The following is a 53750-nucleotide window of genomic DNA, read 5'->3' as shown; positions in this document are numbered from 1 at the left end:
GTAAAAGTTATCCGATCCAATCGCGATCACATCTTGGCCAAGCTTATCGTGCAACGCCAATTGAGCTTTCACCATGGCTTCGGGCTTGGTGTAGAAGTCCAACAATGATCCGCCAGAAATTTCGACGGCGACATCGTACATGTAAGGTGCAACACCGATGCAATCGGTTGGTTCGTGCCGGATGCTGCAGAGAATTCTTTCACGGGAAGTCAATGTCATGATGGCAAGGCCTTCGGTGCTTCGACGGTGTGGTCGACGGTGTGGTCGACATTGCGAGGTTGGAAACGAAAGTTGTCACTCTGCGAGAAAAATTCGATCGGATTGTCGTAAACGAGTTTTCGGATCAGTGACTCGTTGTGCCCGCGGCGACGTAGTTCGAAAATTAAATCGGGCACGGCTGTCGGTTTACTCGGCCCCCAATCGCCCGCAGAATTGGCCATTAAACGCTCGGCACCGTAGATTTCCACCATGTCCGCCGCTCGCTCGGGCGTGCATTTGGAGACCGGATACAATGTCATGCCGGCCCAAAAGCCTCGGTCAAGCACCGCGCCAATCGTGTGCTCTTCGACATGATCGACAAGCACACGTGATCGATTGATTCGCGAATCGTCACAGAGCATATCAAGCGTCATTTGCGTGCCTTGGAATTTGTCTTCCAAGTGAGGTGTATGAATCAGTATCGATTGGTTGTATTTAATGGCAAGCTCAAGATGTTCGAGAAAGATGATCGATTCGTTCCTCGTGTTCTTGTTCAGCCCAATTTCACCAATGCCAAGCACATTGGGATGGTCTAAGAATTCGGGGATCATGGCGATCACATCTCGCGAGAGCGAGACATTCTCTGCCTCTTTCGCGTTGATGCAAAGCCAACAGTAAAGTTGGATTCCATAGGTTGCCGCGCGTCGCGGTTCGACTTCGGTCAGTTGCCGAAAGTAATCTCGAAAACCATCGACACTGCCGCGATCAAAGCCAGCCCAGAATGCCGGTTCGCTTACCGCGACACAGCCCATCCGTGCCAATGTCTCGTAATCATCGGTGATTCGAGAAACCATGTGAATGTGGGGGTCAATGTAGTCCATCAAAAGAGATCCTTAGGTTTTGGTGTTGGATCGGAGCAACGCTGCTATTAAGAATCGATTGCCATGTCGGTGCGCCAACCAGGTGCATACTTTCGCGAGAACAGCAATTGAATTCGCTCGGCTCGGTCGGGGCGTTCACTTAACAGAAGTCGAATCGCGTCGTCGATTTTGTCGCGTCGGATCCTGAGGTCTTCATCGAGTGGTGGGCCGTCTTCTAATGCCCGGTCGACGCGATCGAGTGCTGCACCGATTTCAAGGATCTTTGCGCGTACACTCAAAAAGGATTCGTCGAGAACGGTGCTGGCATGTCGCTGGTTCATAAGAAAGCACTCAAAATTGAATCGGATGCGATGAAGGTGGGACGTGGGCGATGGTCGCCAAATGCAGGAAACTACTTTTGGATTTTGGCGCCCATCGCAAATACAGACTAATTATATCTTGCCATGGAAATGCTTACATCCCGAACCCTTTGATTCGTTCGCCGCGATCAAGTGCTTTCGGCGTGGGATGGGGAATCTCACTAGGGCGAACGTGGCTTTTGTCCGTCAACAATTTCATGCTGTTGGCGGTGAACAGATTCGGAACGACGATTTCGCCGCGACGAAGCCGATACAAAATACAACCTTTTCGCCGAACGTAATACATCCCATAGACCTCCGCGACGAAAAGGTCTCGTTCCATTGCAACGCCGATCGTTTCAACCGTGTCTCCGACATCAATGCCATCCGGTTGGACTTTTAGCCACATGCAGGGCTTCATCCGAAACTGCGTACTGCCATAGCGGTAAAGGTAATAGGTGCCGTCGAACGAATCGCGACGGAATACTCTTTCGCTTGGAATACGTCGTGAAACGATCTTCAAATCTTCAGGATGAATAAAATCATGGCCGTTCTCGGGCCACCGAGGAAAGCATCCGTAATCAGGCAACTGAGGACGCACGTCGAGTCTCCTAAGCTTGAAGTGGAAGCGTTCTCTTTAAAGATCGCTTGTCTTTTGATCCTTCGAACCAAACCATCGTGAATCGCAATACAATATATACCGCCCGCCACGCGGCCTCTTGGCAGCGCGGTCTTGTTGCCAGTGGATTCGTGGGAAATGCGGGTTCTTAGGAGATGCGGGATGTTGGGCAGATCGGGGGGGATGGACAGTCGGGTTCCCCCCGAATGAACTAGGTGTGGTCTGGAGAGGCGATCTCAAATGGCGACTCCTGCTGCGGTGGATTGGGCGACGGAGCTAGGCGGCAATCCCAGCATCCACGGCCAGGGTGGCCGTGGGGCCGCCCTTAAGGGCATTGATGGCGGTCCCAGCAGCGGTTTTCCTCGTAATAAACGACGATAACCCCCTTGAACCCACGATGCTGGGCTTGTGACCTTTTTTTCGCTTCCATATCATGCCCCATTCGCTGCTGCGTTTTGAAGCGGGCCCGGTCGATCAAAAGCTCGACCTGTCGATCAAAAGGCCGAACTGGAAGGCTATGAATTCTTGATTCTCGAAATATTCTCTCGGATCGTTGTCCCCATTGATGTACTGGGGTTCATTGTGACCAACGTGTTGGCCCAAGACGCCGCTGCGCCTGAGCCGACGTTTGTGGAAAAGCTATTCAGCAATCCGCTGCTTCCGATCATTGTGATCATCTTTTTCTTCTACACGATGTTGTTGGCACCGGAAAAACGCCGTAAAGCGGAAGAAGCCAAGCTGCTTAGCTCGCTGAAGAAAAATGACCGAATTGTCACTGTTGGCGGGATCCACGGGACTGTGGTTTCGGTATCGCCCGATAGCGACGTGGTGACGATCCGCTGTGACGAAGGTGGCAACACTCGACTGAAAATTAACCGTTCGGCGGTCACCACGATCGTCAATCCGAACAAAGAAAGTAAGGAATCTGGCCGCAAGGATGCGGATTCCTCCACGAAGACCTAATATACCCCTCCAGACAAAACGCAGAAACGAACGATGGACTGCTTCAATATTTCTCAAAGTCTCTTTGGCTTGGCACCTTTGGGCGAATCGTCGCCCGCATCGGTGGCCAGTTCGCTTGGTAATGCTATGAATTCGATGCTCTTTTTCGCACAAACTCAAGAGGTGGCATCGAGTGTCACTCAAGGCATTTCGTGGGAACAATACGGTGCAATGGCGATCGCCTTTGCCGTGTTGATTCTGCCGTTTGTCGTCGGCGGATTTTTGGCCAAGACCCTTAAAATGCCCAATTATAGCACTCGTTTCGGTGCGATTTTGTTGGCAATTACCGCTTCTGCGGTCGTCTTGGCGGCTCGCCGACCCGGTTTAGGCGTCGACCTTCGTGGTGGAACGATTTTGGTCTACGAAATTGACCAAAGCAAAATTGAAGCCGAACGGGGTGGCCAACAAAAGATCATTTCCGAAGACTTGATCGAACCGCTGTCTCGCCGAATTAACCCGAGTGGTACCCAAGAAATCGTGATTCGCCCCTACGGCGAAAGTCAGATTGAAATCATCGTTCCCGAAGTCGACCAACGCGAAGTTGACCGAATCAAGGAAGTCATCGATACAGCGGGGATTTTGCGTTTTGCGATTCTGGCCAACCGGGCTGACCATCAGCGGAAAATTGACCTCGCTGTTGAACAATCCGAATCGCAATCGCAAGCCGAACGAACTCGGCAATATGTCAAAGATGTCGACGGAGAAACGGTTGGCATTTGGGCTCGTGTGGACCAGGAAGAAAACGCCGTCAACGGAGTTCGTCCATTACGAGTCAACGTCGGCGATGCGATCGTCCGAAACCCTCGAACCGGACAATTGATCGATTTGCCGATGGATGTTCGTGGCGACAACGGCGAATTCAAAATCGTCGGCTGGCTCGCCCAGCAAGGGCTGAAGAGCATCGAAACATTGATGATCATCGACCCGCTGTTGGATATCAAAGGGGAAGACCTTGCATTTGCGTCGAGCACATTCGACCAAAACGGTTCGCCTGCAGTCGCATTTAATTTGACGGACGCGGGGTCAGGCAAGTTTTTTGCACTGACGACAAACAATGCACCGATCGGAACGCGTCAACGTCAGCTTGGGATTATCTTGGACGATGCGTTGCTTTCCGCTCCGAACATCCTTCAACCAATTCGTAAAGAAGGCCGCATTACTGGTAACTTCACTCGCGAGGAAGTCGACCAATTGGTGCAAATTCTCAAAGCCGGTCAATTGCCTGCAGCATTGACTCCACAGCCGATTGCGGAAAACCAAATCGACGCAACGCTTGGTGCCGATACGATCCACAAGGGCGTGTTCGCAATCGGAACGTCGCTCCTAATCGTGTTGATATTCATCTTGTTCTACTACCGATTTGCAGGCGTGGTCGCTTGTATCGCATTGGTACTAAACTTGGCGATGATTTTGGGCACAATGGTTCTGATTAACCAACCACTGACTCTGCCAGGTTTGGCCGGTTTGGTTCTGACCGTTGGTATGTCGGTTGACGCGAACGTACTGATTTTTGAACGCATTCGTGAAGAGTTGAAAAAGGGGGCCGCAGCCCGCATGGCGATTCGCAACGGTTTCGCCAAGGCGACCGTCACGATTGTCGATGCGAACTTGACAACATTGATTACCGCGATCGTGTTGTACGCGATCGGGACGGACCAAATTCGTGGATTCGCGGTGACTTTGATTCTTGGTATCGTCTACTCGATGTTTACAGCGATCTTCATGTCGCGAACCTTCTTTGACCTTGCGGAACGTCATGGCTTCTTGACGCTGAGTATGTCCGACGGAGTCAACGCGCTTCGGTCGATGGTTTCGAGTAAGGAAACTCTTGATTTTATGAGTAAGGGCAAAATCGCCTTGGCGATTTCAGGCACTTTGATGGCCATCGGAATTGCGTCGATTTATGCTCGCGGCGAAAGCATGTTCGATATCGACTTTGCCGGTGGTTCTTCGGTCCAATTTCGATTGGACAAACCGACCGAGACCGATACCGTTCGGGAAATTGTTAAAACAACGATGATTGGCGAAGACGGTAAGCCCGTTCAATACACCGTCAACGGCGTCAGCATGGACGAGATCCCTGACAACACGGTCTATAAGGTGGATTCTTCTTTCCCCACTGTTGAATTGTTGAAAACGGCGGTTGCAGAAGCGTTCAAAGCGGAGGACTCGGTCCACTTGGTGACTTACAAGATTGACATCACTCCTGCCGACGTGAATGAGTCATCGAGTATGCGGCATCGACGTCGATCGGTGGCCGATGACAATGGTGTCATGTTGGCCGTGATGTATCCTCAAGCATTGCCCGAAGCAACCACCGATAACGAAACCGTTCCTGGAACGCTCATCTTCAGCACCGCAATGGTCGAACTCGGAATCGAAGGCCAGGATTCGGGGGCGAACGTCAATGCACCTACACTCACCGAAGCGTTGGTGAAAGCGGCTGACGCCACGGGCGCGTCGCTCAATGCCCGGTCGGTTGAATTGACTCCCTATGGCGAAGGTGTCGAAGATTGGAATCCAGAGTCCTCACTTGGGTTTAGCAAATGGAAAGTTCGCATACCGCTTGAGCACGAACAGGCTGACAAAATTATGGCAGAGGTCAAAAAGACGCTCGGCAGCGATCCGGTGTGGATCAGTAGCAGTAGCGTTGGTGGTCAAGTCGCCGGTGACATGATCGGGCGTGCGTTCGGTGCTTTGTTCGCTAGCTTGCTTTGCATCATCGGGTACATTTGGTTCCGCTTCCAACGCGTTATGTATGGTCTTGCTGCGGTTGCAGCTTTGGTTCATGACGTGGTGATCACGCTCGGTGCCATTGCAGTGAGTTATTGGTGTGCCGACGCGTTAGGCTTCCTGTTGATTGACCCTTTCAAAATCAGCCTAACGGTGGTGGCGGCACTATTGACGATCATCGGTTACTCGCTAAACGATACGATCGTGGTGTTTGACCGGATTCGCGAAACCAAGGGTAAGGCACCTAAATTAACCAGCGAAATGGTTAACAGCAGTATCAATCAAACGCTAAGCCGAACCTTACTGACGTCGTTGACCACGTTGTTGGTTGTAGTGCTGCTCTACGCTTTTGGTGGCGAGGGGATCCACGCGTTTGCGTTCTCGTTGGTGGTAGGTGTGATGGTTGGTACCTACAGTTCGATCTTTGTCGCCAGCCCCATTCTGCTTTGGCTGATTCAACGAAACGAACAACCAAAGACCGCCTCTTAGAAAAATCGGGCATCGCTTAGTAAGAATAACGGATTGCCAAAGTCGAATGACTTTGGATCCGTTTCGGCAGCGTGACTCGTTCCACTATTGCGATCCGCTCGCGAGCGAGATCGGCTGCTAAAAAAGTAAGCTTTGACGAGGAGTCAAATCCCCATTTGTTGGAGCATGTCCGCGATGCGTCCGAGCGTGTTGGTAAGCACCGGATGTGACTCTTCAAAACTGCGAGCCGAATCGGTCACCTGTTTACTTAGCGTTGTGGGCCCATCGGCTTGCTCGTCGATCACGGACTGAATTTCTTTCATCGTCGCCCGAAGCCGCTCGACATCGGATGTGTCGAGGTTCTCTGCCTCTTCCAACTCTTGATGGACTATGTGCAGTGCCTTGATCAAATCATCTTTTGGCATCAAATGGTTTCCTGTTGATGAGACGGGTTTACGAAAGCGACGCGGAATGCCTAAACATTCTTCCAGACTCGTTCGTTGGCACTCGATAATATGGCATCGCAAACCTTTTGAGTTTCCAGTGCGTCGCGGAAACTGGGGTGAAACGCTTCGCCTGTTTCGAGTGATTTCAGAAAGTCAGCGACTTGGTGGATGAACGTATGCTCGTAGCCAATGTTCAATCCTGGTACCCACCAATTGCCCATATAGGGCATGTCGCCGTCACTGATATGAACACTTCGCCAACCACGAACGATTGAATCATCGCGATGGTCAAAATACTCAAGTCGATGCAGGTCGTGTAAATCCCAGCGGATCGATGCATTCTCGCCATTGATTTCGAATGTGTAAAGCGCCTTGTGGCCACGCGCGTATCGAGTGGATTCGAACAGTCCAAGCGATCCGTTGTCGAAGTGGCAGAAGCAACTGCATGCGTCATCGATTTTGACGGGTTTCTTCTCGCCCGTGTCGGCGTGGACGCGTTCTTTCACGAAGGTTTCCGTCATCGCGGAAACATCCTTGATGCCACCGTTGAGCCAAATCGCGGTATCGATACAGTGGGCCAACAAGTCGCCCGTCACACCACTGCCAGCGGCCTCGGCATCGAGTCGCCATGTCGCCGCGCCACCTTGAGGCACGTCGGCGTTGATCGTCCAATCTTGCAGAAAGTTCGCTCGGTAATGAAAGATCTTGCCTAGCCGTCCTTCGTCGATTAATTGCTTCGCCAGTGTCACCGCAGGTACGCGTCGATAGTTGTACCAAACCATGTTCTTTACGCCCGCTTTTTCAACCGCTTGGCACATTGCTTCGCCTTCGGTTTGATTCAGGGCCAGCGGCTTTTCGCACAAAACCATCTTGCCAGCCTCGGCGGCGGCAATCGCAATCTCTTTGTGCAAGTTGTTCGGCGTGCAGATATCGACTGCGTCGATGTCGTCTCGCTTGAGCATCTCTCGCCAATCGGTTTCGACCGAGTCATAACCCCACACGCTAGCGAATTGTTCGGCCTTTTCTTTGTTGCGAGCACAAACCGCTTTCAATACCGGCTTGTATTCAGATTCGAAAAAGTGGGGTGCTTGGCAGTAACCATTGGAATGGGTTCGTCCCATAAACCCATATCCAACCATTCCAATATTGAGCGGTTTCATTGTTAGTGGTTTCCTTCGTGTTGAGCAAGTTGAGATTAGGTGGCGTGGTTGCCGTCTTGGATGTGGGAATCACGCACGTCGATCATGGTTTTGAGGATCGTGTTCCAGGTATTCGGATTTTCGAGCGTCGCATTGGGGAACATGCATCCGTCCCAGCAAATGTGCTTAATTCCACGTGTTTCGGCGTCCTTGAGCCAATGTTCCGAGCATTTTACAATGTCTAATTTCCCGTTTGGATCATCTGCGGGGCAATGCTTTCCGGTCTTGTCATGTGCTCCAGCACCGTGGACTTCGCCGTCATTTTGCGCAACATGGAAATCAATCGTCCAGGGACGAAGTTTGTCGGTCATGGTTGCGTAGGCGGCATAAAATTCATCCTCGCTATAGCCTGCGTGAAGCAAAGCGTGCTCGGGGGCGTTGTAGCCCATGAGGTACAAATAGGTGTGAGCTAAATCGGCTTGAAACCCAAGTGTTTCGGGCATGTCGACCGCATCTAAAAGGTCAAGCATGTCTTTCCAACTATGCATGCCGGCCCAACAAATTTCTCCTTCGGCGGCGAGCCGTTCGCCATGATCGGCTGCGATTTTTGCAGCTTCTTTAAACGTCGCTGCGATCTTTTTTGTGTTCGTCTTGGGGTCTTTTCTCCATTCATCCACGCCAAATTCGGCGCTGTCAATTCGGATGACACCATAGTTTCGAACGCCATGTTCATTGAAGATGCCTGCGATTCGGCAAGCGACTTTCACCGCCGCTAAAAACAACTCTCGCTGCTCGGCATTGCCCATCGCAGAATCGCCCACGGTTCCAGGCCAAATCGGAGCTACAAGCGAACCGACGGCAAGGCCCCGATCGGCGATACTGTCGGCAATTTTGCGAAGTTCGTCATCGCTTGCGTTGGGATCGGTATGCGGCAGGAACAGGAAATAATCGATGCCGTCAAACCTTTGCCCGTCGACTTCCGCAGCAGCGGTTAAATCGAGCATCTTTTCCAAGCTGATCGGCGGTTCTTGTCCTTCATCGGTACCCTTGCCGACCAAACCAGGCCACATTGCGTTATGTAGTTTCATCGAGAGATTTCCTTATTCGAAACGGTTAATTGCCAGCTTTGGGCAAGTTGTCGTGAGTGGCTGGTCCAAAGTATCGTAGGCCAACCAAAGGTTCAGTTCCAAGGTTTTCGATTTCGACACCACCGGTTGCAGCGACATGAGAGATGAATACTTCATCGGTTGTGTTTTCACCAAAGCGAATCATTGCAGGTGTTTGCAGGTCAAGTGATCCGATTCGGCCACGTCCTTGAACCGTGATCCAACTGCTCGCACCAGGGTCTTGAAGCGTACATTTCGCACCTGGTTGGATGGTTAATTCTTTGGCACTGAAAAGCTGCTCACCATCGACGGTTCCGTAGACAATCCAGAGGTCCTCGTATCCATCACCGCTGCGCGTTTCATCGCGGATCGGTTCGAGGTAGTTGCTTTGTTTGAAATGGGTATCGACGTTCTTTTCCCAATCGAGTTGGCCGATGATGAAGTCGAGGTCTTGATGCTTGTCCTCGGGCATGTCTTTGACCAGAAGTGACCAAGGAACATAGCGTCCTTCGACGATCGATTGATACATCCCGAACACGTCGCTACCCCACTGAGGTTCGTACGTGCAAAGCGAGCCGGGGGCATGTAATACGCCTGGTGGGATCAACCATCCGGTGCCCCGTTTGAGTCGGTAAGCTCGGCTAAGATCGAGCATCCCATTGTCGCCTTCGTTCCAATTTTCCAAACATCGGCGAGCCTGTTCCTTGGTCGTTCCCGGTTCGAGCCCCATGAACGTGTAGGCAAAGTTATTGTCAACATTGTTGAGTTGCGGCGGGAAATAGTAGCTCTCCGGCTTCCCTTCTTGGCCGACGAGTGCCGCGTCATCAAAAGTTTGGTGCATGTGATGGGGAATGGGCCCCATGTTATCAAAGAATTTTGAGTAGACTGGCCAGCGATTGTATTTTGAAAAAGTCGCTTCGCCGACCAAGTCGTTGCCTCGTTCATCCACCGCGTCGCGAAGCAGAAACTTCTTGCCTTCGAACAAGCAGAAACTCAGACCTTCGTGCCAAACGCGGCCTTCATTAGCGGCTTCGGTGGTACTGCCGAACCACCGTTCGTCGATCCCCCCGCGGTCAGCACCGAAACGATAATAGTCCGATGGATGCAACTTGATACGTCGCCCTGGATGAAGAAAAGACCGAGGGACCCAAGTTGGGGTCAATCGTAACAAGCCACCGTTTGAGTCGAACGCCGAATCCAAAATTCCCTTGACGCTGTCGCCTCTAATTAGACCACTGTCCAACTTCACGCTACTCATGATTCGATGTACCCTTTGTTCTTGCAGATATAGGACGTGGCCAGGCTGACACGCTGAAGTTCGTTTTTTCGGGTTGTGCGTCAGGTGGGAAGACGTCTGGTGAGATGAAAATTACTGCGTTTAATGGTCGTCGCAGCAACTATGTTGTATTTGCTACGGCACCGCGCGGCAACAGTGCCGGGGACGAATTGCAGAAAAGACGGGTCCTTTGTCAGGACGCGAAACTCACGATCTTCGTGGTTGAAAAACGAAAGTGAACAAGGAATCAAGATACATGACCGAAACAACGACGCATCGAAGTTGGAATCGACGCGAAGCGGAAATCAAGTGGGATGATAAATCGCCGCTGACGATATCCGTGGAAACTCGCGAAGGAGTTATCGAAACACGCCATGGTCGATTCGTGGGGGGCGCTGCGGACGGTGTCGAAGTCGTCGAGTTGGATACCGGGGTAATGCGAGTGATGGTATTGCCGACGCGTGGTATGGCGATTTGGAAATTGGAATCCGAAGGCGTCCGATTCGGTTGGGATTCCCCCATTTCGGGCCCCGTTCATCCATCCTTGGTTCCCACTTTCGAACCGAGCGGATTGGGTTGGCTTGAAGGATTCGACGAACTTGTCGTGCGATGTGGATTGGAAAGCAACGGTGCTCCAGAGCACAATGAGCAGGGCCAATTGGTCTACCCGCTACATGGACGGATTGGCAACTTGGCCGCAGATTCGTTGTCGATTGAATATGATGAAGCGTCGGGGCGACTGGAATTGATCGGCGAAGTGATCGAGGCTCGATTGTTTTTCAAGCGATTGAGGTTAAAGAGCCGATTGCGGGTTCATGCGGGTAGCCACCGTGTCTACGTGATGGATGATGTCACTAACGAATTGTCGACACCATCGACGATGCAATTGCTTTACCACATCAATATCGGTTTGCCTGTACTGGAAAATGGTGCCGTATTGGAAGCTCCGATAGAGGAACTTGCACCGAAGAACGATCTGTCGGCAGGCGAGATCGGAAGCTGGAATCAATTTGGTGAACCGGAGGTTGGGTACCAGGAACGAGTCTATTTTGCCAAGCTCTGTCACGACGATTCGAATGAGACGACCACGATGATACGGTCGAAGGATCGTGCGAGAGGCATGGCGGTCACGTACAACGTTAGCAAGTTGCCGCATTTCATTCTATGGAAGAATACGGCTGCAGAAAGTGATGGCTATGTGATCGGGATGGAGCCCGCGACGAACTTTCCCAATCGGCGTTCGTTCGAATCGGAACAGGATCGCGTTGTCACGATCGAGCCAGGGGAAACAGCCTCGTTTCGGCTCTCCCTGTTGCCGCTGATCAACGAAAAAGCGGTTGAAAAAACAAGCCAACGAATCAAGGAATTATCCGAGCATGCTTCAGTGGTCATCCACGAACAACCACGACAAGGATGGACCGAAGGTTTGTAGGGTTATCCGAGTTCCCTGAACGTCGGTCCTCACCGGACTGATTCGCCCGCGATTTTGAAGATGGAAAAATGGCTTGCGCCACCCGGGCCGATACCGCCTGGGTATTTGTATTTTTCGGTGTCAATCTTGAACTTGCCTTCGACGGTAACGGGCCTCGTGACAAAGTCCGTCGTTTTGCCGGGAACCATTTCAATGATGACACAATCAAACAGGGCCGCCCCGGGACCAAAGCAGCATTCTTGGTTGTCTCGCACAAGCACGAACTGCTCGATGTCAGTCTCTTTAAACAACGTGCTCGGCAGAATGTAACCGCGCAGTTTGACTTTCATCCCGTTTAGCTTTTTGACGTCTTTGGTCAACAGCGACTTTTCAAACACCGCATTCTTTTCGATGTCGAATTTCAAATCGTCGAACGTGATGTCGCCTTTCGCAAGTGATGCTTCACTGCTCTTGCGGACTTCAACCGGTTTGCGAGTTTCCACTTGCTCACTGGTTCCGGTTTGAGTTCGTGATTCGGGCGGGGCTGCTATCAAGGAACTAGATATCGATGCCGTTAGTAGCAATCCAGCGAGCAGCCCAGTGAAGGAAAACCCAGTGAAGAGATGCCTACCGACATCAACACAAGTCTTTGTCGATTGAAGCGGTTGACGTAGAGTCATGCGGTTCCGTTTGACGCGTGGATAGGGTGTGAACTTGATCGAGTTGCCCTTTTGTTCCGAAATGTTATTCCGAAAAAGTGCGTCTCAATCAGTCGTTCCGCAGAGCGAAAAATGGCGTTCGCTTACTTCACGAAGTTTGCTTTTAACCGATAATAGACGATGTTGTCAAAATCAGTCTTTTTCTGTGGAATCCGGTTCAATATAAATTTGCCTGCCAATTTACGTTTCATCATACTTCCTTCGGCACTCTTGCCTCCCGTTAAGGTAACTTCGATCATGTCGCTACTCTTGGGCTGGCCGCCGAAACAGCATGTGCCAAGATCGGGAACGAGAATGAATTGACGCAGTAGCCCGCTGCCGGACGACGGATGGATATAACCTTTGATGAAAATGTTCTCTCCATCGATGTCGGCTGCGAAAGCGGTCGGCATATCAGGCCCATTTTCGGGTTGCTGGAGTTCGTAGAACGGAATCCTTGTGTAGCCGTCGGGGACTTCGGTCAAGTAAATGTAGGTGTGCAGACAAAGTCCGCCAACTAACAGTAATGCGTTGGCGGCCATGCCGAACGTCGCCAAGCCTCGACCACTGTATTCTTCGGGATAGTTCCGGATTGCCCGCACTCCCACGATTGCCGCTCCGAGGCCGACTACTGCGAGGAACAGCATGGGGGCAAAGGTCGGAATGAGACCAGGAAGGGCGAGGACGAAAAAAAAGAGCGACGCAATCGCCGCACGACTGACCGCTCGATACGGAAATTCTACCGCATCCGCCGCTGTCGACATCTGTAGTTCCGCAGACATTTCTTTCTTGGTGACCTAATGCAACGAGGATTGTCGGCTACAGGCGGTCGGTTTCCGGCCCGCCTGACAAAAGCAAGAATTGTCCAATCATGATCGTGGACAGTGCTAAGGAAACTACGTAAACCAACCGCCAAGGGTTCGCTGCCTCGACCGCAGGGGATGAGGAGGCCAGCGGACTAGCAATGAAGGGTTCGGCGGATGCCGTGGGGCCACCCACGCTCGGCTTGCGATTGGAGTCGAAATCCGTCGCAGCCGCGATTTTTGCCTCGTTTTTCTGCTTGATCGACGAGCTCGAACTGCCCGTGTCTTGCGCAGGTACGGGAATCGAAAAGAACGAATTCGCCCGTTTCACGCTATCTGGATCCACTTTTTTGAGCTCCTCTAGGGCCATTTTGGCCTCGAGAAGCGGACATGCTCGTAAGTAGTTGACCACGGGAACTCGGACCCAGTTGTTATCGGGATCCGCTTTGAGGAACAATTCCTTCATCCTCTCAACCTGGCTCCAGTCGGCCCAACGTGCCAGATCAGGAATCACCAAATCGGCCAAGTCCCGTCGGTCCAGTACATGATGGAGCGATTCGACCAAGGCGCTTCGTGGGATCACATCCCCTTCGGTCCCATGAAACCGAATTGCCATGATTGCCGCATAGGTATCGGCATAGGAGGCCTTTTTGTTATTCAGAAAGAGCTCGTTCACGACCGGCAGCCCTTCTTCACCAGCCAGCGTCAAATAGCATCCAACCAAGGCATCCAATCCACTGCGCGAGCTCTTTTGTGAACTCCGTAGCATTTGCTCGAGAATGGGTAAGTCAGAATGGTCACCAACGACACCTAGCATCGTCAAATACAACCGTTTGCGGTCGACGCTGCATTCAGGATCGGTCAGCCACTCCATCAATTTGGCATGATCGATCGCTGGTTTTAGTTCTTTCAGTGACGCATAGGGAGCGATCGCAAACTCGTCGTAGGCGTCTCGCGAAAGCATTGTTTCTTCATCTTGAAGATAGTCGTAGTAAAAACGCAATCGTTCTGATTCGGAATCGGGTAGTGAAGTCAGCTTGGCGACGTACGCTTCGGCCCGTTCACTCAGCGGAAGGCACGACCATTGCATTTCCTCGGGGTCGACACCGGAAAGCATGAATCTCCGCCCCGGTAGGACATCACCATAGTAGATGGCGTTAACCTCCTGCCCTTTTTTGACAAACTCCCCTCCTTTGAGGACCTGCTCGATTCGCATGCGGACTTCGCCGGTATCGGGGTCCCGCGCCGCGTCACCCGCGACCGAAGTTGCGATCACGACCGCGTCCATGACCGACATTTCCTGTCTCAGCGTCTGGCCTACCGCACTACAAAACGGGCAGGCGACGGCGTGGCTTTGGAAAAAAAACACCGTAAATGTTGCGGTGAGGACTGTAAAAATGAGCAGCACGCTTCCGAAGAACTGGCGAATCGACATGCGTTGAACCAACAAAATAGGGGACATTTGGGGTGAAAGCGCGGATTCCTCCGCAATCTCGACTTATGCATCATAGGTGGCAAAGGTGGTTTGTGAGAAGTCACTTCTTTGCCCCACTTGCCGGATGGACTGAATTTTCACTCACAATTCGTGTCATGAACGACTCAACCGATGGTGCTGAATGTGCCGATAGTCCTGGTACGTTCCTTTACGACCAACGCTGCGGGCGTGCGAATCGGCGCTGGCCAATGGCCTTTTCCGCAGCACCAGAAAACCCGTGACTGAAACCCCGAGTGGGAGAATACCGGATGATCCGCCATTTACTAATTGCTGCTGTGGTTTCTTGCAGTTGCCTCGCCCTTGCAGAATCCGCGTCTGCTGAGCAACGTGCCTACGGCCAGAACTGGGGCGGCCAAGCCAGCACCCGCGACTGGAATCGCTTTTACCACTATCCCTACGTATACTATCCACAAAACTTTTATAGCCAGCAGTATTTTCAGAGCAGCGATAGCATGTACAACCGCTATCCCCCAGAAATGCAGATTCCGGTCTATAACAAGAAGTGGCACAACTACTATCCAAGTAGCCGTCGTTTCCACCAAGGCCACCATTTCATCTTGGACGTCTTTTAGGGGCTGGCGGAAGTCTCTTTGGTTGCCGCCACTGCATGCGTAGCCGACACTGTTTGCACCGCAGGCACTGTTTGCGTGGCAGGCACTGTTTGCGTGACAGGCACTGTTTGGCAACCAAAACGATCACGACTTCCGATTGACACGCTCCATGACCGCTGGAACGAAAATCCGAAATTTGATGCGTCTGTTTGATGCATCCGACGCACCCGTTTGGGCGATTGGTCCCGACGGGAAACTCGTTTATTTGTCGGCTGCCACGGCGGTATGGCTCGGCATCGATGTGGAAACGCTGCTCGACCGTCGCGCGGTCGCCGGCAGTCCCGTCTCGGATGATCCAATGGATCAACTTGCCGCAACGCTCTCGGCTCCGCCTGGGTTATTGGCACGAGGAACCGCATCGCTGCGAGTGCAACCTCATTTGCCCTCGAAATCAGGTTCACCAGCGGTCCATCGAATCGAGTCGTTGGATGTTCGCTTTGTTCGCATCGGGCAAAACGAATCGACCATTGTGTTTGCGATCGGTGGTGACTTCGACGATCGCACCACCAACGAAGACCTCACCGACGCTGCGTTGATTCGGCAACAGCTTGATACTTGGCGAAAACGACACTCGTCGATAGCAACGATCGCCACCGTCGGCACTTCGCTAGCCTCACGTCGCACTCGATCAAGATTGCAAGTTGCTGCATCGGTGCGTTCCCATCTTGGATTTTTTGGGCCAACGGGGTCTGCTTCTGAATCAATCGCTCGCCACATTCACCATGCCAATGCTGACCGCGAGCCGCTCGTGATGGTCGACGGGCCGTTGATGGACCCCGAGTTGCTCGATGCGTCGATTGTCTCGGCGATCAATCAATTGACTGATTCACCCGACGCATTGGCGACGGTGATCGTCCGCGAATTGGATGACATGCCGATCGACGCCCAGCGTCATTTGGTGCATTTGGTTGATCTGTTCGACGACCGTTTTCGTGTGATTGGATTGTGTTGCGATAAACCAACGATCCTCAACGAGGCTCTTATTGAAGAGCGTGAACTACCGCACAAACTTTCGATTGAAACAGACGCAGTGCCACGTCAACTTATCTCTGATTTGGTGGAAATGGTCGGCGCGTTGACGATTACGCTTGAGCCATTAGCGTCGCGTGTTAAAGATATTCCGCTGTTAGCCTCCGCGATACTCGATGCCCGTCGAGCGGCCGGTGAGGGGCGTGCGGAACGGATTGGCCGCGCGGCGATGGATTCTTTGGTTGTGTATCCTTGGCCGAGCAACTTTGACGAGCTTGACGCCGCGATTCGACATGCGATTCGAATCGCGCCTGGCGATTCCATTGGGCCCGAGCATCTGCCTCTTGCGATTCGATCTTACCACCCCCATGCGAAGCCCCAGTCAGAAAAGGTCACAACGATCTCGCTCGATAAGAAGCTCGAAGCCTACGAGATGAAGATGATCGAAAGTGCGTTGGAGGCGACTGACGGAAATCGAGCCGCCGCAGCTCGCGCACTAGGAATCACTCGGTCGCGGTTAATCCGTCGCATCGAAGCGGAGCTGAAAAGCAAGGATGAGAAGTCGTCATGAGTGAACGGGCTTCAACTTCGCTCGACATTTCACCCGAAATCGTATCACCTGAGGTGGTCTGGATTGTTTGCGAAGACGGTAGCCGTTGGGTAGAGACGGTTCGATGTTTTTGCCTGGGCGGTGCTACGAATTCGGTTCGGGTATCGGTTCGAATCGCCGATGAGGATGAAGTCCTAGGTTTGGTTAATAGCCTGTTGCGGCGACCTAAACGAACGGTGTTTGTTGTTTGGGAAATGACGCCTAAGACCTTGGCCGTAAAATGCCGGGCGATCACGACGTTAGCGTTGACGGCGCCGCAAATCCTTCAAATCGCTGCAGTGACGGCGATTCCGATGCGATACCGATCGATTTTGTCCGAATTCGGTGCGACGCTACAAATTCGGCAGCCCGAAGAGATGCAGGCAATCGCGCTCAGGCTCAACGAACAAGTGCTGCCCGGTTTGGCTCGACTTCGATGATTGCCTCAATCGCGGGATGTCCGTATTGGGCCGCTCCTGTGTAAACGGTTAAGTTCTCCGCGAGTTTGGCGACGCCATCGTGATGAGTATGGCCACATAGCACCGTCCAATTGCATTCGGGACGAGCGAGGCAGGCATCCATGAGCATTTGGCCAATGCTTCCGCAAACAAAAAACGGTGCCCAGTATTCGTCGGTTGTTCGTCCCTCGTACCAACACGCTTCAGCGAACGGTGGAATGTGAGTGGCGATCAATACTTCCTTCGCATTTTGAGGTACGGAAAGGAGCTTTGTTCGAAGCCGTTCCGCAGAGTCAGCACCTTGTTGTTGCAGCAAACTTTTTCGCTGGTTGGATGTGGCCATGCGAAAATCATCGATTTGCTCAAAGTCGCCAAGCCGAATCGGTGACGCTTCGTAGTTGCCGATCGTCGCATCGCCCCACCCATCTTCGCCGACCAGGTAAACGCCTTCGCTGAGTTGGATGGGGCCAATGTCCGTGAGATAGTGAAGGTGTGTTTGGTCGCGAGTGAGCGACACGGCGCGTTGCCGCGTTTTGCCAATCGAACTCTTGTAGAAGTCGTGGTTACCCAGGACAAAATAGATGGGGATCGTGAACGACGAGGCGAGTCGCCGGAGTTGCACGAACACGTCATCGCCTTCGGAGAGATCCCCCGTAATGATAATGCCATCGGGTGACCGCGAGGCAACGTCGGCGAACCACCGATCAAATTCATCCGCATCGACATGGTCGAAATGCGGATCGGTGGTCCACACAAGTTGCACAGGGATTTCCTTGGTCGTTAAGGCGGCATAAACGCAGCGAGTTGGAGTTCACGCTTTCGAGTGCTTCGACACACTCCAAGAGTGGAGACTCCAACGTCAAACGTGCGTTAAACCTACATCCGTTATTGCTGGAATTGATGTTGTCATGACACGATTCTAGCGACCAACGGGAGCGGGCCAGCGCAATCCGAGCGGCTGCTCGCTTCGCTTGCGTCGCACCGCACTACGCGGTTGCCACGGTGCTGGCCGCTTGGGCCAACGCTTCGGCTTTGTCCGTTTTTTCCCAAGTAAATGCATCGCCTTCGCGACCAAAGTGTCCGCCTGCACTGGTTTGCCGGAAGATCGGACGACGAAGTTGCAAATGCTCGATGATGCCTGATGGTGTCAGTGGGAAATTTTCACGAACGAGTGCACAAAGCTTGTCGTCACCGATTTTGCCCGTTCCTTCGGTGTCAACGTGAACGCTAACAGGCTCGGTTACGCCGATTGCGTACGCTAGTTGAACCTCGCATCGCTCGGCCAAGCCGGATGCAACGATGTTCTTGGCAACATAGCGGGCCATGTATGCGGCACTGCGGTCAACCTTGGTCGAATCCTTGCCGCTAAACGCACCACCACCGTGACGACCCCATCCACCGTAGGTATCCACGATAATCTTGCGTCCCGTCAAACCGCAGTCGCCGTGAGGTCCGCCGACCACAAATCGGCCCGTTGGGTTGATGTGGTACTTGATGTCGCCCTTGTCCAATTCCGCAGGGATCGAAGGCTTAATCACGTTTTCGATAATGAACTCGCGAATGTCTTCGTTCGACACATCGGGGCTGTGTTGAGCGCTGACGACGACCGTATCGATACGAACCGGAGTCGATCCTTCGTATTCCACCGTCACTTGTGACTTGTTGTCGGGACGCAACCAATCGACTTCCTTGGCAAAGCGAGCTTCGGTAATACGGTTGATGATCCGATGCGAAAGCGCGATTGGTAGCGGCATCAGTTCGGGCGTGTCTTTGCAAGCGTAGCCAAACATCAAACCTTGGTCGCCAGCGCCGACGTCTTTGCCCGAAGCACCATCTTCGTTGACGCCTTGTGCGATGTCGGGGCTTTGCGTGTCGAGCGAGACCAAGACGGCACAGGTGTTGCCACAAATTCCCATTTCGTCATCGGTATAGCCGACTTCGTTGATCACTTCACGGATCACGTCGGAGTATTGAACGACGGCCTTGGTCGAAATCTCACCAGCAACAATCGCCATGCCGGTTGTCACCATCGTCTCGCATGCCACGCGGCTGTTGGGGTCTTTCGCAAGCAATGCGTCAAGGATGCCGTCGGAAATACGGTCGGCCAGCTTGTCGGGATGGCCCATGCTGACAGATTCACTAGTAAATAGGTATCGAGCGTTGCTCACGAGGTTTTTCTCCGCAGGGTAAAGCGATTCAGTTATCTTCCAATGTAGCCAAATGTCTTAAATGACGACCAAGTCGGCTCACCGGCATGATTCATGCTGGCGGACTGCACTCAAGTGGCGTGATAGCGTTAGAATAGGAAGGCCCATTAACCTAATTGCCCAAGCCGAATCTGAAAAGTGACGCATTCGGGTGCAAGGCTCAGATCCGAGCGAAAATTCCCGCTTTTCCCCCTTTTTTCAGCCAACTGACCCGCATGCCCGCTTCCCCGATTCAATCGATTCCCCCGTCGTCAGATGCGGTGGAGTTAGAGTTGCCCGAGCGAACCTTGCCGGCGATGTTGCTTTCGGTTGTTTTTCATGTCGTCTTGTTGACCGTGATCGGGCTAATTTGGTACCAAGCCCCATCCGGAACCGGTTCCGAGGTCGACCGTCCGGTGGGGATCGCCATGGTTCATCGCATGCCGAATCGAGACCGTTACGTCGATACAGCGGAACCGATTAAGCCCGAAATGACCAGCGATAGCACTTCGGCGACCTCCTCTGACTCCGCCTCTTCTGCGGCGCCACCCGCGGATTTGTCGCCACCGATTGATTTGGCCGGAATTCTTAGCGAAATGAAACGGGCTCCCTCACCCATTTCCGGCACAGGGTTGGCCGGCAAAACCTCGCTCGATGGCGACGCATTCGATTCCAAACGTCCGCCCGGCACGGAGGGAGATTCGAACAACACCACAACGACCGTTTTCGGCGTGTCGGGAAGCGGTTCTCGGTTCGTTTACGTTTTTGATCGCAGCGACAGCATGAATGGCAACGGTGGCTTGCCACTGCGAGCGGCGAAGCGAGAGATGATCAAGAGTTTGAAATCTCTTTCCGAACGCCAACGTTTTCAGTTGATCTTCTACAACCAACAACCAAGGCCATTTCAAACCGAACATGCTGGGCTTGGGTTGATGGTCGGTGAGGAAGCGATCATCCGTCGAGCGATCCGGTATGTTGAATCCGTCAAGGCGTTCGGCAGCACCGAGCACGAAAGTGCATTGAAAATGGCGTTAAAAATGGGACCTGACGTGATCTTCTTTCTGACCGATGCGAGAATTCCACGATTGTCGGGGTCCCAGCTAGCCGAGATTCGGCGTCGTGCTCAGCAAGTGGGAGCAACGATCCATGCAATCGAATTTGGTACCGACCCGGTCGCACCAAACAACAGTTTTCTGATTGACTTGGCCTCGCAGAATAACGGCCAATATCACTACGTCGATATTCGATCGTTAGGGAAAGCAAGTGAACTCCTCCAGGAGTCGGCGCCATGAAGCCATTTGTCGTCGTCGGTTGCACTGTTTTCGCATTCGCCTCGCATTCATCGGCCGCGCAAGAACAACAGCAAGTTGACAAAATTTGGCTGCAGTCGCAGCGGTCAGCGTCGGTTCAAAACAGTTGGTACCCGCAAGCAATCGAAGTTCTGGAGGGCGAAATTACCGAGTTTGACGCCAAACGGATCACCATTCGGTTCGCCAAAGATGGCAAAGAAAATTCGTTTTCCGCTGCTCGAGTGCTTTGGATTGAACCTGGCAACGTCAGTGAAAAGCAAGCTGCGGCGATGGCTCAATTTGAGCAGCGTGAATTCGACAAAGCGCTGCTTGCTTTGCTTGATTCGCTGAAGGAACGTCCGCCGATATGGCGACAGCAATGGTTGTCGATGATGGCGGCTCAATCAGCATGGCGAAGCGGTCGAAGTGCGATCGCGTTGGAGTTGGTCGGACAACTCGATCGTCGGCCCTTGCCCGCGATGGTTCTAGCGTTGTTGCCGGTGGCATGGAAAAGTCGCCAAGTACCAGCGGAAACGATCAAGTCAGCACTTGCCAGGCTTGAAGATCCATCACCAGCCGTCCGCTTGGTAGCCGCCAGTTGGTTGTTGTCATCGGGAAGTCGAGCGGAAGCGACACAGGCACTCAAAGGACTTAGCCGTGACAATGAACGGCCCGCGATCGCGAGGTTAGCCGAAGCAGTATTGTGGCGAACGATTCCGCCACCGGATGTTGCTTCGCTGATGACTCGGCTCGAAGAAAGAGTCGATGCTTTGCCAATGGTGGTGCAAGTCGGACCGACGGTATCGCTAATCGAACGGCTCGATTCGGCCGGTGAATCGGAGGCTGCGAAACGGTTACAGTTGTCACTCGAAATCACGCCGCCCCATCCGCATCCCGATTTGCCTTAACCGGGTGGCCACTTTGCCTTAACCGGGTGGCCACTTTGCCTTAACCGGGTGGCCACGTCATTTGGCGTCCACCCAAAATGTGGAAATGCAGGTGCGGCACTTCTTGGCCTCCGTCGCTACCACAATTCACGACAACTCGGTATCCAGCGGCCAGCCCTTCGCTGTGGGCCACCTTGGCGGCGACCAAAATACAGTGCCCGACGATTTTTTCATCTTCGTCGGTCAAATCGGCGAGCGAAACAATTTCTCGCTTTGGGATGACCAAAATGTGTGTTGGTGCTTTGGGGGTGATATCGCGAAATGCCAAACATTCATCATCTTCGTAAACAATGTCCGCTGGAATTTCGCGATCGATAATTTTTGTAAAGATCGAAGGCATGGTTAAGTCCTCTACTGTTGTTTCCCCGCTCGTAAACGTAAGAACGCATCCAAAAAACCTTGTAACTCACTTCCGTCCATGACGCTGTTGAAATTGCCAACGTAATGGCCTGTGCGAGCATCTTTGACGCGTTGGTCCGGGTGCAAGAAGTAGTTGCGTATTTGGCTTCCAAACCCGGTTCTTGCCTGCGTCGCATACTTTGACGCTTCTTCGGCTTCCCGTTTCTCTTCTTCAACGCGTGCCATTTTTGCACGCAGCATTTTCCAGGCCGTATCACGGTTTTGGTGTTGGCTCCGTTCGTTTTGGCATTGCACGACCGTATTGGTCGGGACGTGTGTCAAGCGAACTGCGCTGTCGGTCTTGTTGACATGTTGTCCGCCCGCACCACCGGCGCGGTAAGTGTCTTCGCGGACGTCTTTCTTTTCAATGTCAATCTCGATGGAATCATCAATCTCGGGCGAGACGCTGACGGCCGCAAAACTGGTTTGCCGTTTGCCCTCACTGTTGAATGGACTGATTCGTACTAACCGGTGCATCCCTTCTTCGCCCTTCAAATAGCCGTAGGCCATCGGGCCGCGAACGGCGATGGATGCGTGATTGATTCCCGCTTCTTCGTTCTCTTGCCGGTCGAGCAGTTCGATTTTGTAGTCGCTGGCGACCGCCCATGCCGAGTACATTCGTAGCATCATATCGGCCCAATCGTTCGCGTCGGTTCCGCCGTCCCGAGCGTTGATCGTAACGATCGCACCGGCTCCGTCGTTGGTGCCGTTCAACAGTGCTTTGAGCTCTAATTCGTCAAGGATTCCCTCGAGCCGATCGACCTCGGCAGCCACCTCGTCGGCGATCGATTGGTCCTCTTCGGCCATCTCGATTAAGGCGGCCAAATCGTCAACCGAGGTAGACAATTCTTGCATTGGCCCGACAATGACCTTTAGCCCCTTCAACTGAGCGACCGTTTTCTGGGCCGATTCGTTATCGTCCCAGAATGTCGGTTGGCCCATTTGACCTTCGATGGCCTTGATTTCATCCTGTTTGCCAGCGTAGTCAAGAGAGTCTCCGAGTTGGACCAGACGATCGCGGATCTTCTTGCTGCGTTGAACTAGTTCCGCATCCATTCTTTGGTTCGACTCCAGGATATGATCAAGGGTGAAGGGGTAATCGCTTAGTTCATTCATCATATCGACGACGAGAGAAAAAAAACATGGCACGCGTGGTACTGGCAATGAGCGGCGGCGTCGACTCGAGTGTCGCGGCTCACCTCCTGCTCAAAGCGGGCCACGAATGTATCGGCGTGTTTATGCGACATGGCGAGGAATCAGCCCGGGTTTGCACGGTGGACCCCCGCAGCGAAGGTGCCGGCGAGGCAAGAAATCAGAGCTCTTTACCGGTTTTGGGTGGATTGCAGCAAGCTCGGGCCGACCATAAACAGGGGTGTTGCACCGCTTCGGATGCCGCCGATGCCCGGCGAGTCGCCTCGAAAATGGGGATTCCGTTCTATGCACTCGATCTGCAAGAAGACTTCCGCCGGATCGTCGATTATTTCGTCGACGACTACCTTAGCGGCCGAACCCCCAATCCTTGTGTGAAATGCAACCACTGGATCAAGTTTGGTCGTTTGTTTGATTATGCCGATGGTGTGGATGCCGATTTCGTCGCGACCGGTCACTATGCAAGGCTTCTTCACGGCGAGGATGGCCCCCAACTGCATCGCGGACTCGATGGCAACAAAGATCAGTCATACGCCCTGTTCGGAATTGGTGCCGAACGACTGAAACGGATGATGCTACCAGTCGGTGGGTTTGATAAACCAACCATTCGTGAAATCGCTTCAAGTTTGGGCATGGGCGTCGCGGGTAAAAAGGACAGCCAAGAGATTTGCTTTGTCACACAAGGACACCACAGCGACTTTGTGAAAGCACGCCGCCCCGAGATGGTCGGAGCGACGGCGGGCCAGGTCGTGACAGTCGACGGGAAAGTCGTCGGTGATCACCAGGGCTACGAAGCGTTCACCGTCGGGCAACGCAAAGGGTTGGGCGTCGCAATGGGCACCCCTCATTTTGTCATTCGCATTGAAACCGACACCAATCGCGTCGTGATTGGGCCACCCGAATCACTTCTGCGTGATCACTTTGCCGCATCGGAAGCGAATTGGCTCGTCGATCCCCAGTCGATACCCTCTTCGGTGGCAATCCAAATTCGCTACAACGGGTCACCGCTACCGGGCCGAGTCACTTTGGCCGAAGACGACCCAAAGAGATTTAGCGTTCAGTTCGATTCACCACAAAAAGCAGTCGCGCCGGGACAAGCCGCTGTGGTCTACGATGACGAACGAGTGCTCGGCGGCGGATGGATTCAGTGACCAATGGAATATCAAAGACTACTAAAAGACCAATTTGGACTTGATGAGTTCCGCGAGGGCCAAGAAGCGGTTATCACGCGATTGCTCGAGGGCAAAAACGTCGCGGCTGTGTTTCCAACCGGCGGTGGCAAAAGCTTGTGTTACCAATTGCCGAGCCAGATTTTTTCGGGGACGACGGTCGTCGTTTCGCCATTGATCGCGCTGATGAAAGATCAATGCGATGCATTGCAAGAACGAGGCATCGCTGCGGCGCGACTCGATTCCTCGATGCCGCCATCCGAATTTCGGAGTGCAATGAAAGGGATTCGCGACGGCAGTATCAAGTTGATGTACGTTGCACCAGAGCGTTTTTTCAATGAACGCTTCATTGCATCGCTAAGCGAATTGAAGATATCGCTGTTCGCGATCGACGAAGCCCATTGCATCAGCCAGTGGGGGCACAATTTTCGTCCCGACTACTTGAAACTCGCCAAAGTTGCGGAAGGTTTTTCAGCCCAGCGTGTTTTGGCGCTCACCGCAACTGCAACCCCATCGGTTTTGCAGGACATTCAAGCCGCGTTTGCAATTGCGGATGAAGATGCGATTCGTACGACGTTCTTTCGATCCAATTTGCATCTTCGCAGCATCGTGCTTGATCAAAGCAATCAATACGCTCATTTGTTGAAACAACTCCGAACTCGCAAAGCGGGTTCCACGTTAATCTACGTCACCACGCAACGAGCAGCAGAAGAGATCGCGGAACAACTAACCGAAGATGGGATCGTGGCCACCGCATACCATGCGGGATTCGATCCCGATGAGCGAATCAAGATACAAAACGAATTCATTCAAAGCAAATCAGGCATTGTCGTTGCTACGATCGCGTTTGGAATGGGCATCGATAAGTCAAATATTCGCTATGTCTACCATTTTAATCCGCCGAAATCGCTTGAAGCCTACGCTCAAGAAACAGGCCGCGCCGGTCGCGATGGCAAAGATGCAATTTGCGAAATGCTAGTTGTTCCCGAAGACCGAATCGTGCTCGACAATTTTTCCTACGGCGATACGCCCTCACGCCGCAACATTCGGCGAATGATCGAAATTCTCAGCGGCCATAGCGACTCGTTTCATATTTCACATTACCGACTTTCTTCGGAGTCCGATATTCGAATTTTGGTGGTTCGGACACTACTCACCTACATGGAACTTGACGGTTTTTTGCAGGCGACATCGCCACGCTATGAAAGTTACAAAATCCAACCGCAAGTCACGTCGAAGCATATTCTCGGCAAACTTAGCGGCTCATCACGTGAGTTTGCTGCGTCGTTGTTGTCGATGCTAACGAAAGGTCGGACATGGTTTACGCTTAACGTTACCTTGGCGACAAAACGACTCGACACCGATCGAGATCGAATTATCAAGGCAATCGAATACATGGCCGAAAAGGGATGGTTGGAGGTGAAGGTAAGCGATTTGACTCACGGCTATCGGTGGGTCAAACGTCCGCAGTGTGCTGAGTCGCTGGCCGAGGAGTTCGCCAAGCGAATGCTCAAACGCGAAGAAACAGACGTTGGACGTTTGGATCAAGTATTTGAGCTTGCCGAGGCTCATTCATGTTTGGCCGCTCGACTGTCATTACACTTCGGTGAAACAAGCCAAGCATGCGGGAGTTGTAGTTTTTGTCTTGGTAATGGTCCCTTTTCGCTTCCCGAGACAACGCATCGATCGATTGGTCGATCCGCCAAGATCGCGATCGACGAAATGGCTGAAAAGTACCCCGAGCCACTTGCTACTGCCCGCGATCGTGCCCGGTTTCTATGTGGCTTGTCGTCGCCTGCGATGGTTCGAGCACGCATGACACGCGAACCTCACTTCGGCGTTTGTAACCAAATGCCCTTTGCTGATGTGATCAAAGAAGTCGGCGGCGAAGCCGATTGAAGTTATGCATGCCTTGTGCCGTTATACTAACGGGCGATTCGTGAGACAGGTTTTTCCATCATCGCGTAAGCAAACGTCATGGAACCAACGCAAGCAGAACATCGACGCCGCAGTTTCATCAATACCGTATGGATCACGGTCGCGATTTGGGTTGCCTATTGGGTAATGCTGCGTCTGTTGTATTTTGCGATTCAAGGAGTGACCTTCTCGCACACGAGCTTCCTCACGGACTTGCTTGGCGGTTTCGATGCTGCATCGGCGGGGCTCGAATTGGCCATCGCACTGCAAGTCGCCATTTGGTGGCTTTGGCGAGAACCGAATGAGTCTCGGCCATTAACACTGGCTTGTCTCTGCTTTCTATTTGCCATTCCCGTTTTGCTTCAAATTCTTACTTCATCACTACTTGCCCTTTGGGTTGCCCCTAATCCCCATTTTCCCGTCGGTCCTTTGCCCAAGTTAATGTGGGCCATTTGGTTGATTGACTCTGCACTAATCGTCCCATGGTGTCTGGTGACACTCTCGCTCTTTTCGCCGCTTTTGCATTTTCGCTTGATTGACCGACAAGCATCGGATGATGCCTCTGCCAGCCCCAGTGCTTGGACGATCAAGGGTTTGTTGTTGGTGACATTCTTGATCGCTGTTGGCATTGTGTTGCGGCAAGCTTCCAGTCGGATCTTGGAATCTCACTTTTTGAATACCACAGTCAACTTTGAATCCGGCAACGACTTTTTGTTGTTGATCATGAAGCCGATATCGTTGGCGATCATGTTTTTCGTCATGGCGGCTGCGGCATGGTTCACGATGAATGTTCAGGCATCCTGTGCCAAAACGAAACGTCCTCGCAAGATACTCGTTGCCACGATACTCTCGTTAGCCGTCGTCGTAGCGGTCGGTGTCGAATTGGGGCGCCTGGTTTTTACAGGAACAGGGTTAGACGAATATTTTTGGTGGTCCGCCACATTTCGCCCGATGGTCGTTCGGCACCTCTTCGAGCTTGCTACAATCTATGGGGCAAGCCTGTGGTTCTTTCGTCGTTGGCAACAAGCGGGCTTTCGCATCGACGGTTGGTTGATCGGTTGGGGGCAGTTGTCATGACGATAGCCTCGCTATCTGTGGGTTCGCCCCTCCATACACCTGCAGGTTAGCGCACCTGTAGGTTCGTGAACCTCTTGAATCGCATCGTTTCCAAACCGTCGTGAATTGCGGCTCCGTATTTCAGGTCATCTAAAATGGCGTTTTCAGGTAATAATGTTGTGCAACACATCGCCATGGACGTCGGTTAGTCGAAAGCGGCGACCTTGATACTTGAACGTCAAACGTTCGTGGTCAATTCCCATCAAGTGCAAGATGGTTGCGTTGAAATCATGCACGTGCACTCCATCTTCAACGACGTTGTAACCAAACTCGTCCGTCACGCCATGCGTGATTCCCGGTTTGATGCCACCGCCAGCCATCCATGTTGTAAAACATCGCGGATGATGGTCACGACCGTAGTTGTTATTGGTCAGCACGCCTTGCGTATACGATGTGCGGCCGAACTCACCGCCCCAAATCACAAGTGTGTCATCGAGTAAACCACGCTGCTTCAGGTCTTTCACCAAAGCCGCCGACGATTGATCGGTTTCCTTTGCTTGTCCTTTGATTTGCTTTGGTAGATTTGAGTGTTGATCCCAGCCCTGGTGGTACAATTGAATGAATCGCACGTCACGTTCCGCCAACCGTCGGGCAAGTAAGCAATTAGCGGCAAAGGTTCCCGGAGTGCGAGCATCTTCACCGTATAGCTCAAACGTGGACTCTGGTTCGTCCGAGAAATTAGTCGCCTCCGGTACGCTGGTTTGCATTCGATAGGCCATCTCGTACTGGGCAATCCGCGATTCAATCTCGGGGTCGAGTTCCTTTTGGAATTGATGTTGGTTGAGTGAGCTGATGGCATCAAGTTGGGCACGGCGACGGGCCGAGGACACTCCTTCGGGATTGGAAAGATAGAGCACCGGATCCTGGCCACCACGAAATTGCACGCCCTGGTACTTGGAATCGAGGAACCCGTTACCCCAAAGACGAGAGTATAGCGGTTGTCCTCCTTGTCCCGCTGAAACCAACACGATGAATGCAGGCAACTCTTCGTTGTCGCTTCCGAGGCCGTACGACAACCAAGCGCCCATCGAGGGTCGGCCGGCAATTTGTGACCCTGTTTGGAACATCGTAATAGCGGGATCATGATTGATCGCCTCGGTATACATCGACTTGACGAAGCAAACGTCATCGACGATCTCACGATGGTGCGGCAACAATTCGCTTAGCCAAGCTCCCGATTGACCATGTTGAGAAAACTTGAATTGCGAACCCGCCAATGGCAATGAGGATTGATTGACGGACATGCCCGTTAACCGTTGCTCGCCACGCACCGTCGCAGGCAATTCTTTGCCATTCATATCATTGAGCAGCGGTTTATAGTCGAATAGGTCTTGCTGGGCCGGCCCTCCGGATTGAAACAGATAGATGATCCGTTTTGCCTTCGGAGCAAAGTGGGTGCCTGGATTTGCCGTTGCTGTAGCGGCTGCGGATTCGCTGCCGAGCATGCTGGCCAATGCGGCTACGCCGACGCCGGTGCAACTGTTTTTGAAAAAAAGTCGTCGATTGACGGAAAGTGGATCGTTGGGGCGTGAATAGCTCATCATTATCGTTTCCAAATGGTGGCATCGAGATTCAAGATTGTTTGGCAAACCGTAGTGAATGCTGCGAGTGATGCGACATCCGTTCCAGGGTCAACTTTTTCGTCGCCGAACGTGACAAAATTCTGGGCGTCCTGCTTATGCTCGCTGTAGTATTCCAATTCGTCGGCAAAGAGTGTCCGAAGTATCTCCGTTTCTTGGTGATCACAGCGGCGCCCCGTCAGCCTTAGAAAGGCTTCGTTGATTCGACCATCGTCGTCTTGGATCGACATCAACCCTTGCGCCATGACGCGTGCTGCTTCGACGAACTGTACGTCATTGAGCAAAACGAGTGCTTGAAGCGGCGTGTTGGTTCGTGAACGTTTTACCGTGCAAACTTCTCTGGATGTCGTGTCGAATGCCGACATGTTCGGCAGCGGAGAGGTTCGCTTCCACACCGAATATAGCGAGCGTCGATAAAGCGAAATGCCAACGGATTGCTTGTATGGCGGCGACATACTGTTGGATTCTTTCCACAAGTCTTCACCAGGTTGGTAGGGCGACACCGGGGGACCTCCGATCTCCGAGTTCAATAGTCCGGATGCGGATAACGCCAAGTCGCGGATTTGCTCAGCGGCGAGTCGGTGCGCGGGACCGCGAGCAAGCAAGCGGTTCGTAGGATCTAGCTTCAATTGTTCTTCCGTCGCAGCTGAGTCTTGGCGGTAAGTTGCTGACAATACCACGTTTTTGCAAAAACGTTTCACATTCCATCCCCCGTCGATAAAGTCCCGCGCCAGCCAATCGAGAAGTGCGGGATGAGTAGGCAATTCGCCCTGTAGCCCAAAGTTTTCAGGGGTTCGAACCAATGGGGATGAGAAGAAGTTGCCCCACAGTCGATTTACGGCAACGCGTGCCGTCAGTGGATGTTGAGGGTCGGTCACCCATTGGGCAAGTCCTCGGCGATCACGTGGCGCCCCTGCGGGAAATGGAAAGGAAATTCCGCTCGGCGTGTTGCGTTCAACGCGAGTCTCGTCGTTCTTTGGCGCGTCGTATTGCCCTCGGGCCAACAGATGCGCCGCTCGCGGTTGGTAGGTTTCTCTCATGATAGGAATCTCATTCATGGCCTCTTCGGCCATTACGAGTTCCTTGCGAGCGGAAGTCAATGCGTCGAGCGCAGAACGAGTTGGTTTATCGATAGCAGACCAATAGTATTCTTGTGTTCGCTCACCTGAGGTGCCTGTCGCAAGAGATTGCAATTCGGGCACGGTTAGTTCGCGAGTATAGAGACGCACGTCGTCGATCAATCCGCCAGCGAATCCCCGACTACGAAACCGTTGCCCAATCACAAACTCGCCACCATGATCGACTTTCACATTGCAGCTTTTCTTGAGCTCATCTCGCAAAATGGTCGTTTCGAGCAACTTACCTCCCACGAAGATTTTCAGCCCCTCCGCTTTGGAGGAACCATCATAGGTCGCCGAGACTTGGTGCCAAACATCAACAGGAATCGGATCAACGGTGCGAACGCCGATCGCATTGCCTGGCCAAACGCGATACATCCGTGACTCAATGTGCCCGTCTACCATCGTCAGGTCCCAACCGTTGTATCCGCAATCGGTGCCGCGTGTATGGTGGGCGATCAGGCTGCGAAGCGGCGAGCGTTTTGTTTCTCGCATGCTGATAACCACGGTGAACGGTGTCCATCGATCCAGTGGTTCAATGCCTTTTGTGGTTACCCCACGCTCGCCGTCCAATTGCAATGCTTGTCGTGGTTGCGTCGACTCGCCTTTGTCAGCAGCCAATTGCATATCGAGTCGAGCGATCGGTGAATCCGTCACATCAACCAACTCAGGCATTTCTGTCCACGAACGATCGGACTGCGACGGGTGATAGATTTCTTTTAACGAATTGTCAAATCCGCGATCAAAACCCAACGCGATGCGAAGATCAGGGATTTCGAAATCTTCGGGGGAATCCGACTTCCAAGCGTCCCATCGTTTTCGTGATTCAGTGAGTTCACGTTGATAAGCATGTTCGGCTTCGGCAAGTTTCCGCTTTGCCTCATCCAAGTTTCTTGATTGCGCCTCGGTTGGCAGCAGCATCGATGGACAAGGGACTTTTTCGGTACGGTCGTACACGCCACTTTCATCGATGGAATTGAAGAAAGCGGAAAGCGAATAGTAGTCTCGCGACGGAATCGGGTCGTACTTATGGTCGTGACAACGACAACACTCTAGCGTTAACCCCAGCACAGCGGTTCCAAATGTGTGAACGCGATCAGCCACATTCTCGATTCGCCATTCTTCATAAACGGCTCCGCCTTCATTGTTAAGGCGGTGGATTCGATTGAAGGCCGTGGCAAGACGCTGATCTCGAGTAGGTTCGTCTAACAAGTCACCCGCTAGCTGCCAGGTAAGGAATTGGTTGTACGGTAGATTGTCGTTGAATGCTTTGACGACCCAGTCGCGATAGGGCCACTGCGTGTTGAGTTTGTCGGATTGATATCCGTACGAGTCGGCATACCGCGCAGAATCCAGCCATGCGACGGCCATGTGTTCACCGAAGGCTGGCGAATCAAGCATGCGTTGGGCTGCTGCGTTGTAAAGGGAATCAAGTTCCGATTCGCTCGCTGTGCTTTCGTTGGCAATTGCTTTTTCAAATATGGCGATCTGACTTGGACTCGGCGGCAAACCAGTTAAGTCGAACGCAGCGCGACGTAGCCAACGAAGCGGGGCGGTCGCACGATTTGGTTCAAATCCCGCTTCGCTGAATTTAGCGAAAACAAATCGATCAAGCGTCTGACGGCACCACCTAGGGTCACCAACCATCGGTAGCGCTACCGCCTCAGGAATTGACTCAAACGACCAATGGCTTTTGTACTGCGCACCTTGGTCGATCCATTCCCGGAGCATCGCTTTGTCTTTCCCGGTGAGTGATAATTTTGAATCGGGCGGCGGCATCAAAACGTCTGGATCATCGCTCGTAACACGGTCGATCAATTCGCCAGACTCGATGACATCAACGGCACCATCATGAGAGTCGAGTCGCAGTCCTGCTTCTTGTGTGTTGGAATCCGGGCCATGACAGAAATAGCATTTGTCCGAAAGAATTGGCCGGATGTCGCGATTGAATTCAATTTCCTCCGCCGTTGTGACCCCGCCAGTAAAGCCAAATGCAATCACAAAGAATGCAAATAGATGAAAACATGTTTTCATAGTGTTGTCTGTACTCGATGGTTCTGGTTGACCCGAAAAACGGCATCACGCTCGGTGGGAACTAGCGGACAATCGGGAATCAATCGATACCTCGTCCGCCGTCCCTGTCTTCGATGATGACTCGCAATTATGGCCTAGACGATTGAGTGAGTCTTGCACGTGAGCATCATAGTTGTGTAAAATTAACGCATGAAAAATGCCAGCCTTCGACGTCGCTTTTTCGAGCGTCTTGGATCCTATGAGCAAGTGTTTGGGCTGCTTGACCATTTGCCCGGTCTTTCGTTTTTTGTCAAAGATCGCCAAGGCCGATTTGTTGCCTTGAATCGGCGCGGTTGTGAATATTGTGGTATTGGATCAGAGGACGATGCGATTGGGAAAACGGATTATGACTTTTTCCCAAAACAGCGTGCTGATGAATATCGAGCGGACGACTTGGCTGTGATGCAATCTGGCGAGGCGATCCTAAATCGTATGGAGAGCGCACCCGAGGCGGAGGGGTCACCGCGTTTGGTGGTAACCACAAAGATCCCATTGCGAGACAGTCGGGGGCGCGTGATTGGTGTCGCCGGACTTTCACGACAAGTGGAACAGCTTCGCGAGCAGCCTCGAACGGCAACCGCATTTGCGGATGTCATCGAATATTTGCACGCTCATTACGAACAACACCTGACAACGAAGGAACTCGCCAAGAAGGCGGGTTTATCGGTCAGTCAGTTCGACCGACGCTTTCGAGCGGCGTTCGGTTCTTCGCCGCATCAATACATTATGCGCGTGAGGGTGGAAAACGCTGCTCGATTATTGATTGAGACCGACCAAACCGTTTCGGAGATCGCTCACACTTGCGGTTTCTATGATCACGCCCACTTTAGCCGCAGTTTTCGTCGCATCATGAATGCAACGCCAACGCAGTACCGATCGCGGTAGCTATCGTCCAGGGCGATCCCCCACATCCACGCCCGAACGTCCCTTGCATAAGAACCAAGTTGGTAGGCAATGCTTGTCCTATGGATGGAACGGTTGTATTTGAATCAGCGATCGGCTTGGCCGGCGCCGCCTTCGAGTTTCTCCTTCAGACTCTCGAGCTCTTTCGTGACGGCGTCGCAGCCCTGTTTTTTCATTAACCATCCGAATAGGAAGAACATGATCTTTGCAAAGCCCTTGCCACGCACGGTGGACTCCTGGGTCACACGGGTACGGCCTCCCAAATCTTCGAAGCGGTATTCCGCCTCGATGTCGAATAGCTCTCCGGTCAAGCTAATCGCGGACTTGGTGGGTGGTTCCCAGAGCGAGGTGACGCCTTGGAATTCCATGCGGCGACCCTTCTCCTCGGTGACACAGCGAAAAGTCGATCCGACGCCATGCTTGTCCTCGATGATCTCGTTCTCGACGACGGTCAGGCTCCAATCGGCGACCTTATCGTTGGTATAAACGAAGACTTCGTCGATAGGGCGGTCGGTCTCAATGCTGGCGATGCTATGCATGGCGTTCTTTGGAAGTGTGAGTCGAATGAGCTGTTATCGGAGGGGCTTTGCGTCCGAACCGTAAGCGAAGCGACTCAGATTCACGCGGTAGTTTACCAACAATACCTCCGGTTGTGAAACAAGGAAGGTGATCGCACTGCGACTATGTTCAAGAAACATGCTGGGCGTCACTCGCACTAGGCTACTGTCGTCAATCGTTCACAGGTCTTGCCGTAATGTTCCGTAATCACTAGATCATCATTGGGCCAAAACGACGAACCCAACGGGCGTTATTCTTGGAGGGTACGCAGCCGGGATCCGTTGGATGATTGGTGGTAAAAATATTGCGACTATCCATGAATTCGATTTGCTCTCAGGAGCATCCCCTTTGAGGATCGTGAAGTTTACGAATTCATGGGTTAAGTCTCTCAAAGGGAAGCGTGGCCTTCGCCACGCCTCGCAACAAGAAAACGGTGGAAAGGGCAATTCAGCGTGGCCGAAATCTAATGAGTTTGAACAGTGAAGCGGTGACGGTACTGTGCGGCAACGCCATGTTGGCTGAGGGGGCCTCCGCGTGACTTTACATCGAGTTGTAGCGAGGCCTTCACGGCTTACGGAACAGGTACATGGCCCAGCCCAGGCAGTCACGTCCCCATCGCAGGTAGGCGTCCCGGTTCTTGCGCATGGTCCTGAGAAGCACCTCCACGTCTGGGTCATCGGGATGGGCGGTCGCGTACCGTTCGGCCGCTTGCCACTGGAGTCCCTCGTAGCGGTCCCAATCGTCATCACTGGATACGACGGAGTACAAAAACGTAAGACCTAGGTCCACACCGATTTGAACGTTGTTAGGGTGAGGTTCGTATGCATCCGCCTCTTGTTCGGTAAGTCTTAGGTACTCGGGGTCGGGGGCGATCTTCCAGAATGGTTCGCCCACGAGTACGAGACCGCCGGGTTTCACCATTTTGCTCAAGGCCTTGAGCGTTCTCTGGTGGCCCTGGTAGACCCAGGAGGCGCCGATGCATGAGGCCATATCCAAACTCTCCTCTTGATCTGGCTCATACTTGCCACCGTCCATGTTCAGCAGTTCGATGCGATCGGTCAGTTCCCGAGCGGCAACGTTCTTTCGAGCCTCCTTGAAGGTGATTGCAGACAGGTCGAGCCCCATGCCGGTCACCTTGTACCGCTCCGCCACGAGGCAGAGAAACTCGGCCTTACCGCAGCCCACGTCTAGCACCCGCGCACCGTCAGGAAGGTGCAGGAGGTCGATGAGCTCCCTCGTCTTGGCTAGGCTCATCGGGTTCATAACCGTATGGTCGGTGTGGGTGATGCCAAAGTATTTCCACATGTCCATGTCCATGTCCATGTCTACGGGTAGATCCTTTCAGACTCTCGCCTAACTTGGCAAATTCGCTTGCCGGATACGTAGTTGCAGCAACAAACTCGTCGTTTGTTCATCGGCCCGACAGCCAACGGGGCTTTACGACATCGTCCCAACATTGGAAAACGGTTTGCACCATAGGCAAGTTTACCACCCCAAGGAAGCTGGAACAACAAACGGTGAAGTTGTGCCTGAAGGCCTCTGCGTAAAAACATGTTGTGGGACGCGGAACCGCCTTTTAGGCATCCATCAGAGATCGACCGCAAGCGACAGGGAGCATTCGGTCAACCAGCAATTGGTTCGTTGAAGTAGTAGCAAAGCCCGTCCGGGGCGACAACAAAGAATACGTTGAACTTCTCACCGTCGCGTTCGTCGACGCGGATGTTTGCAACACCAACGCCATTGGATTCGAGTTGTGCCTTGATGCCGTCAATGTCATTGACACGAATTGCAGCACCCGCTTCAGATGGATCACCACCAATGATGGCGAAACCGATCTGGACGCCATCGCGTTCAAGGATGACAGCGGGCTTCGGCGCGTCTGGGCGTTCGATTTCGGTCATGCCAAAGTGTTTGCAGTACCATTCTGAGGCAGCATCAAGATCAGAAACGGGCAATGCGAGAACGTCATTTTTGTAAGGTGATGCGGATTCAAATGAGGGTTCGGACATGACGGGCCTGCAATCGGAGAAACCTGCGTCGCACAATGGAAGGTTTTTTTCGACACCGCCCTGCACGAAGCGAGCGAGTCTGAATTACCGGAAAGTGTATCAATGTCAGCCCGCGTTGCCAAACTTGGAAAGTGTGCCGCAGGCCTAGCGTAAAAACCATGTTAACCGCCAGTCGCGTTGACATTCAGTTTCCACGAGACACCAAAACGATCAATCACAATTCCATACCACGAAGTGAATTTTGATTCGGCGAACGGAACCACAACCTGCCCTTGATCGGCCAGTGCGTCGAAGGCGCGTTTGGCAACGACCGGCGAATCCATCTGCAACGCAAGAGAGAAGCCCGCGAACGTTGGTTTAGAGTCGGAGTCTTCGTATCCGACGTCGCTTGCCATGATGACTGTGTCCAATACGCGAAACGTTGCGTGGAAAATCAGGTCTTCCATGCCAGCGCGTGTGTGTGACTGATCTGGAGATTCACGAAACCGCATCAAGAAGAGAGTTTCAGCACCAAGGGCGTCTTGGTAGTGACGCAGCGCTGCTTCGGTATGCCCCATGAGGTTGAGAGTTGTTACAACGGACATTGGCGGCTAACGGCTAACGGAAGGTTTTGCGTCACCGCCCTGAACGAAGCGAGCGAGTCTAGACTAACAGGAATTGTACCAATGCCAGCCCGCGTCGCCAAACAGGAAAGGTGTGCCAAAGGCCTAGCGTAAAAACCATTTTAGGCGGCACGGAACACCAGAGACAGGTGAAGAATTGCGAAATTGCCTCGAACTTCGTTGACACTCATTTGCGTGGCGTGCGATCGGTTCTACTCGTTCTTAATCCGGTAATGTGGTGTGCCTTTGAGCCATTCGTAGTCGGCATACTGATAATCATCTTCGCCGCCGCCCGTCCCCTTTTTCCACAACGGTGGACTGTTGGATTCGTTCCAAGTTTTCCAAAGTGCCAACATCCGCTCGGCGCGTTGCGGTTGAGCGCCGGCAAGATCATGGGACTCTGTCGGATCGTCTTTGATGTGGAACAATTCGACATCGCCGCGAGTCACAATCATCTTATAGTCGCCTTCACGCAACACTCCAGTGATGTCCTGGGGACGGCGGCCGGTGTGCCAGTAGAGTGCTTCGTGGGGAGGTTTGGTTGTATTCCCTTTCATATAATCGGTGATGTCGACCCCGTGCAGACCGGATTGTTTGACGCTGCCACCTGCAAGAGCCATCGCCGTTGCCCCGATGTCGAGGGAAGTCACTGGATGATCCAGCACCGTTCCCGGCTGCACTTGCGACGGCCAGCGGACCACAAAGGGCACTCGCAATCCGCCTTCGTAGGCATTGCCCTTCGCGCCACGCAGCGGTCGATTGTCACTGGTTCGTTTTAGTCCCCCGTGGTCGCTCAAGAACCAGACCACCGTGTTGTCGGTAAGGTCCAGCTTGTCGAGAGTTTTTGTCAAACGCCCGATGCCCTGATCCATCTCGTCAACCATGGCGCCGTAGACCGACCGGCTCTTCGGAAGTACGCCGGGGACCTTTGTCATCAATTCCGCTGGATACTTAGCGATCGTTTCCTCCGGTGCTTCGAGATATTCATGGGGTGCGTTGTACGACATGAATAGAAAAAAAGGTTTCTCGCGGTTCTTTTCGATGAATCGAATGGCACCATCGGTCAGCTCGCGCGTCAGGTACTGATCCCACTCGACTTGCGTGCCATTGTGAAGCAGCGGCAGCGTGTGATGCATGTCACGTACACCCCAAGGCTTTTTCTTTTCGAAATAGCGGCCGTTATATGATGAATGATCAAGCGGGAAGTACATCAGCCCGCCGCCATAGAAGCCAAACCAATCAGAGTATCCCATTACGCGAGGGAGTTGATGATTCGCAGTTCCCATGTGCCACTTGCCGACACCGCCGGTGACGTACCCCTGAACCTGCATGTCATGTGCAACCGTTTTGATCCCGGCCGGCAAGCCCTCTTTCGGATTGAGAGGTTGACTGGCATTCACGTAATAGCCAAACGTTGACTGCACACGACCGGTAATAAAGCCAGCGCGAGATGGACCGCACATGCATCCAGTCACATAGCCCTGCGAGAACCGAGCGCCACTGGTCGCAAGTTCGTCTATGTTCGGTGTTGGAATATCCTTGCACCCCTGGAAACCAACGTCGGCATAGCCGAGGTCGTCGGCCATGATAACCACGATGTTGGGTCTCCCCTGGCCACTTGCCAATGCAGGAGTCGTGAGCAGGCACGACGCTAGTGCAAATAACATCACTGTCAACAATCTTCTATTCACTTCGCTACCAATACTCCAGATCGACTGTTCACGATCGCGCAGGTTTTGATTTTGAACATTGTTTATCGAGGGTCACACAACGGAAGGTTTTGACGCCACCGCCACTCCATTGGTGAACGGCTTGAATTGCGAACAAGTTTACCACCCCAGCGAGCGCCGAACAACAAACGGGCGGCGTGCCGAAGGCCTAACGTAAAAACCGTGTTGTCCGGCGATTGCGGCTGGGACTACCAGAAGAACGGCCGGGGTTGCATTGTTTCACCCGCAGAAATCCGATCAAGTGTTGACCTGCGTTTATTCTCCACGGAAATCGCTGACGCTAGGTCTGTCGCGGATTGCCGATCAAACGCGTTTACGAGCAACGCGACATCGGTCAGCGCACGAACAACGCGCCAATGCGAATCAGTTGCGATGGATTTGAGTGCAGCAATTGCGGGTTCTGCCGTTTGCAAGCTGTGTGGAAGCACCGCGTTTATTAGAAGTACGAGCGCCTCAGCATGGCTGGCAGCCGGGTGAACATCGGCGGCGAGCTGTACGGCGGTTTTTAGCAACGGCGGTATCAGGTTCCCATGTTCCGTTTCATGTAACGCGCGTAGCGGCCATGCCAACGCCATCGTGTCTGCGTAGAAGTTAGTTGAAGTTCCAGCAGTCTTGTCAGCGGTCGCGACCACACGGCGGACGTCGGCGGCAGGGGCATATCGGGCAACCCAGCCGAGCGATTGAATTTTCTCGCGAACGTCAGTGATGCTGCAGGCGAGTTTGAACGCAGAAGCGAAGTCCGTTTTCGCGAGTTTTGTGACGCGATCTCGCTGGTTCATGGAGAAGACTTCGACCGGCCAACGGAAGGTTTTTACGACACCGACGCAACCGAAGCGAAGGTGGCTTGATAAAGATTTCATTGTATGATGAGAGCGAGGCCAGCACCACGTCGTAGGTGTGCCGAAGGCCATTGCGTAAAAACCATGTTGTGTGACCCGGCAGCGCCGGATGGAGGTTAGCCATGAATGTACAGCTTAGCCCGGATTCAATGCAGTTCGTAGAAGGTTTGGTAGCATCTGGGAAGTTTGACTCGCCAGAAGCGGCAGTTGCTGCTGGAGTCCAGCTGTTAAAGAGTCAGCAACAGTTGGCCGCGGAAATTCAAAAAGGAATTGATGAGTTGGACGCAGGTAAGGGGATCGACGGGGAAGTCGTATTCAGCGAATTGCGGGCCCGGGCGAAGAAGGGATTGGAGTCAGCTGAATAATGGCAACGCTGATCATTGCACCGGCCGCACAACAGGATTTGTCGGATATCTACGATTACATCGCACGTGACAAACCGATTGCAGCGGCGAATTGGGTTGAGAAGATTGAAGAGAAGTGCAAGCTCATCGCGGAGACTCCAAAGTTTGGAGAGCGACGTCCGGAATACGGTGCAGAGATTCGCAGCAGCGTTGTTGGTCGTTACGTGATTTTCTTTAGGCCAATCGAGAACGGTATCGAAGTCGCACGCGTCATCGCAGGTGATCGAGACATCCGTTCACTCTAGGGTCACACACGGAAGGTTTTTACGACACCGTCGCAACCGAAGCGAAGATGTTCTGAATTTGATTTGATTGTATAATGGAGACGCGGCCGAATCTACGCCGAAGATGTACCCGAAGGGGCCTTGCGTAAAAACCATGTTCTACGACCGGCAACGCTGCCAAGCCGGTCAAAATCGAGATAGTCATGACAACAGAAATCCCAAGCGATTTAGTCCCATTCGTACAACGAATGGTCTCCGAAAAGAGGTTCCTGAACGAGTCCGATGTGCTTGCCGAAGGGTTGCGTCTGTTGCAGGCAAGGGAAACGCTTCACGCTGAAGTACAAAAGGGATTTGATCAATTGGACGCCGGAAAGGGTGTTCCAGCCGAAGATGTCTACCGCCGCGCGGAAGCCCGAATTCGAGAAATTGAGAATGGCAAAGACTAATGGCAAGTGTCATCTACGCACCGGAGGCGGACGACGATCTATTCGGCATTGTTCAGTATATCGCGAGGGATAAGCCAGAGGCAGCACGCAATTGGTTGCGCAAGATTCAGGAGACGTGCGAAACAATTGCGACCCAGCCTGCGATGGGCGAGCTGCGGCCAAGATTTGGTGTGCTAGGAGCCCGCTCATTCAGCGTTGGCAACTACGTGATCTTCTACCGCGCGATCGAAGGCGGCATAGAGGTGGCTCGCGTCATTCACGGCAATCGTGACATGCGAAACATCTAGGTCGTAGAACGGAAGGTTTTTACGACATCTTCGCCACCGAAGCGAAGATGGTCTGAATAGGGATTTGATTGTATAATGGAAACGCGGTCGAAACCACGCCGAAGATGTCCCCGAACGGGCCTTGCGTAAAACCATGTTATGTGCCCCGGCCCATTGGAGTGAAGAGATGAATCTCAATTTGCCAAGTGACATCAATGCTTTTGTCAAATCGTTAGTTTCTGACGGTCGATTCGATTCAGAAGAAGCGGCGATTATTGAAGGCATCCGGATGCTAATGGGACGTGAACAATTGAAAGCCGAAGTCCAGCGTGGCATTAACCAGTTGGATAAAGGTCAGCATTTCGATGAAGAATCGGTGTTCGCCGAAGTGATCGCGGAAATCGACAGGGTGGAATCCACACAGCAGGGAAGCTGATATGCCGAGGCTTCGGTATTCCGCACAATCGAAAGACGATTTGAAACAATCGCTCGATTCATTGCCAACGATAAGCCTGACGCTGCACGGCAATGGGTTTCCAAGCTTCGCGAGAAATGCCGTCTCGCGTCACAGCACCCAGAGATCGGAGATGAGCGTCCAGAATTGGGCGAAGGAATCCGGTCCACCTATTTTGGCAACTATGTGATATTCTTCCGACGCCGTGATGGGTTTGTGGAAATTGTGCGCATCATCCGAGGCGACGTTGACAATCCAAGAATCTAGTGGCACCTAACGGAAGGTTTTTACGACACCGTTTCTCAACGAAGCTGAAAACGTCGCACACCAAACATTGTACCAACAGAACGCACATTGCCAAAGATCGTAGGCGTTCGCGGGATTACACCAGAGGGAACACGACCGAAGCGATTGATGTTTGCCAACCGAAAGACTCTCCAACGACGACAGCCGCGACCTTGCGTAAAAACCATGTTGTGCGGCTGCGCTACCGATCAGTCCAATAGATCGGCGATCGCGACCCATGGGCGACGGCGATCACAACAACATCGTCGTGAACTATGCGATAGATGACACGAAACGGAAAACGGCGCAAAAGGAAATACCGATGTCGAACATCGCACAACGGAAAGCGTTCTGGATCATTGGCGATTTGAGCCAGTGCCCGATCAAACTCCGCGTCGAAATCGTTAGCGGCATCAACGCTACGCGCCGCGTACCAAGTTAACGATTCGATGTAATCGACCTCAGCAGCTGAGCAAATGATGACGTTAGCCATCAAGCCCAGCCTTCCGTCGGGCGCGCTCGCGAACCTCAGCCCAAGGGGCACCGGTCATTTCATTAGAATCGTACAAATCGCTTCGGCGATTGGCCTCGGTAACCCACTGAGCATCGGGCGGTACCCAATCGGTAGGCGAAACGTCATCCCAAAGGGCAGCAATCAACTGAGCACGCTGCGAAGATGGGAGCGACTGTGCAGCGGTCAGGATTTCATTCATTGTGGTCATGGTTCAATTATACCATCTAGTCCGCACAACGGAAGGTTTTTACGACACCGACGCAACCGAAGCGAAGGTGGATCGAATTAGATTTCATTGTACAATAGGAGCGAGGCGAACACCACATCGCAGGTGTGCCCGCAGGCCTTTGCATAAAAACCATGTTGGACGACCGTCGCGTTTCAGGTATCCAATCGAGTGAGCAAGATGGACATCCAATTACCGCAAGATCAACGATCAGCTATTGAGGCATTGGTCAGCACTGGCAGGTTTGGTTCAGTGCAAGAGGCCGTCTCCGAGGGCGTACGTTTGCTGGTGTCCAACGAGAAGCTGCGCGAAGCCGTTCAGATTGGAATTGACCAAGCCGATAACGGCGAACTGCACGATCATGACACAGTGTTCGGACAATTGAAGGCGATGGCTGCAAAAGCGGCAGGTGAATGAAGAAGCCGCTATACACCACGGCGGCGCAGCAGGATTTAGTGGGCATCCTGCGGCATATTTCCCAGGACAAGCCGGAAGCAGCCGTGGCATGGGTCGAAATGATTGAAGAAAAGTGCCTTCTAATTGCGTCGCAGCCAGAGATGGGAGAACGTCGTCCGCAGTTGGGAAGGGAGGTGCGTTGCAACTTCGTTGGGCGTTATGTCATTTTTCATCGCAAACACGACGACACGGTGGAAATTCTGCGAGTGATCACCGGTGACCGCAACGTCACCAAACTCTGAGGTCGTCTAACGGAAGGTTTTTACGTCGCCGACGCAACCGAAGCGAAGGTGGATTGAATTAGGATGCATTGTATAATGGAAGCGAGGTCTGCACCACATCGAAGGTGTGCCGCAGGCCTAGCGTAAAAACCATGTTGGACGTCGCCAACTCCGGAGGACGGTATGAGCACAGATATCCCGAACGACTACGGAAACCAAGTGCAGCAGTTGATTGCACAAGGAAAGTTTCAAGACGAGCAAGCAGTTGTCAATGAGGGCATTCGGTTAGTGATTGCTCGCGAAACGCTGCATGCAGATATTCAAGCCGGAATCGACGAGCTAGATCGTGGTGAAGGAATTGATGCAGATGAGGTATACGCTGAAGCCCGTCGGCGTATCAAAGCCATCGAAGAACGGCAGTCATAATGGGAAAAGTCAGATACTCCAAGCTGGCGTCGTCTGATTTGTACGAGAACTCAGAGTTCATTGCACGTGACAAGCCGGAAGCTGCTTACCGCTGGGTAGAGAAAATCGAAGCAGCGTGTCAGACGTTGGCGGTGAATCCAGAGACGGGCCAGCGGCGGATTTCCAAGAATCACGGAGCGTGTCGCAGCTTCAGTTGCGGTAACTACGTGATTTTCTTTCGAGGGCTGGGCGATGAGGTCGAGATTATCCGCATCGTCAGGGGCGAACGCGATCTGGACAACATTTAGGCTGCGACGTCCAACGGAAGGTTTTTACGACCCCGTTTCTGATCGAAGCGGAAAGCGTCGCACACCAAACATTGTACCAACAGAACGCTCGTTGCCAAAGATCGTAGGCGTTCGCGGGCTGGCACCAGTGGGAACGCGACCGAAGCGACTTAACTTCTCCCACCGAAAGATTCTCCAACGTCGACATCCGCGACTGTGCGTAAAAACCATGTTGGCGGTCACTGTGCTGCCGAACGGTCTGCCCAATATCCCGGTCGCTGACGTTCGTGTGCAACCGCGATAATTTCAATGCGGACATTGGTCACGCGGAAGACGATGAAGAACGGAAACCTTTTCATCAAGTATCTCTGCGTACCAAACAGATAAGCGGGCCAAGTCTGTGGACGACGTGCAATGACGTCGCGTGATCGCTCAAGTTCAGCCTCGAAATCTTCGGCTAGTTCTGGACGCACCTCGAAATATCGATCATGAGCAGCAAGCACCTCAGCGTCAGCATCGAGGTGAAACCAGAACGGAAGATCATCCATTTCGGCGCTGCCGCATTTCCGAAATCACGTCATCCCATGGCCGCAATTGCGCCGTGCCGTTGTCAATCGACTCAACGCGGCGCTGGATTTCAGCCGCCCAAGCGGCGTCAGCCTGCGGATCATCAGCAGGGTCAAGGCTCCTCAGGAGTGATGCGGCCAGAGTCGCGCGATCAGACTCTGGCATGCCAAGTGCGGTAGCCAGCAGTTGTTGTGGTTGTGTGTTCATATCTCCATTGTAGCGTATCAAAGACGCTAATCCATGCTTGTGACCGCTAACGGAAGGTTTTTACGACACCGCCCTGAACGAAGCGAGCGATGCTTGAACTACGAGAGATTGTACCAGTGCCAGCCCGCGTGACTAACCAAGGAAGGTGTGCCGAAGGCCTAGCGTAAAAACCATGTTGGGCGGCACCTACGTGCCAATCAAGCGATCGTACTCTGCGTGATTGCCGATCCAAAACCAAAGAAGACCGTCGTCAGTCTCGACAGCGAGTGCACGGAAATCTCGCCCAACGCGAGCAGATCGGTAACGGCCGACCTTCTTGAAGTGAAGGGACGGATGATGCGGGTCAGCCTTGAGGAGTGTAAAGTTCTTGTCGGCCAGCGTTCGGATCGCATCCGGGAGTTGCTTGTAGCAATCCCAGAATGCCGGGCTTGCTGAATGATTCATAGCGGCGTCGATTTGCCAGCGGCGTGGTCACGTAGCGCTGCGTCAGCAAGCGAATCCAAACGCCCGTCGTGTGCGTCAGTTTCGATGCGTTTGTCAAACTGCGCGGAATCAAAATCCAGAAACCACTCGCGAAACTTCGCGAGTTCATCCGGAGGTAGTTTTTCGATCGTGTTTTCGAGCTCTTGAAGTGACATAGCGGATTGCCTTTCGAGCGGTGCCGCCCAACGGAAGGTTTTTACGACACCGCCGTTGCGATGCCATTCAAGTTTGAACAACGAGTGATTCTACCAGCAGAGGGAGGATCGAACAAACGACAGCGGTGTGCCGGCAGGGCAACTCAGTGTTTGATTTTAGGTTATCTGATGCGTAGTATTGGTTCGTTGCATTAACGGAGTGCATTTAACCTTACGGAGATATCTCAGTGACCAATCCCGCAGACGGGGAATTGCTCGCCATTTTGGCGGCGATTCCAGATCCTCGCGGGCGGAAGGGACGACGCCATTCTTTAGCTGCCATGCTGGCGGCGACTATCTGTGGCCTGCTCACCGGCGCTACCGGTTGCACCGCCATTGCGCAGTGGATTCGCAATCAAGAACCCAGCTTTTGGCACGCGATCGGTTTTGGCCGCAAGCCTCCGACGGCCAATTGCTATCGGTCGTTGCTGATCGACCTTCCACCGGAAACGCTAGAGAACGCCATCTCTCAGTGGGCTCAGCATCGACTCGGTGAAAAACCGACAGCAGAGAAGCACCGTGGAGTCGCGATCGACGGCAAAACGCTGTGTGCTACGCTGCAACCACATGGACAGAGCATTCACCTGCTTTCCTTGCTCGAACACGCCTCCGGCGGTGTGCTGGCTCAATTGAAAATGAATCCCAAAACAAACGAGCATCGAACCGCCATGCTGTTGCTTAAGTCGTTGATTGTCGATGGCATGGTGATTACTGGTGACGCCATGTTCTGCCAGAGGAAACTCTGTCAGCAGATCATTGATTCTGGCGGCGACTATCTCATTACTGTCAAAGACAACCAGCCGGAGTTGAACAAGACTGTCAAGTCGGACTTCAATCCCGGCCTTTCCCCCCTACAGCGAACGTCTTCGCCGTCAGCAGCTTGACGAGGTTCGCGATGTCGACAAAGGGCATGGGCGAATTGAGATTCGCCATCTTCAGTCCAGCAGCCGACTCGGTGGCTTTCTTGACTGGCCAGGCTTTGCCCAAGCGATTCGCATCGAGCGAACGCGGATCACCGGCGACGAACGGGTAACGGAAGTTTCTCACGCGATCACCAGCCTGGGACCCGATCGAGCCAATGCGAAGCATCTTCTGGATTTGAATCGCGGCCACTGGGGCATCGAGAATCGATTGCACTGGGTGCGTGATGTGACAATGGGCGAGGACAAGTGTCGTGCCCGCACTGGGCATGGTCCGGTAAATCTGGCATGCCTTCGCAACGCCAGCCTGACGTTTCTTCGCGACGCGGGACACAGTGGGATCGCCACCGCCCTTCGAACCTTCGCCACCAAGCCAACCGATCTACTAAAACTCTTATCCAGATTCAAAAAGTGAGTTGCCCTGGGTGTGCCGGAGGCCTAGCGTAAAAACCATGTTGTGCGAACCCTACCCGGGTTTATCCGCCAGCCATTGGTCTAATCGACGCGTGGCATCTGTGTTGTCAGGCTCGATTTCAACCGCGCGTCGATATGCATGCTCCGTCCGCGAAAAGTAGCCCATTTTGTCGTATACATCACCAAGGCACCAATGCGGACATGCGATGTCCGGTAAAAGTTCGGCCGCCCGCATGAAGTACGTTTCGGCGTCATCGTAGCACGAAAGCGCGTAACAAAGATTGCCGAAGTAGAGATGTGTCCAACCGTCCTCGGGGTCAATTTCAATCGCCCGTGAATAGTAAACCCGCGTTTTGTCGAGTTGCCGAAGTCGTAGATAGTGGCGACCAATCAATACGAGAAGGTCAACATCTCGGGGCGATTCCCGTTCGGCGTCGAGAAGGCCGTCCAAGTCGAGAGTCTCGTAGTGGTCTATGCGTGCGTTGCGTTCGTCACTGAACATGCGAGAGTGACACCATTTGGATACGCTGGGTTCGCACAACGGAAGGTTTTTACGACACCGCCCAAAACGAAGCGAGCGAGTCTGAATTACGGTTGATTCTACCAAGGCCAGCCACTGTCGCCAAAAAGTGAAGGTGTGCCGTAGGCCATTGCGTGAAAACTATGTTGGGCGACCGGGGCGCTACCGACCGCGCCAATATCCGGGACGGCGTTTCGCATGGGCAACTGCAATAACAACGATGCGATCGTCGATAACCCGATACACGACTTGAAACGGGAACTTGATGACACTACAGGACTGGTGCCGATCATCAATGTGGAAGAACCGTTTGGGATCGTTCACGATGGACGCAATCGCAACATCGACCGCCACCAAAAAGTTGCGTGCGGCTGTCGAACTTCGTTCGGCATACCAATCGGAAGATTCGGCAAGTTCGATTGTCGCATCAGGGTGAAAATCAACCTGCATCGCGGACACCGTGTTTGGCGAACAATCGTTCGCGGATCGCTGACCAGCTTTCGGTCTCGACAGTGCCAGTGTCAATTTCATTGCTGCGGCGGTCGATCTCAGCAAGCCACTCAGGCGAAAGTCGCGGCGGGTGATCGTCTGGAATCGAGGACGCCAAATCGTCGATCAGTCGAAGACGGTCGTCGATTGGTAGTTGAGTGGCGTTTGTAAGAATGTCTTGATACTGGGACATGGCTAGGTCGCCCAACGGAAGGTTTTTACGACACCGCCCTGAACGAAGCGAACGATGCCTGAACTACGGAAGATTGTACCAAGGCCAGCCCGCGTTGCCAAAGATGGAAGGTGTGCCCGAAGGGCCTCAGCGTAAAAACCATGTTATGCGGCAGCGCCAGAGTGGAGTTCGATTGGCGTGACAGTCCCATAATCATCGTGGCCAACGACTACGACCGGAATATTACATTTGATGTCGCCAAAGGAGTGCCAGACGGTTTGCAACCATTTCGCGGCGCAATCGACCACGATGTCGTTGACGGGATAATCCACGTCAAAGCAGTCCACGATTGGAATTGGGGGCTGGACGCCATCTTCGGTGTATTTCGCGTCGAAAAGGTCGGCGTGTGCGTCGATGGATTTGTTGATGACGTACAGGTTGGGGCCGTCGACCGAGGCGCGAACCGTGAAAAAGCCGTCGCCGTCCTGTGCGGGGAAGATTTGCAGGTCGAGGCGTGTTGCAGCGTCGGGCAACGATGCAAGCAGCAGCGGAATCTGAGTACGCGCGGCGTCAGATTGCCCGTCGAGGGCACCGGTTAGCTCAGCGATGAATTCGGATTCGGTCATGTCCGCCTAACGGAAGGTTTTTACGACACCGCCCTGAACGAAGCGAACGATGTCTGAACTACGAGAAATTGTACCAAGGCCAGCCCGCGTTGCAAAACATGGAAGGTGTGCCGAAGGCCTAGCGTAAAACCATGTTAGGCGACCGGTGAACCTGAGCTTGGTCCACCATCCCAAACGGCAAATTGGAACGCGGTATACGCCCCCAATGCTGCACCCAGCGCAGGTTCGAGATCTAGCCCGTCAGTAAACAGCAGCGCAATGGCCCTGAGCGCCGCCAATCCAAGATAGGTGGCAACCAGCCATTTTACTGGACGAACACGGAACCAGATCAACGCACAACCGATTGGTAACGTTGCGACCAAGAAACCGAGTCCGAACTTGCCGTCCGCAAATTTACTATAGGCGAGCGGGGTTGCCACGAGGATGTACACAACAGACCAAAATGCGATCGTGCCACCCGGATACTTAATCATTCGATAGGTCGCCTAACGGAAGGTTTTTACGACACCGCCCTAAACGAAGCGAGCGATGCCTAAACTACGAGAGATTGTACCAATGCCAGCCCGCGTGACCAACCAAGGAAGGTGTGCCGAAGGCCTAGCGTAAAAACCATGTTGTGTGACCGGAGCCTGACCAAAACTAGCCAGCAGCATTTGCGACCGGAATCATGTACGCAGCAAGTTGAAATGCAAAGCTCGCAAATAGAAGAAACAAGCCAGCGTACAGGAACTTAGCATCGAATTTACGCGCTCGAGCAATTTGCTTGTCGAAGCCGACGACGACGGGAATCTCGCGTGCCGGGTCAGGGTCGTTCATGCATTCAAGCGTCAGTTCGTGCATCTCGACGGCAGCCGAGAGCATGGAGAGAATGCGACTGACAGCAAAGGCGAGAATTGCGGAACCAAGGAGTCCAGATATTACACTGAGCAATGAGAGTGTTGAATTCATAATCGGCTAGGTCACACAACGGAAGGTTTTTACGACGCCGTTTCTGACCGAAGCGGAAAACGTCGCACACCAGACATTGTACCAGCAGAACGCCCGTTGCCAAAGATCGTAGGCGTTCGCGGGCTGGCACCAGTGGTAACGTGACCGAAGCGATTGACTTTGCCCATCGAAAAACTCTCCACCGACGACAGCCGCGACTAGCGTAAAAACCATGTTGTGTGTCGCTGAAGCACCAATGCGGTCAACAACGCCAAGAGACATCCGAATCCGTCAGGTTGAGCATGACCTCACCGAACAATTCATCGCCGTCAACATCGCGGATGGACAGGCCGAGATCAAAGATCGCATTGAATGCAGCATCTGATTCCGGAGTGTCGTATTCGTCGCGATCAGTGAACGATTGGGCCGCAGCGAAAAGCGGGGCGAATTCGGCGAAGGCAGGCGAGGGTGTGAATGTGCCGTTGCGCCACGGGTAGTCGGAATCGGTCTGAACGATGGTGCCCAACACGGTGTCGCCACGAAGCAGTTGCCAGTTTCGGCCGGATTCTGTCATTAGCCTGCGATACACAACGGAAGGTTTTTACGACACCGCCCTAAACGAAGCGAGCGATTATAAACTAAGAGAAATTGTACCAATACCAGCCCGCGTGACCAACCAAGGAAGATGTGCCGAAGGCCTAGCGTAAAAACCATGTTGGTGGACACGGACCATTCGTTTAGACGCCATAGTATCGGCGGTAGTCAGCGAGCCAGTCAGGAGGCGTGAAGTCGTTGAAATCGCCAGTTGTAATGCATTCGCGAATGTAAGTTGCCGCTGCCGATGCAGGATCAGTTCCCAAGTCGTCAAGGTAGACCAAGGTTTCGTCCACGCCGGCACCGCAGAGCAGTTGAACGTCAATTGAGCAAGACATGTCGAAACTGCACTGTTTCGCATTCCAGATAACCAAAGAATCCGCAATATCGCCCAGCGCGAATAGCTGGACGCAGGTGAGTTTGATGAGCTCTTGGTCTCCGTCGCCCTGCGACTTCGATTCCAAATCAGTTTGCGCGGCAAGAATGCGGCGAATTTCCGTCGCGGAATTCGGAGGCGGCGTGAGCCCCAAGCGTTCGAGGCAGTCGTCTTGGTTCATCAATCAGCTAGTGTCCACCAACGGAAGGTTTTGCCGACGCCTTGTTGAACGAAGCGAGCGACGTTGAATTACGAGCAGCTAATGATACGCCGCCGCCCGTGAATTACCAACGTAGGCGTGCCCGAAGGGCCCTTGCGGCAAAACCATGTTATGCGGCAACGTCAAAATGCCAACTCGACGCTCCAACGCCAAGCCAATACTGCAGCGGCCGTAACCGCGACGCCGGTGGACTACCGCCAAGTCGACACGCTTGAAACCGGAACCGACGAGACGCGCAACATCGACTTGACGATCGCAGCAAAACCGATCCAAAACCAAATAGCCTCAAACGTGAGTAAGCCTCGACACAGCATCCCAGCAACCGCCCCGCTCACCAAATTCCAGCACGCGTTCACCCGACGTGGCACCCGTCCAACAAACAGTTCTCAAGCCGCATAACGGAAGGTTTTTACGACACCGCTTCTCTCCGAAGTCAAAAAGCGTCGTAACACCAATCAGTTTACCAAAAGAAAGCCACGTTGCCAAAGAGGCGGTGTCCGCGGCGTGGCAAACCATTCCATGTTACCGAAGCGAATGACATGGCAAACCAAAATTCGCTCCACCGACGAAGCCGCGGCCTTGCGTAAAAACCATGTTAGGCGGCACTACGCGCTGTCGTCAGCGCCGTTCTCGCAGAGGATTGCATTGATGCGTTCCGCGAGACTGTCGGATGGATTGTGTTTGAGGAAGAAGATTCGGCGGTTCGGTATCAGGACGATATCAGCACCATCACGACCGTGGCGTTTTTCGACGCCGAGTTCAACATTTGCAGAATCAACGCAACATTCAAAGGTGACTAAGTCGACGGTTCGGCGCCCATGAGTGACCGTGGTCTCATCGGTTCGAGCACAGGAAATGCCGTGAGATTCAAGTAACGGCGAAAGGTGTTCGATCAGAGCGTCTGGCGCGGCTAGAGCACTTGAAAAATTGATGTAGGTGCGTTGACGGAGATCGGTTAATTTGACGTTTTCGCCAACACGGAGGTGTGACTGATGAAAGCGTTGGACATGGATTTGCGTGAACGAATCCTGGCTGCCATTCTTGAAGGGAAGGAGAGCATGCCGAAGATCGCCGAGCGGTTTTCGGTCAGTTACAAGGTCGTTCAGAAACTCAAGTACCAGTGGCGGGATCTGGGAACGCTGGAACCTCAAACGCATCACTGTGGTCGCAAACGAGCGTTCAGTGAAAAGCAGAGCAAGAAGCTCGATCAGTTGATCCGTGAGAATCCATCCTGGACGCTCGAGCAGTTGCGTCAAAAACTTCGCATGGACTGTACAATACAGACAGTCTGGAACGAAGCTCGAAGGCTTGGCCACTCATTCAAAAAAAACGTTGCGAGCAACTGAGCAGTGTCGCGATGACGTTCGCCAGCAGCGTGGTTGCTGGAAGCGACAACAGAAGCGGTTGAATATCGAAAAGCTTGTCTTTCTCGACGAGACCGGCGCGAAAACGAACATGACGCGGCTGTATGGTTGGGGGCCGAAGTGTCAGCGAGTCGAGGATGCGGTACCGCACGGCCACTGGGAAACGACCACGCTAATTCACGCCATTGATTGTCATGGCAGCCGAGCATCGATGATCACAAACGGCCCGACCAACTCGTGGGTGTTTGAGGGATTCGTCGATTGGCTTCTTGCCCCGGCGTTGCGACCTGGCGATATCCTCGTGATGGACAACCTCTCCAGCCACAAGACCGCATCAGTACTCAAAAAGATTGAGCAGACCGGCGCGGAAATCTGGTTCCTGCCGCCATACTCGCCGGATCTCAATCCAATCGAACAGATCTTCTCAAAGATCAAGTCCCATCTACGCAGAGCCGCCGTTCGCACCGAGCGGAAACTCTACAACGCGATCGCCAAAGCCATTGATGCCGTCACTGCTGAGGATTGCCTGAACTGCTTTCGCAACTCAGAGTATGTCGCATGAAAAATTTTAAAATGCTCTAGTAGGTATCCATTGGCCATTAGATTGTGCCGCCTAACGGAAGGTTTTTACGACACCGCCCTGAACGAAGCGAAAGATGTCGAATCGCCAAACATTGTACCAACGGATCGCGGCTTGAACAAAGAGCGAGGGTGTGCCGAAGGCCCATGCGTAAACACCATGTTGCACGACCACTATGCGCTGGGGAATCGCCAGAACGCGCTGACCAACCAAAGGGGAAGAACCATGGCACACGAAAAAATTATCACATTGGAGCCAGCGAACAGTATTGGTGCCGGTGTTATGAAATCGACCCATCGCTGTGTGCTATCGTCGTACGATTCGAGTATGTGGAATGCTGCCGGAACCGGGAACGAGTATACGCGGACTGTTGGAGCGGCGAGGTAGTCAAAGAAAAAGCCGAAGTAGACGCCAGTACAAGCACCAGCGGCCATGAGGGCGAAGAACGCCGCGAACCACCCGCGCGATGCGCCACGCCGCTGAAGCGAGCCATGGGCAGCAAACGCGGCCCAGCCTAACGCTACGATCGCGAGCGGGATTAGGAGTATGGCCATCTACCTGTGGTCGTGCAACGGAAGGTTTTTACGACACCGCCCTAAACGAAGCGAGCGATGCCTGAACTACAAAGGATTGTACCAAGGCCATGGCCCGTTGCCAAAGAGCCAAGGTGTGCCGAAGGCCTAGCGTAAAAACCATGTTAGCCGCCGACGCGCTGGGTGTGTGGTAACCAAAACGGACAGGCAATCAGTATAAGTTGTGCAATGACCGCTGGAATGAGGCAAACCCAAGAAACGGTGATCCGAGGGTTCGGCATCGAGAATCCCCAGTTTGTGAACATTAGGGAGGCAACCAGAAGGACACCGGTCAAGAACGCCAGATTTGCAGCGGTAGTTTGACGGGCGACAAGCAGTGCAAGAAACGCGACAGCATTGCAGGCCAAGAGCGCAAGTAACGTCAACAACAGCGGGAGTGTTGCGAACAATGCGACGACAGCGACAAATGGAATCGCGGCCAACCATCGCCGGTCGAACGATGTTGAACCATCCACTGCCGTCCCTGCGGGAGCATCGTACGGGTTGTGCTCCATGTTTATCGAGCGGCTAACGGAAGGTTTTGCCGACGCCGGTGATGACCGAAGCGAGCGACGTTGAATTACGAGCAGCTAATGATACGCCGCCGCCCGTGAATTACCAACGTAGGCGTGCCCGAAGGGCCCTTGCGGCAAAACCATGTTATGCGGCAACGTCAAAATGCCAACTCGACGCTCCAACGCCAAGCCAATACTGCAGCGGCCGTAACCGCGACGCCGGTGGACTACCGCCAAGTCGACACGCTTGAAACCGGAACCGACGAGACGCGCAACATCGACTTGACGATCGCAGCAAAACCGATCCAAAACCAAATAGCCTCAAACGTGAGTAAGCCTCGACACAGCATCCCAGCAACCGCCCCGCTCACCAAATTCCAGCACGCGTTCACCCGACGTGGCACCCGTCCAAGAACGAGTTCTCAAGCCGCATAACGGAAGGTTTTTACGACACCGCCCTAAACGAAGCGAACGATGCCTGAACTACGAGAGATTGTACCAAGGCCAGCGAGCGTTGCAAAACGACGAAGGTGTGCCGAAGGCCTCAGCGTAAAAACCATGTTGGCAGACACTGAACTACGGTTGATTCTCAATCTGGGCGAGGCCGAGCTCCGCGCGCCGGTACAGTGGGTAGTCGACGGGAATCCAACGCAACCGCAACCATGGGCCGCCATTGCCACACGTCCAACGCCGGTACGAGACGTTGACGACCACCGAACCATCATCAGCGGGATCGAGGTCAACACGATTACCGTACTGTTCCATATCTGACTGCAGATATTCAGAATCGAATTTCGCGATCAAGGTTCGACCGTCGCTAAGCGTTATGCGATCGGCGTCAACTGCGACGACATCCAGCGGCGCGATTAGAGGGTCGTTGTCAATCACGTTGTCGTAGGTGAACGAAACGAACCCACCGCCCACAACCAGCACGGCCAAGATTGTGACGACGACCAAAGGTTCGATGATTCGTGTTGCCCAACGCTTCACTTGTGTCT

At 53.2% G+C, this 53750-nt stretch carries 71 protein-coding genes (1 of these 71 cut by a window edge); 31 read left to right on the top strand and 40 right to left on the bottom strand.

Annotated features, from left to right (window positions below):
* From CA13_RS14850 to CA13_RS14835, 4 genes are all read right to left on the bottom strand, one after another.
* Nucleotides 1-219, bottom strand: the start of a protein-coding gene (locus CA13_RS14850; RefSeq protein WP_146397887.1) for a uroporphyrinogen decarboxylase family protein. It extends 837 nt beyond the left edge of the window; 219 of the gene's 1056 nt are visible here — the first part of the coding sequence; it begins with the start codon at nt 217-219; its stop codon lies beyond the left edge, outside the window.
* Nucleotides 216-1079, bottom strand: a complete 864-nt coding sequence (locus CA13_RS14845; protein ID WP_146397885.1) for a TatD family hydrolase — start codon at nt 1077-1079, stop codon at nt 216-218. Before CA13_RS14845 ends, CA13_RS14850 begins: the two co-directional genes overlap by 4 nt.
* Before the next feature lie 47 nt (nt 1080-1126).
* Complete coding sequence (locus tag CA13_RS14840) at nt 1127-1399, bottom strand: hypothetical protein (RefSeq protein WP_146397883.1); 273 nt, start codon at nt 1397-1399, stop codon at nt 1127-1129.
* Nucleotides 1400-1532: 133 nt separating this feature from the next.
* On the bottom strand, nt 1533-2018 hold the full coding sequence (locus CA13_RS14835) for a DUF6960 family protein (protein WP_146397881.1): 486 nt from the start codon (nt 2016-2018) through the stop codon (nt 1533-1535).
* 258 nt (nt 2019-2276) lie between these two features.
* Between CA13_RS14835 and CA13_RS35220 the strand changes: the two genes are divergently transcribed.
* The 3 genes from CA13_RS35220 to secD all read left to right on the top strand — a co-directional run bounded on the left by CA13_RS35220 (nt 2277) and on the right by secD (nt 6260).
* Complete coding sequence (locus tag CA13_RS35220) at nt 2277-2417, top strand: hypothetical protein (protein WP_419194377.1); 141 nt, start codon at nt 2277-2279, stop codon at nt 2415-2417.
* Nucleotides 2418-2561: 144 nt separating this feature from the next.
* The gene (gene yajC, locus CA13_RS35215) at nt 2562-2999 is read left to right on the top strand and encodes a preprotein translocase subunit YajC (protein ID WP_419194376.1); all 438 of its coding nucleotides are present in this window, start codon (nt 2562-2564) and stop codon (nt 2997-2999) included.
* A gap of 126 nt (nt 3000-3125) precedes the next feature.
* Complete coding sequence (gene secD, locus CA13_RS14825) at nt 3126-6260, top strand: protein translocase subunit SecD (RefSeq protein ID WP_146403666.1); 3135 nt, start codon at nt 3126-3128, stop codon at nt 6258-6260.
* 143 nt (nt 6261-6403) lie between these two features.
* Here the strand turns inward: secD and CA13_RS14820 are convergent, their stop codons facing one another.
* From CA13_RS14820 to CA13_RS14805, 4 genes are read right to left on the bottom strand one after another with little or no spacing between them, the layout of a single operon-like run.
* On the bottom strand, nt 6404-6664 hold the full coding sequence (locus CA13_RS14820) for a DUF4404 family protein (protein ID WP_146397879.1): 261 nt from the start codon (nt 6662-6664) through the stop codon (nt 6404-6406).
* A 50-nt stretch (nt 6665-6714) separates the two neighbouring features.
* Nucleotides 6715-7845 (bottom strand): Gfo/Idh/MocA family protein, encoded by a 1131-nt coding sequence (locus CA13_RS14815; RefSeq protein WP_146397877.1) that lies wholly within the window; start codon nt 7843-7845, stop codon nt 6715-6717.
* 35 nt (nt 7846-7880) lie between these two features.
* Complete coding sequence (locus tag CA13_RS14810; protein WP_419194375.1) at nt 7881-8912, bottom strand: sugar phosphate isomerase/epimerase family protein; 1032 nt, start codon at nt 8910-8912, stop codon at nt 7881-7883.
* Between the two features lie 25 nt (nt 8913-8937).
* On the bottom strand, nt 8938-10188 hold the full coding sequence (locus CA13_RS14805) for a cupin domain-containing protein (protein ID WP_146397875.1): 1251 nt from the start codon (nt 10186-10188) through the stop codon (nt 8938-8940).
* A gap of 274 nt (nt 10189-10462) precedes the next feature.
* Here CA13_RS14805 and CA13_RS14800 point away from each other — a divergent pair, with 274 nt between their 5' ends.
* Nucleotides 10463-11638 (top strand): aldose 1-epimerase family protein, encoded by a 1176-nt coding sequence (locus CA13_RS14800; protein ID WP_146397873.1) that lies wholly within the window; start codon nt 10463-10465, stop codon nt 11636-11638.
* Nucleotides 11639-11667: 29 nt separating this feature from the next.
* On the opposite strand, the gene CA13_RS14795 is transcribed toward CA13_RS14800, so the two are convergent.
* The 3 genes from CA13_RS14795 to CA13_RS14785 form a co-directional block, all read right to left on the bottom strand.
* Nucleotides 11668-12297: a DUF3299 domain-containing protein gene (locus CA13_RS14795; protein WP_146397871.1), complete on the bottom strand. Its 630-nt coding sequence runs from the start codon at nt 12295-12297 to the stop codon at nt 11668-11670.
* Between the two features lie 122 nt (nt 12298-12419).
* On the bottom strand, nt 12420-13097 hold the full coding sequence (locus CA13_RS14790; RefSeq protein ID WP_146397869.1) for a DUF3299 domain-containing protein: 678 nt from the start codon (nt 13095-13097) through the stop codon (nt 12420-12422).
* 37 nt (nt 13098-13134) lie between these two features.
* The gene (locus CA13_RS14785) at nt 13135-14580 is read right to left on the bottom strand and encodes a hypothetical protein (RefSeq protein ID WP_419194374.1); all 1446 of its coding nucleotides are present in this window, start codon (nt 14578-14580) and stop codon (nt 13135-13137) included.
* Nucleotides 14581-14708: 128 nt separating this feature from the next.
* Between CA13_RS14785 and CA13_RS35210 the strand changes: the two genes are divergently transcribed.
* From CA13_RS35210 to CA13_RS14770, 4 genes are all read left to right on the top strand, one after another.
* Nucleotides 14709-14834 carry a hypothetical protein gene (locus tag CA13_RS35210; protein ID WP_419194373.1) on the top strand — a complete coding sequence of 42 codons (126 nt, stop codon included), beginning with the start codon at nt 14709-14711 and terminating at the stop codon, nt 14832-14834.
* 27 nt (nt 14835-14861) lie between these two features.
* Nucleotides 14862-15185: a calmodulin-binding protein gene (locus CA13_RS14780; RefSeq protein ID WP_146397867.1), complete on the top strand. Its 324-nt coding sequence runs from the start codon at nt 14862-14864 to the stop codon at nt 15183-15185.
* A gap of 148 nt (nt 15186-15333) precedes the next feature.
* A complete protein-coding gene (locus tag CA13_RS14775) occupies nt 15334-16764 on the top strand; it encodes an AAA-type ATPase lid domain-containing protein (protein WP_146397866.1) in 1431 nt (476 codons plus the stop codon).
* A complete protein-coding gene (locus tag CA13_RS14770) occupies nt 16761-17222 on the top strand; it encodes a hypothetical protein (RefSeq protein ID WP_146397865.1) in 462 nt (153 codons plus the stop codon). The genes CA13_RS14775 and CA13_RS14770 overlap by 4 nt, the downstream gene beginning before the upstream one ends.
* Here the strand turns inward: CA13_RS14770 and CA13_RS14765 are convergent.
* Both CA13_RS14765 and metK read right to left on the bottom strand, forming a co-directional pair.
* The gene (locus tag CA13_RS14765) at nt 17182-18003 is read right to left on the bottom strand and encodes a metallophosphoesterase family protein (protein ID WP_146397864.1); all 822 of its coding nucleotides are present in this window, start codon (nt 18001-18003) and stop codon (nt 17182-17184) included. The two genes, CA13_RS14770 and CA13_RS14765, sit on opposite strands and share 41 nt — an antisense overlap.
* A 223-nt stretch (nt 18004-18226) precedes the next feature.
* Nucleotides 18227-19408, bottom strand: coding sequence for a methionine adenosyltransferase (gene metK, locus CA13_RS14760; protein ID WP_146397863.1), 1182 nt, complete (start codon nt 19406-19408; stop codon nt 18227-18229).
* Between the two features lie 254 nt (nt 19409-19662).
* On the opposite strand from metK, the gene CA13_RS14755 reads away from it, so the two are divergent.
* Nucleotides 19663-20718 (top strand): vWA domain-containing protein, encoded by a 1056-nt coding sequence (locus CA13_RS14755; RefSeq protein WP_419194372.1) that lies wholly within the window; start codon nt 19663-19665, stop codon nt 20716-20718.
* The gene (locus CA13_RS14750; protein ID WP_146397862.1) at nt 20715-21623 is read left to right on the top strand and encodes a hypothetical protein; all 909 of its coding nucleotides are present in this window, start codon (nt 20715-20717) and stop codon (nt 21621-21623) included. Before CA13_RS14755 ends, CA13_RS14750 begins: the two co-directional genes overlap by 4 nt.
* Before the next feature lie 40 nt (nt 21624-21663).
* Here the strand turns inward: CA13_RS14750 and CA13_RS14745 are convergent, their stop codons facing one another.
* Nucleotides 21664-22002, bottom strand: coding sequence for a histidine triad nucleotide-binding protein (locus CA13_RS14745; RefSeq protein WP_146397861.1), 339 nt, complete (start codon nt 22000-22002; stop codon nt 21664-21666).
* An 11-nt stretch (nt 22003-22013) separates the two neighbouring features.
* Nucleotides 22014-23117 (bottom strand): peptide chain release factor 2, encoded by a 1104-nt coding sequence (prfB, locus tag CA13_RS14740; RefSeq protein ID WP_146397859.1) that lies wholly within the window; start codon nt 23115-23117, stop codon nt 22014-22016.
* 86 nt (nt 23118-23203) lie between these two features.
* Between prfB and mnmA the strand changes: the two genes are divergently transcribed.
* From mnmA to CA13_RS14725, 3 genes are all read left to right on the top strand, one after another.
* The gene (gene mnmA / locus CA13_RS14735) at nt 23204-24361 is read left to right on the top strand and encodes a tRNA 2-thiouridine(34) synthase MnmA (RefSeq protein ID WP_146397856.1); all 1158 of its coding nucleotides are present in this window, start codon (nt 23204-23206) and stop codon (nt 24359-24361) included.
* A 3-nt stretch (nt 24362-24364) separates the two neighbouring features.
* Nucleotides 24365-26278: a RecQ family ATP-dependent DNA helicase gene (locus CA13_RS14730; protein WP_146397854.1), complete on the top strand. Its 1914-nt coding sequence runs from the start codon at nt 24365-24367 to the stop codon at nt 26276-26278.
* A gap of 78 nt (nt 26279-26356) precedes the next feature.
* Nucleotides 26357-27373: a hypothetical protein gene (locus tag CA13_RS14725; protein WP_146397852.1), complete on the top strand. Its 1017-nt coding sequence runs from the start codon at nt 26357-26359 to the stop codon at nt 27371-27373.
* Between the two features lie 143 nt (nt 27374-27516).
* Here CA13_RS14725 and CA13_RS14720 read toward each other — a convergent pair whose 3' ends face one another.
* Both CA13_RS14720 and CA13_RS14715 read right to left on the bottom strand, forming a co-directional pair.
* Nucleotides 27517-28956: a DUF1501 domain-containing protein gene (locus CA13_RS14720; RefSeq protein WP_473087463.1), complete on the bottom strand. Its 1440-nt coding sequence runs from the start codon at nt 28954-28956 to the stop codon at nt 27517-27519.
* Nucleotides 28956-32144 (bottom strand): DUF1553 domain-containing protein, encoded by a 3189-nt coding sequence (locus CA13_RS14715; protein ID WP_146397850.1) that lies wholly within the window; start codon nt 32142-32144, stop codon nt 28956-28958. The genes CA13_RS14720 and CA13_RS14715 overlap by 1 nt, the downstream gene beginning before the upstream one ends.
* Before the next feature lie 189 nt (nt 32145-32333).
* On the opposite strand from CA13_RS14715, the gene CA13_RS14710 reads away from it, so the two are divergent.
* Nucleotides 32334-33068 (top strand): AraC family transcriptional regulator, encoded by a 735-nt coding sequence (locus CA13_RS14710; RefSeq protein ID WP_146397848.1) that lies wholly within the window; start codon nt 32334-32336, stop codon nt 33066-33068.
* A 104-nt stretch (nt 33069-33172) separates the two neighbouring features.
* Here CA13_RS14710 and CA13_RS14705 read toward each other — a convergent pair whose 3' ends face one another.
* The 6 genes from CA13_RS14705 to CA13_RS14680 form a co-directional block, all read right to left on the bottom strand.
* Nucleotides 33173-33625: an SRPBCC family protein gene (locus tag CA13_RS14705; RefSeq protein ID WP_146397846.1), complete on the bottom strand. Its 453-nt coding sequence runs from the start codon at nt 33623-33625 to the stop codon at nt 33173-33175.
* 583 nt (nt 33626-34208) lie between these two features.
* Complete coding sequence (locus tag CA13_RS14700; RefSeq protein ID WP_419194371.1) at nt 34209-34967, bottom strand: SAM-dependent methyltransferase; 759 nt, start codon at nt 34965-34967, stop codon at nt 34209-34211.
* Between the two features lie 299 nt (nt 34968-35266).
* A complete protein-coding gene (locus CA13_RS14695; RefSeq protein ID WP_146397844.1) occupies nt 35267-35653 on the bottom strand; it encodes a VOC family protein in 387 nt (128 codons plus the stop codon).
* A gap of 161 nt (nt 35654-35814) precedes the next feature.
* Nucleotides 35815-36237 carry a VOC family protein gene (locus tag CA13_RS14690; protein WP_146397842.1) on the bottom strand — a complete coding sequence of 141 codons (423 nt, stop codon included), beginning with the start codon at nt 36235-36237 and terminating at the stop codon, nt 35815-35817.
* Nucleotides 36238-36467: 230 nt separating this feature from the next.
* The gene (locus CA13_RS14685; protein WP_146397840.1) at nt 36468-37922 is read right to left on the bottom strand and encodes a sulfatase-like hydrolase/transferase; all 1455 of its coding nucleotides are present in this window, start codon (nt 37920-37922) and stop codon (nt 36468-36470) included.
* Between the two features lie 251 nt (nt 37923-38173).
* Nucleotides 38174-38845, bottom strand: coding sequence for a hypothetical protein (locus tag CA13_RS14680; RefSeq protein ID WP_146397838.1), 672 nt, complete (start codon nt 38843-38845; stop codon nt 38174-38176).
* Between the two features lie 101 nt (nt 38846-38946).
* On the opposite strand from CA13_RS14680, the gene CA13_RS14675 reads away from it, so the two are divergent.
* The 6 genes from CA13_RS14675 (at nt 38947) to CA13_RS14650 (ending at nt 40885) form a co-directional block, all read left to right on the top strand.
* Complete coding sequence (locus tag CA13_RS14675) at nt 38947-39189, top strand: ribbon-helix-helix domain-containing protein (protein WP_146397836.1); 243 nt, start codon at nt 38947-38949, stop codon at nt 39187-39189.
* Complete coding sequence (locus CA13_RS14670) at nt 39189-39473, top strand: type II toxin-antitoxin system RelE/ParE family toxin (RefSeq protein ID WP_419194370.1); 285 nt, start codon at nt 39189-39191, stop codon at nt 39471-39473. Before CA13_RS14675 ends, CA13_RS14670 begins: the two co-directional genes overlap by 1 nt.
* 182 nt (nt 39474-39655) lie before the next feature.
* The gene (locus CA13_RS14665) at nt 39656-39898 is read left to right on the top strand and encodes a ribbon-helix-helix domain-containing protein (protein ID WP_146397834.1); all 243 of its coding nucleotides are present in this window, start codon (nt 39656-39658) and stop codon (nt 39896-39898) included.
* Nucleotides 39898-40185: a type II toxin-antitoxin system RelE/ParE family toxin gene (locus CA13_RS14660; protein ID WP_146397832.1), complete on the top strand. Its 288-nt coding sequence runs from the start codon at nt 39898-39900 to the stop codon at nt 40183-40185. Before CA13_RS14665 ends, CA13_RS14660 begins: the two co-directional genes overlap by 1 nt.
* A gap of 166 nt (nt 40186-40351) precedes the next feature.
* On the top strand, nt 40352-40600 hold the full coding sequence (locus CA13_RS14655) for a ribbon-helix-helix domain-containing protein (RefSeq protein WP_146397830.1): 249 nt from the start codon (nt 40352-40354) through the stop codon (nt 40598-40600).
* A gap of 27 nt (nt 40601-40627) precedes the next feature.
* Nucleotides 40628-40885: a type II toxin-antitoxin system RelE/ParE family toxin gene (locus tag CA13_RS14650; protein WP_419195114.1), complete on the top strand. Its 258-nt coding sequence runs from the start codon at nt 40628-40630 to the stop codon at nt 40883-40885.
* A gap of 220 nt (nt 40886-41105) precedes the next feature.
* Here CA13_RS14650 and CA13_RS14645 read toward each other — a convergent pair whose 3' ends face one another.
* Together CA13_RS14645 and CA13_RS14640 are read right to left on the bottom strand one after the other, a co-directional pair.
* Nucleotides 41106-41396: a type II toxin-antitoxin system RelE/ParE family toxin gene (locus CA13_RS14645; RefSeq protein WP_146397828.1), complete on the bottom strand. Its 291-nt coding sequence runs from the start codon at nt 41394-41396 to the stop codon at nt 41106-41108.
* A complete protein-coding gene (locus tag CA13_RS14640; protein ID WP_146397826.1) occupies nt 41389-41625 on the bottom strand; it encodes an addiction module protein in 237 nt (78 codons plus the stop codon). The genes CA13_RS14645 and CA13_RS14640 overlap by 8 nt, the downstream gene beginning before the upstream one ends.
* Nucleotides 41626-41814: 189 nt before the next feature.
* Between CA13_RS14640 and CA13_RS14635 the strand changes: the two genes are divergently transcribed.
* The 4 genes from CA13_RS14635 (at nt 41815) to CA13_RS14620 (ending at nt 43033) form a co-directional block, all read left to right on the top strand.
* Complete coding sequence (locus CA13_RS14635) at nt 41815-42060, top strand: ribbon-helix-helix domain-containing protein (RefSeq protein WP_419194369.1); 246 nt, start codon at nt 41815-41817, stop codon at nt 42058-42060.
* Nucleotides 42057-42341 carry a type II toxin-antitoxin system RelE/ParE family toxin gene (locus CA13_RS14630; protein WP_146397822.1) on the top strand — a complete coding sequence of 95 codons (285 nt, stop codon included), beginning with the start codon at nt 42057-42059 and terminating at the stop codon, nt 42339-42341. Before CA13_RS14635 ends, CA13_RS14630 begins: the two co-directional genes overlap by 4 nt.
* Nucleotides 42342-42503: 162 nt before the next feature.
* Nucleotides 42504-42746 carry a CopG family transcriptional regulator gene (locus CA13_RS14625; RefSeq protein WP_146397820.1) on the top strand — a complete coding sequence of 81 codons (243 nt, stop codon included), beginning with the start codon at nt 42504-42506 and terminating at the stop codon, nt 42744-42746.
* Nucleotides 42746-43033: a type II toxin-antitoxin system RelE/ParE family toxin gene (locus CA13_RS14620; RefSeq protein WP_146397818.1), complete on the top strand. Its 288-nt coding sequence runs from the start codon at nt 42746-42748 to the stop codon at nt 43031-43033. Before CA13_RS14625 ends, CA13_RS14620 begins: the two co-directional genes overlap by 1 nt.
* A 218-nt stretch (nt 43034-43251) precedes the next feature.
* Here the strand turns inward: CA13_RS14620 and CA13_RS14615 are convergent, their stop codons facing one another.
* The 4 genes from CA13_RS14615 to CA13_RS14600 form a co-directional block, all read right to left on the bottom strand.
* Nucleotides 43252-43560, bottom strand: coding sequence for a type II toxin-antitoxin system RelE/ParE family toxin (locus CA13_RS14615; protein WP_146397816.1), 309 nt, complete (start codon nt 43558-43560; stop codon nt 43252-43254).
* On the bottom strand, nt 43553-43786 hold the full coding sequence (locus CA13_RS14610) for an addiction module protein (protein WP_146397814.1): 234 nt from the start codon (nt 43784-43786) through the stop codon (nt 43553-43555). The genes CA13_RS14615 and CA13_RS14610 overlap by 8 nt, the downstream gene beginning before the upstream one ends.
* A 186-nt stretch (nt 43787-43972) precedes the next feature.
* The gene (locus tag CA13_RS14605; protein WP_146397813.1) at nt 43973-44230 is read right to left on the bottom strand and encodes a ParE family toxin-like protein; all 258 of its coding nucleotides are present in this window, start codon (nt 44228-44230) and stop codon (nt 43973-43975) included.
* Nucleotides 44227-44424 (bottom strand): hypothetical protein, encoded by a 198-nt coding sequence (locus CA13_RS14600; protein ID WP_146397811.1) that lies wholly within the window; start codon nt 44422-44424, stop codon nt 44227-44229. The genes CA13_RS14605 and CA13_RS14600 overlap by 4 nt, the downstream gene beginning before the upstream one ends.
* Before the next feature lie 227 nt (nt 44425-44651).
* On the opposite strand from CA13_RS14600, the gene CA13_RS14590 reads away from it, so the two are divergent.
* Both CA13_RS14590 and CA13_RS14585 read left to right on the top strand, forming a co-directional pair.
* On the top strand, nt 44652-45347 hold the full coding sequence (locus CA13_RS14590) for an ISAs1 family transposase (protein WP_419194362.1): 696 nt from the start codon (nt 44652-44654) through the stop codon (nt 45345-45347).
* On the top strand, nt 45280-45798 hold the full coding sequence (locus tag CA13_RS14585; protein WP_146403659.1) for an ISAs1 family transposase: 519 nt from the start codon (nt 45280-45282) through the stop codon (nt 45796-45798). The genes CA13_RS14590 and CA13_RS14585 overlap by 68 nt, the downstream gene beginning before the upstream one ends.
* 51 nt (nt 45799-45849) lie before the next feature.
* Here CA13_RS14585 and CA13_RS14580 read toward each other — a convergent pair whose 3' ends face one another.
* The 9 genes from CA13_RS14580 to CA13_RS14535 all read right to left on the bottom strand — a co-directional run bounded on the left by CA13_RS14580 (nt 45850) and on the right by CA13_RS14535 (nt 49682).
* Nucleotides 45850-46299 carry a tetratricopeptide repeat protein gene (locus tag CA13_RS14580; RefSeq protein WP_146397807.1) on the bottom strand — a complete coding sequence of 150 codons (450 nt, stop codon included), beginning with the start codon at nt 46297-46299 and terminating at the stop codon, nt 45850-45852.
* Between the two features lie 180 nt (nt 46300-46479).
* Complete coding sequence (locus CA13_RS14575; protein ID WP_419194368.1) at nt 46480-46767, bottom strand: type II toxin-antitoxin system RelE/ParE family toxin; 288 nt, start codon at nt 46765-46767, stop codon at nt 46480-46482.
* A complete protein-coding gene (locus CA13_RS14570; RefSeq protein WP_146397803.1) occupies nt 46757-46999 on the bottom strand; it encodes an addiction module protein in 243 nt (80 codons plus the stop codon). The genes CA13_RS14575 and CA13_RS14570 overlap by 11 nt, the downstream gene beginning before the upstream one ends.
* 143 nt (nt 47000-47142) lie before the next feature.
* The gene (locus CA13_RS14560) at nt 47143-47604 is read right to left on the bottom strand and encodes a DUF6389 family protein (RefSeq protein ID WP_146397799.1); all 462 of its coding nucleotides are present in this window, start codon (nt 47602-47604) and stop codon (nt 47143-47145) included.
* A gap of 134 nt (nt 47605-47738) precedes the next feature.
* Nucleotides 47739-48077, bottom strand: coding sequence for a hypothetical protein (locus CA13_RS14555; protein ID WP_146397797.1), 339 nt, complete (start codon nt 48075-48077; stop codon nt 47739-47741).
* A 166-nt stretch (nt 48078-48243) separates the two neighbouring features.
* A complete protein-coding gene (locus CA13_RS14550) occupies nt 48244-48552 on the bottom strand; it encodes a hypothetical protein (RefSeq protein ID WP_146397795.1) in 309 nt (102 codons plus the stop codon).
* A gap of 6 nt (nt 48553-48558) precedes the next feature.
* The gene (locus tag CA13_RS14545; RefSeq protein WP_146397793.1) at nt 48559-48765 is read right to left on the bottom strand and encodes a hypothetical protein; all 207 of its coding nucleotides are present in this window, start codon (nt 48763-48765) and stop codon (nt 48559-48561) included.
* A 28-nt stretch (nt 48766-48793) separates the two neighbouring features.
* A complete protein-coding gene (locus tag CA13_RS14540) occupies nt 48794-49105 on the bottom strand; it encodes a hypothetical protein (protein ID WP_146397791.1) in 312 nt (103 codons plus the stop codon).
* 163 nt (nt 49106-49268) lie between these two features.
* Nucleotides 49269-49682 (bottom strand): hypothetical protein, encoded by a 414-nt coding sequence (locus CA13_RS14535; RefSeq protein ID WP_419194367.1) that lies wholly within the window; start codon nt 49680-49682, stop codon nt 49269-49271.
* Between the two features lie 150 nt (nt 49683-49832).
* On the opposite strand from CA13_RS14535, the gene CA13_RS14530 reads away from it, so the two are divergent.
* The 4 genes from CA13_RS14530 (at nt 49833) to CA13_RS35200 (ending at nt 52052) form a co-directional block, all read left to right on the top strand.
* Entirely contained in the window at nt 49833-50120 is a 288-nt protein-coding gene (locus CA13_RS14530; RefSeq protein WP_146397789.1) for a hypothetical protein, read from the top strand.
* Between the two features lie 593 nt (nt 50121-50713).
* The gene (locus tag CA13_RS35205) at nt 50714-51067 is read left to right on the top strand and encodes a COG3415 family protein (RefSeq protein WP_419194366.1); all 354 of its coding nucleotides are present in this window, start codon (nt 50714-50716) and stop codon (nt 51065-51067) included.
* A complete protein-coding gene (locus tag CA13_RS14520; RefSeq protein ID WP_419194365.1) occupies nt 51054-51647 on the top strand; it encodes an IS630 family transposase in 594 nt (197 codons plus the stop codon). The genes CA13_RS35205 and CA13_RS14520 overlap by 14 nt, the downstream gene beginning before the upstream one ends.
* A gap of 243 nt (nt 51648-51890) precedes the next feature.
* Nucleotides 51891-52052 (top strand): hypothetical protein, encoded by a 162-nt coding sequence (locus CA13_RS35200; RefSeq protein WP_419194364.1) that lies wholly within the window; start codon nt 51891-51893, stop codon nt 52050-52052.
* Between the two features lie 310 nt (nt 52053-52362).
* On the opposite strand, the gene CA13_RS14510 is transcribed toward CA13_RS35200, so the two are convergent.
* Complete coding sequence (locus CA13_RS14510; RefSeq protein ID WP_146397781.1) at nt 52363-52752, bottom strand: hypothetical protein; 390 nt, start codon at nt 52750-52752, stop codon at nt 52363-52365.
* Between the two features lie 147 nt (nt 52753-52899).
* On the opposite strand from CA13_RS14510, the gene CA13_RS14505 reads away from it, so the two are divergent.
* Nucleotides 52900-53187, top strand: a complete 288-nt coding sequence (locus CA13_RS14505; protein ID WP_146397777.1) for a hypothetical protein — start codon at nt 52900-52902, stop codon at nt 53185-53187.
* Between the two features lie 141 nt (nt 53188-53328).
* Here CA13_RS14505 and CA13_RS14500 read toward each other — a convergent pair.
* Nucleotides 53329-53750: hypothetical protein (locus CA13_RS14500; protein WP_419194363.1), on the bottom strand; the 422-nt coding region annotated here is incomplete at its 5' end.

The sequence above is a fragment of the Novipirellula herctigrandis genome, from assembly GCA_007859835.1.
Taxonomy (GTDB): domain Bacteria; phylum Planctomycetota; class Planctomycetia; order Pirellulales; family Pirellulaceae; genus Novipirellula_A; species Novipirellula_A herctigrandis.
This window is presented reverse-complemented; position numbering and strand designations above follow the sequence as displayed.

Bases quoted from the DNA above. Each gene is read 5' to 3' on its own strand.
- CA13_RS14685 (WP_146397840.1), bottom strand. From the start codon at position 37,922: ATGTTATTTGCACTAGCGTCGTGCCTGCTCACGACTCCTGCATTGGCA.
- CA13_RS14670 (WP_419194370.1), top strand. From the start codon at position 39,189: ATGGCAACGCTGATCATTGCACCGGCCGCACAACAGGATTTGTCGGAT.
- CA13_RS14570 (WP_146397803.1), bottom strand. From the start codon at position 46,999: ATGTCCCAGTATCAAGACATTCTTACAAACGCCACTCAACTACCAATC.
- CA13_RS14815 (WP_146397877.1), bottom strand. From the start codon at position 7,845: ATGAAACCGCTCAATATTGGAATGGTTGGATATGGGTTTATGGGACGA.
- CA13_RS14505 (WP_146397777.1), top strand. From the start codon at position 52,900: ATGCGGCAACGTCAAAATGCCAACTCGACGCTCCAACGCCAAGCCAAT.
- CA13_RS14845 (WP_146397885.1), bottom strand. From the start codon at position 1,079: ATGGACTACATTGACCCCCACATTCACATGGTTTCTCGAATCACCGAT.
- CA13_RS14530 (WP_146397789.1), top strand. From the start codon at position 49,833: ATGCGGCAACGTCAAAATGCCAACTCGACGCTCCAACGCCAAGCCAAT.
- CA13_RS14695 (WP_146397844.1), bottom strand. From the start codon at position 35,653: ATGTCCGAACCCTCATTTGAATCCGCATCACCTTACAAAAATGACGTT.
- CA13_RS14665 (WP_146397834.1), top strand. From the start codon at position 39,656: ATGACAACAGAAATCCCAAGCGATTTAGTCCCATTCGTACAACGAATG.
- CA13_RS14715 (WP_146397850.1), bottom strand. From the start codon at position 32,144: ATGAAAACATGTTTTCATCTATTTGCATTCTTTGTGATTGCATTTGGC.
- CA13_RS14605 (WP_146397813.1), bottom strand. From the start codon at position 44,230: ATGAATCATTCAGCAAGCCCGGCATTCTGGGATTGCTACAAGCAACTC.
- CA13_RS14600 (WP_146397811.1), bottom strand. From the start codon at position 44,424: ATGTCACTTCAAGAGCTCGAAAACACGATCGAAAAACTACCTCCGGAT.
- CA13_RS14705 (WP_146397846.1), bottom strand. From the start codon at position 33,625: ATGCATAGCATCGCCAGCATTGAGACCGACCGCCCTATCGACGAAGTC.
- CA13_RS14640 (WP_146397826.1), bottom strand. From the start codon at position 41,625: ATGACCACAATGAATGAAATCCTGACCGCTGCACAGTCGCTCCCATCT.
- CA13_RS14620 (WP_146397818.1), top strand. From the start codon at position 42,746: ATGGGAAAAGTCAGATACTCCAAGCTGGCGTCGTCTGATTTGTACGAG.
- CA13_RS14690 (WP_146397842.1), bottom strand. From the start codon at position 36,237: ATGTCCGTTGTAACAACTCTCAACCTCATGGGGCATACCGAAGCAGCG.
- CA13_RS14560 (WP_146397799.1), bottom strand. From the start codon at position 47,604: ATGACCGAATCCGAATTCATCGCTGAGCTAACCGGTGCCCTCGACGGG.
- CA13_RS14675 (WP_146397836.1), top strand. From the start codon at position 38,947: ATGAATGTACAGCTTAGCCCGGATTCAATGCAGTTCGTAGAAGGTTTG.
- CA13_RS14625 (WP_146397820.1), top strand. From the start codon at position 42,504: ATGAGCACAGATATCCCGAACGACTACGGAAACCAAGTGCAGCAGTTG.
- CA13_RS14535 (WP_419194367.1), bottom strand. From the start codon at position 49,682: ATGAACCAAGACGACTGCCTCGAACGCTTGGGGCTCACGCCGCCTCCG.
- CA13_RS14795 (WP_146397871.1), bottom strand. From the start codon at position 12,297: ATGACTCTACGTCAACCGCTTCAATCGACAAAGACTTGTGTTGATGTC.
- CA13_RS14555 (WP_146397797.1), bottom strand. From the start codon at position 48,077: ATGATTAAGTATCCGGGTGGCACGATCGCATTTTGGTCTGTTGTGTAC.
- prfB (WP_146397859.1), bottom strand. From the start codon at position 23,117: ATGGATGCGGAACTAGTTCAACGCAGCAAGAAGATCCGCGATCGTCTG.
- CA13_RS14785 (WP_419194374.1), bottom strand. From the start codon at position 14,580: ATGTCCCCTATTTTGTTGGTTCAACGCATGTCGATTCGCCAGTTCTTC.
- CA13_RS14680 (WP_146397838.1), bottom strand. From the start codon at position 38,845: ATGAAATCTTTATCAAGCCACCTTCGCTTCGGTTGCGTCGGTGTCGTA.
- CA13_RS14700 (WP_419194371.1), bottom strand. From the start codon at position 34,967: ATGGACATGGACATGGACATGTGGAAATACTTTGGCATCACCCACACC.
- CA13_RS14750 (WP_146397862.1), top strand. From the start codon at position 20,715: ATGAAGCCATTTGTCGTCGTCGGTTGCACTGTTTTCGCATTCGCCTCG.
- CA13_RS35220 (WP_419194377.1), top strand. From the start codon at position 2,277: ATGGCGACTCCTGCTGCGGTGGATTGGGCGACGGAGCTAGGCGGCAAT.
- CA13_RS14775 (WP_146397866.1), top strand. From the start codon at position 15,334: ATGACCGCTGGAACGAAAATCCGAAATTTGATGCGTCTGTTTGATGCA.
- CA13_RS14580 (WP_146397807.1), bottom strand. From the start codon at position 46,299: ATGTTCAGTGACGAACGCAACGCACGCATAGACCACTACGAGACTCTC.
- CA13_RS14720 (WP_473087463.1), bottom strand. From the start codon at position 28,956: ATGATGAGCTATTCACGCCCCAACGATCCACTTTCCGTCAATCGACGA.
- CA13_RS14630 (WP_146397822.1), top strand. From the start codon at position 42,057: ATGAAGAAGCCGCTATACACCACGGCGGCGCAGCAGGATTTAGTGGGC.
- CA13_RS14780 (WP_146397867.1), top strand. From the start codon at position 14,862: ATGATCCGCCATTTACTAATTGCTGCTGTGGTTTCTTGCAGTTGCCTC.
- CA13_RS14540 (WP_146397791.1), bottom strand. From the start codon at position 49,105: ATGACAGAATCCGGCCGAAACTGGCAACTGCTTCGTGGCGACACCGTG.
- CA13_RS14645 (WP_146397828.1), bottom strand. From the start codon at position 41,396: ATGGCTAACGTCATCATTTGCTCAGCTGCTGAGGTCGATTACATCGAA.
- CA13_RS14800 (WP_146397873.1), top strand. From the start codon at position 10,463: ATGACCGAAACAACGACGCATCGAAGTTGGAATCGACGCGAAGCGGAA.
- CA13_RS14610 (WP_146397814.1), bottom strand. From the start codon at position 43,786: ATGAACACACAACCACAACAACTGCTGGCTACCGCACTTGGCATGCCA.
- CA13_RS14575 (WP_419194368.1), bottom strand. From the start codon at position 46,767: ATGCAGGTTGATTTTCACCCTGATGCGACAATCGAACTTGCCGAATCT.
- CA13_RS14770 (WP_146397865.1), top strand. From the start codon at position 16,761: ATGAGTGAACGGGCTTCAACTTCGCTCGACATTTCACCCGAAATCGTA.
- CA13_RS35205 (WP_419194366.1), top strand. From the start codon at position 50,714: ATGAAAGCGTTGGACATGGATTTGCGTGAACGAATCCTGGCTGCCATT.
- secD (WP_146403666.1), top strand. From the start codon at position 3,126: ATGAATTCGATGCTCTTTTTCGCACAAACTCAAGAGGTGGCATCGAGT.
- CA13_RS14730 (WP_146397854.1), top strand. From the start codon at position 24,365: ATGGAATATCAAAGACTACTAAAAGACCAATTTGGACTTGATGAGTTC.
- CA13_RS14820 (WP_146397879.1), bottom strand. From the start codon at position 6,664: ATGCCAAAAGATGATTTGATCAAGGCACTGCACATAGTCCATCAAGAG.
- CA13_RS14615 (WP_146397816.1), bottom strand. From the start codon at position 43,560: ATGGATGATCTTCCGTTCTGGTTTCACCTCGATGCTGACGCTGAGGTG.
- CA13_RS14745 (WP_146397861.1), bottom strand. From the start codon at position 22,002: ATGCCTTCGATCTTTACAAAAATTATCGATCGCGAAATTCCAGCGGAC.
- CA13_RS14545 (WP_146397793.1), bottom strand. From the start codon at position 48,765: ATGGTTTTTACGCTAGTCGCGGCTGTCGTCGGTGGAGAGTTTTTCGAT.
- CA13_RS14550 (WP_146397795.1), bottom strand. From the start codon at position 48,552: ATGAATTCAACACTCTCATTGCTCAGTGTAATATCTGGACTCCTTGGT.
- CA13_RS14790 (WP_146397869.1), bottom strand. From the start codon at position 13,097: ATGTCTGCGGAACTACAGATGTCGACAGCGGCGGATGCGGTAGAATTT.
- CA13_RS14840 (WP_146397883.1), bottom strand. From the start codon at position 1,399: ATGAACCAGCGACATGCCAGCACCGTTCTCGACGAATCCTTTTTGAGT.
- CA13_RS35200 (WP_419194364.1), top strand. From the start codon at position 51,891: ATGGCACACGAAAAAATTATCACATTGGAGCCAGCGAACAGTATTGGT.
- mnmA (WP_146397856.1), top strand. From the start codon at position 23,204: ATGGCACGCGTGGTACTGGCAATGAGCGGCGGCGTCGACTCGAGTGTC.
- CA13_RS14660 (WP_146397832.1), top strand. From the start codon at position 39,898: ATGGCAAGTGTCATCTACGCACCGGAGGCGGACGACGATCTATTCGGC.
- CA13_RS14725 (WP_146397852.1), top strand. From the start codon at position 26,357: ATGGAACCAACGCAAGCAGAACATCGACGCCGCAGTTTCATCAATACC.
- CA13_RS14710 (WP_146397848.1), top strand. From the start codon at position 32,334: ATGAAAAATGCCAGCCTTCGACGTCGCTTTTTCGAGCGTCTTGGATCC.
- CA13_RS14810 (WP_419194375.1), bottom strand. From the start codon at position 8,912: ATGAAACTACATAACGCAATGTGGCCTGGTTTGGTCGGCAAGGGTACC.
- CA13_RS14755 (WP_419194372.1), top strand. From the start codon at position 19,663: ATGCCCGCTTCCCCGATTCAATCGATTCCCCCGTCGTCAGATGCGGTG.
- CA13_RS14655 (WP_146397830.1), top strand. From the start codon at position 40,352: ATGAATCTCAATTTGCCAAGTGACATCAATGCTTTTGTCAAATCGTTA.
- CA13_RS14805 (WP_146397875.1), bottom strand. From the start codon at position 10,188: ATGAGTAGCGTGAAGTTGGACAGTGGTCTAATTAGAGGCGACAGCGTC.
- CA13_RS35210 (WP_419194373.1), top strand. From the start codon at position 14,709: ATGAACGACTCAACCGATGGTGCTGAATGTGCCGATAGTCCTGGTACG.
- CA13_RS14510 (WP_146397781.1), bottom strand. From the start codon at position 52,752: ATGGAGCACAACCCGTACGATGCTCCCGCAGGGACGGCAGTGGATGGT.